This is a genomic window from Streptomyces novaecaesareae, from assembly GCF_000716875.1.
Classification (GTDB): Bacteria; Actinomycetota; Actinomycetes; order Streptomycetales; family Streptomycetaceae; genus Kitasatospora; species Kitasatospora novaecaesareae.
Genome location: NZ_JNWQ01000032.1, coordinates 1 through 56,784, shown reverse-complemented (window position 1 = coordinate 56,784; position 56,784 = coordinate 1). Strand labels below are relative to the sequence as shown.

At 74.5% G+C, this 56,784-nt stretch carries 52 protein-coding genes (1 of these 52 only partly in view); 25 read left to right on the top strand and 27 right to left on the bottom strand.

Annotated features, from left to right (window positions below):
- Positions 1-796 carry the 3' portion of an endonuclease/exonuclease/phosphatase family protein gene (locus OP86_RS14620; protein ID WP_063832377.1) on the top strand. It extends 176 nt beyond the left edge of the window, so 796 of the gene's 972 nt are visible here — the last part of the coding sequence; its start codon lies off the left edge, out of view; it ends in the stop codon at positions 794-796.
- Between the two features lie 4 nt (positions 797-800).
- Here the strand turns inward: OP86_RS14620 and OP86_RS14615 are convergent, their stop codons facing one another.
- The 4 genes from OP86_RS14615 to OP86_RS14600 all read right to left on the bottom strand — a co-directional run bounded on the left by OP86_RS14615 (position 801) and on the right by OP86_RS14600 (position 9,384).
- Positions 801-1,985: a PP2C family protein-serine/threonine phosphatase gene (locus OP86_RS14615; RefSeq protein ID WP_051830092.1), complete on the bottom strand. Its 1,185-nt coding sequence runs from the start codon at positions 1,983-1,985 to the stop codon at positions 801-803.
- Between the two features lie 194 nt (positions 1,986-2,179).
- A complete protein-coding gene (locus tag OP86_RS14610; protein ID WP_030258750.1) occupies positions 2,180-5,464 on the bottom strand; it encodes an ATP-dependent helicase in 3,285 nt (1,094 codons plus the stop codon).
- A 71-nt stretch (positions 5,465-5,535) separates the two neighbouring features.
- Positions 5,536-8,916: an ATP-dependent helicase gene (locus OP86_RS14605; protein WP_234435012.1), complete on the bottom strand. Its 3,381-nt coding sequence runs from the start codon at positions 8,914-8,916 to the stop codon at positions 5,536-5,538.
- A gap of 90 nt (positions 8,917-9,006) precedes the next feature.
- Complete coding sequence (locus OP86_RS14600) at positions 9,007-9,384, bottom strand: MGMT family protein (RefSeq protein WP_033331922.1); 378 nt, start codon at positions 9,382-9,384, stop codon at positions 9,007-9,009.
- A 134-nt stretch (positions 9,385-9,518) separates the two neighbouring features.
- Between OP86_RS14600 and OP86_RS14595 the strand changes: the two genes are divergently transcribed.
- Positions 9,519-12,263, top strand: coding sequence for a flippase-like domain-containing protein (locus OP86_RS14595; RefSeq protein WP_078589042.1), 2,745 nt, complete (start codon positions 9,519-9,521; stop codon positions 12,261-12,263).
- 79 nt (positions 12,264-12,342) lie between these two features.
- Here OP86_RS14595 and moeZ read toward each other — a convergent pair whose 3' ends face one another.
- From moeZ to OP86_RS14565, 5 genes are all read right to left on the bottom strand, one after another.
- Positions 12,343-13,521 carry an adenylyltransferase/sulfurtransferase MoeZ gene (moeZ, locus tag OP86_RS14590; protein WP_030061512.1) on the bottom strand — a complete coding sequence of 393 codons (1,179 nt, stop codon included), beginning with the start codon at positions 13,519-13,521 and terminating at the stop codon, positions 12,343-12,345.
- Between the two features lie 232 nt (positions 13,522-13,753).
- Entirely contained in the window at positions 13,754-14,761 is a 1,008-nt protein-coding gene (locus OP86_RS14585; RefSeq protein ID WP_030258745.1) for an NAD-dependent epimerase/dehydratase family protein, read from the bottom strand.
- 96 nt (positions 14,762-14,857) lie between these two features.
- Entirely contained in the window at positions 14,858-15,889 is a 1,032-nt protein-coding gene (locus OP86_RS14580) for a hypothetical protein (RefSeq protein ID WP_051830090.1), read from the bottom strand.
- Positions 15,889-17,625, bottom strand: a complete 1,737-nt coding sequence (locus OP86_RS37170; protein WP_051830089.1) for a DUF3492 domain-containing protein — start codon at positions 17,623-17,625, stop codon at positions 15,889-15,891. Before OP86_RS37170 ends, OP86_RS14580 begins: the two co-directional genes overlap by 1 nt.
- A 419-nt stretch (positions 17,626-18,044) precedes the next feature.
- Positions 18,045-18,947, bottom strand: a complete 903-nt coding sequence (locus OP86_RS14565; RefSeq protein WP_030258741.1) for an alpha/beta fold hydrolase — start codon at positions 18,945-18,947, stop codon at positions 18,045-18,047.
- 221 nt (positions 18,948-19,168) lie between these two features.
- Here OP86_RS14565 and OP86_RS14560 point away from each other — a divergent pair, with 221 nt between their 5' ends.
- From OP86_RS14560 to OP86_RS14550, 3 genes are all read left to right on the top strand, one after another.
- Positions 19,169-19,828 carry a TetR/AcrR family transcriptional regulator gene (locus OP86_RS14560; RefSeq protein WP_030258738.1) on the top strand — a complete coding sequence of 220 codons (660 nt, stop codon included), beginning with the start codon at positions 19,169-19,171 and terminating at the stop codon, positions 19,826-19,828.
- A 131-nt stretch (positions 19,829-19,959) separates the two neighbouring features.
- A complete protein-coding gene (locus OP86_RS14555) occupies positions 19,960-20,187 on the top strand; it encodes a DUF3107 domain-containing protein (protein WP_030061525.1) in 228 nt (75 codons plus the stop codon).
- A 135-nt stretch (positions 20,188-20,322) separates the two neighbouring features.
- Complete coding sequence (locus OP86_RS14550) at positions 20,323-20,649, top strand: hypothetical protein (protein ID WP_051830088.1); 327 nt, start codon at positions 20,323-20,325, stop codon at positions 20,647-20,649.
- Between the two features lie 33 nt (positions 20,650-20,682).
- Here OP86_RS14550 and OP86_RS14545 read toward each other — a convergent pair whose 3' ends face one another.
- Positions 20,683-21,414 carry a ferritin-like fold-containing protein gene (locus OP86_RS14545; RefSeq protein WP_030061529.1) on the bottom strand — a complete coding sequence of 244 codons (732 nt, stop codon included), beginning with the start codon at positions 21,412-21,414 and terminating at the stop codon, positions 20,683-20,685.
- Between the two features lie 694 nt (positions 21,415-22,108).
- On the opposite strand from OP86_RS14545, the gene OP86_RS14540 reads away from it, so the two are divergent.
- The 5 genes from OP86_RS14540 to OP86_RS14525 all read left to right on the top strand — a co-directional run bounded on the left by OP86_RS14540 (position 22,109) and on the right by OP86_RS14525 (position 27,528).
- On the top strand, positions 22,109-24,094 hold the full coding sequence (locus OP86_RS14540; RefSeq protein ID WP_030258734.1) for a DEAD/DEAH box helicase: 1,986 nt from the start codon (positions 22,109-22,111) through the stop codon (positions 24,092-24,094).
- 131 nt (positions 24,095-24,225) lie between these two features.
- Positions 24,226-25,101, top strand: a complete 876-nt coding sequence (locus tag OP86_RS14535; RefSeq protein ID WP_030258731.1) for an alpha/beta fold hydrolase — start codon at positions 24,226-24,228, stop codon at positions 25,099-25,101.
- A gap of 379 nt (positions 25,102-25,480) precedes the next feature.
- Complete coding sequence (locus OP86_RS36595; protein WP_157849739.1) at positions 25,481-25,639, top strand: hypothetical protein; 159 nt, start codon at positions 25,481-25,483, stop codon at positions 25,637-25,639.
- Positions 25,640-25,946: 307 nt separating this feature from the next.
- Complete coding sequence (locus OP86_RS14530; RefSeq protein WP_030061535.1) at positions 25,947-26,585, top strand: DUF6758 family protein; 639 nt, start codon at positions 25,947-25,949, stop codon at positions 26,583-26,585.
- 82 nt (positions 26,586-26,667) lie between these two features.
- Positions 26,668-27,528, top strand: coding sequence for a PHP domain-containing protein (locus OP86_RS14525; protein ID WP_030061536.1), 861 nt, complete (start codon positions 26,668-26,670; stop codon positions 27,526-27,528).
- Between the two features lie 66 nt (positions 27,529-27,594).
- Here OP86_RS14525 and OP86_RS14520 read toward each other — a convergent pair whose 3' ends face one another.
- A complete protein-coding gene (locus OP86_RS14520; RefSeq protein WP_078589038.1) occupies positions 27,595-28,236 on the bottom strand; it encodes a suppressor of fused domain protein in 642 nt (213 codons plus the stop codon).
- 435 nt (positions 28,237-28,671) lie between these two features.
- Between OP86_RS14520 and corA the strand changes: the two genes are divergently transcribed.
- On the top strand, positions 28,672-29,793 hold the full coding sequence (corA, locus tag OP86_RS14515) for a magnesium/cobalt transporter CorA (protein ID WP_030061538.1): 1,122 nt from the start codon (positions 28,672-28,674) through the stop codon (positions 29,791-29,793).
- A 36-nt stretch (positions 29,794-29,829) separates the two neighbouring features.
- Here corA and OP86_RS14510 read toward each other — a convergent pair whose 3' ends face one another.
- Entirely contained in the window at positions 29,830-30,804 is a 975-nt protein-coding gene (locus OP86_RS14510) for a DMT family transporter (protein ID WP_418952627.1), read from the bottom strand.
- A 156-nt stretch (positions 30,805-30,960) separates the two neighbouring features.
- Here OP86_RS14510 and OP86_RS14505 point away from each other — a divergent pair, with 156 nt between their 5' ends.
- The 4 genes from OP86_RS14505 (at position 30,961) to OP86_RS14490 (ending at position 34,834) form a co-directional block, all read left to right on the top strand.
- Positions 30,961-31,500 carry a hypothetical protein gene (locus tag OP86_RS14505; RefSeq protein WP_030061540.1) on the top strand — a complete coding sequence of 180 codons (540 nt, stop codon included), beginning with the start codon at positions 30,961-30,963 and terminating at the stop codon, positions 31,498-31,500.
- A 127-nt stretch (positions 31,501-31,627) separates the two neighbouring features.
- Complete coding sequence (locus OP86_RS14500; protein ID WP_030061541.1) at positions 31,628-32,926, top strand: magnesium transporter MgtE N-terminal domain-containing protein; 1,299 nt, start codon at positions 31,628-31,630, stop codon at positions 32,924-32,926.
- Positions 32,927-33,002: 76 nt separating this feature from the next.
- On the top strand, positions 33,003-33,551 hold the full coding sequence (locus tag OP86_RS14495) for a DUF1003 domain-containing protein (RefSeq protein WP_033331933.1): 549 nt from the start codon (positions 33,003-33,005) through the stop codon (positions 33,549-33,551).
- 122 nt (positions 33,552-33,673) lie between these two features.
- A complete protein-coding gene (locus OP86_RS14490; RefSeq protein WP_030061543.1) occupies positions 33,674-34,834 on the top strand; it encodes an Mrp/NBP35 family ATP-binding protein in 1,161 nt (386 codons plus the stop codon).
- A gap of 63 nt (positions 34,835-34,897) precedes the next feature.
- On the opposite strand, the gene OP86_RS14485 is transcribed toward OP86_RS14490, so the two are convergent.
- The 4 genes from OP86_RS14485 to sigE form a co-directional block, all read right to left on the bottom strand.
- A complete protein-coding gene (locus OP86_RS14485) occupies positions 34,898-35,566 on the bottom strand; it encodes a hypothetical protein (RefSeq protein WP_030258727.1) in 669 nt (222 codons plus the stop codon).
- 256 nt (positions 35,567-35,822) lie between these two features.
- Entirely contained in the window at positions 35,823-36,251 is a 429-nt protein-coding gene (locus OP86_RS14480) for a sec-independent translocase (protein WP_030061545.1), read from the bottom strand.
- A 147-nt stretch (positions 36,252-36,398) separates the two neighbouring features.
- A complete protein-coding gene (locus OP86_RS37440; RefSeq protein WP_051830086.1) occupies positions 36,399-37,421 on the bottom strand; it encodes a zf-HC2 domain-containing protein in 1,023 nt (340 codons plus the stop codon).
- Complete coding sequence (sigE, locus tag OP86_RS14470; RefSeq protein WP_051830095.1) at positions 37,418-38,176, bottom strand: RNA polymerase sigma factor SigE; 759 nt, start codon at positions 38,174-38,176, stop codon at positions 37,418-37,420. Before sigE ends, OP86_RS37440 begins: the two co-directional genes overlap by 4 nt.
- Positions 38,177-38,464: 288 nt before the next feature.
- Between sigE and OP86_RS14465 the strand changes: the two genes are divergently transcribed.
- A complete protein-coding gene (locus tag OP86_RS14465; protein WP_030061549.1) occupies positions 38,465-39,097 on the top strand; it encodes an O-methyltransferase in 633 nt (210 codons plus the stop codon).
- 138 nt (positions 39,098-39,235) lie between these two features.
- On the opposite strand, the gene OP86_RS34780 is transcribed toward OP86_RS14465, so the two are convergent.
- Positions 39,236-39,403 carry a DUF3117 domain-containing protein gene (locus OP86_RS34780; RefSeq protein ID WP_014137929.1) on the bottom strand — a complete coding sequence of 56 codons (168 nt, stop codon included), beginning with the start codon at positions 39,401-39,403 and terminating at the stop codon, positions 39,236-39,238.
- A 300-nt stretch (positions 39,404-39,703) separates the two neighbouring features.
- On the opposite strand from OP86_RS34780, the gene OP86_RS14460 reads away from it, so the two are divergent.
- Positions 39,704-40,504: an enoyl-CoA hydratase-related protein gene (locus OP86_RS14460; RefSeq protein ID WP_030061550.1), complete on the top strand. Its 801-nt coding sequence runs from the start codon at positions 39,704-39,706 to the stop codon at positions 40,502-40,504.
- Positions 40,505-40,528: 24 nt separating this feature from the next.
- Here OP86_RS14460 and OP86_RS14455 read toward each other — a convergent pair whose 3' ends face one another.
- Complete coding sequence (locus tag OP86_RS14455; RefSeq protein ID WP_030061551.1) at positions 40,529-41,122, bottom strand: DNA-3-methyladenine glycosylase I; 594 nt, start codon at positions 41,120-41,122, stop codon at positions 40,529-40,531.
- A complete protein-coding gene (locus OP86_RS14450) occupies positions 41,119-41,559 on the bottom strand; it encodes a DivIVA domain-containing protein (RefSeq protein WP_033331919.1) in 441 nt (146 codons plus the stop codon). Before OP86_RS14450 ends, OP86_RS14455 begins: the two co-directional genes overlap by 4 nt.
- Positions 41,560-41,740: 181 nt before the next feature.
- Here OP86_RS14450 and folP point away from each other — a divergent pair, with 181 nt between their 5' ends.
- Positions 41,741-42,553 carry a dihydropteroate synthase gene (folP, locus tag OP86_RS14445; RefSeq protein ID WP_051830094.1) on the top strand — a complete coding sequence of 271 codons (813 nt, stop codon included), beginning with the start codon at positions 41,741-41,743 and terminating at the stop codon, positions 42,551-42,553.
- Between the two features lie 90 nt (positions 42,554-42,643).
- Here the strand turns inward: folP and OP86_RS14440 are convergent, their stop codons facing one another.
- Together OP86_RS14440 and dapE are read right to left on the bottom strand one after the other, a co-directional pair.
- Positions 42,644-43,453 carry an LOG family protein gene (locus OP86_RS14440; RefSeq protein ID WP_051830085.1) on the bottom strand — a complete coding sequence of 270 codons (810 nt, stop codon included), beginning with the start codon at positions 43,451-43,453 and terminating at the stop codon, positions 42,644-42,646.
- 113 nt (positions 43,454-43,566) lie between these two features.
- Complete coding sequence (gene dapE / locus OP86_RS14435; protein WP_030061555.1) at positions 43,567-44,643, bottom strand: succinyl-diaminopimelate desuccinylase; 1,077 nt, start codon at positions 44,641-44,643, stop codon at positions 43,567-43,569.
- Between the two features lie 143 nt (positions 44,644-44,786).
- Between dapE and OP86_RS14430 the strand changes: the two genes are divergently transcribed.
- Together OP86_RS14430 and OP86_RS38785 are read left to right on the top strand one after the other, a co-directional pair.
- Positions 44,787-45,860 (top strand): VldE C-terminal domain-containing protein, encoded by a 1,074-nt coding sequence (locus OP86_RS14430; protein ID WP_199815206.1) that lies wholly within the window; start codon positions 44,787-44,789, stop codon positions 45,858-45,860.
- A gap of 307 nt (positions 45,861-46,167) precedes the next feature.
- A complete protein-coding gene (locus OP86_RS38785; protein WP_051830084.1) occupies positions 46,168-46,968 on the top strand; it encodes a hypothetical protein in 801 nt (266 codons plus the stop codon).
- A gap of 136 nt (positions 46,969-47,104) precedes the next feature.
- Here the strand turns inward: OP86_RS38785 and dapC are convergent, their stop codons facing one another.
- On the bottom strand, positions 47,105-48,253 hold the full coding sequence (gene dapC, locus OP86_RS14420; RefSeq protein WP_030258711.1) for a succinyldiaminopimelate transaminase: 1,149 nt from the start codon (positions 48,251-48,253) through the stop codon (positions 47,105-47,107).
- Between the two features lie 20 nt (positions 48,254-48,273).
- Positions 48,274-48,600, bottom strand: a complete 327-nt coding sequence (gene fdxA / locus OP86_RS14415) for a ferredoxin (RefSeq protein ID WP_030061559.1) — start codon at positions 48,598-48,600, stop codon at positions 48,274-48,276.
- A 130-nt stretch (positions 48,601-48,730) separates the two neighbouring features.
- On the opposite strand from fdxA, the gene OP86_RS14410 reads away from it, so the two are divergent.
- Together OP86_RS14410 and OP86_RS14405 are read left to right on the top strand one after the other, a co-directional pair.
- Complete coding sequence (locus OP86_RS14410; protein ID WP_030258707.1) at positions 48,731-49,744, top strand: GNAT family N-acetyltransferase; 1,014 nt, start codon at positions 48,731-48,733, stop codon at positions 49,742-49,744.
- Positions 49,745-49,841: 97 nt separating this feature from the next.
- Complete coding sequence (locus tag OP86_RS14405; RefSeq protein ID WP_030061561.1) at positions 49,842-50,714, top strand: transglutaminase family protein; 873 nt, start codon at positions 49,842-49,844, stop codon at positions 50,712-50,714.
- A gap of 16 nt (positions 50,715-50,730) precedes the next feature.
- Here the strand turns inward: OP86_RS14405 and OP86_RS14400 are convergent, their stop codons facing one another.
- A complete protein-coding gene (locus OP86_RS14400) occupies positions 50,731-51,360 on the bottom strand; it encodes a response regulator transcription factor (protein WP_030258705.1) in 630 nt (209 codons plus the stop codon).
- A 75-nt stretch (positions 51,361-51,435) separates the two neighbouring features.
- Here OP86_RS14400 and OP86_RS14395 point away from each other — a divergent pair, with 75 nt between their 5' ends.
- Positions 51,436-51,936 (top strand): GNAT family N-acetyltransferase, encoded by a 501-nt coding sequence (locus tag OP86_RS14395; RefSeq protein ID WP_030258703.1) that lies wholly within the window; start codon positions 51,436-51,438, stop codon positions 51,934-51,936.
- A 184-nt stretch (positions 51,937-52,120) separates the two neighbouring features.
- Here OP86_RS14395 and OP86_RS14390 read toward each other — a convergent pair whose 3' ends face one another.
- The 3 genes from OP86_RS14390 to murJ are packed head-to-tail and all read right to left on the bottom strand — an operon-like array spanning position 52,121 to position 54,416.
- Complete coding sequence (locus OP86_RS14390; RefSeq protein WP_030061566.1) at positions 52,121-52,474, bottom strand: hypothetical protein; 354 nt, start codon at positions 52,472-52,474, stop codon at positions 52,121-52,123.
- 5 nt (positions 52,475-52,479) lie between these two features.
- Positions 52,480-52,806, bottom strand: coding sequence for a hypothetical protein (locus OP86_RS14385; RefSeq protein ID WP_030061567.1), 327 nt, complete (start codon positions 52,804-52,806; stop codon positions 52,480-52,482).
- Positions 52,803-54,416 (bottom strand): murein biosynthesis integral membrane protein MurJ, encoded by a 1,614-nt coding sequence (gene murJ / locus OP86_RS14380; protein ID WP_078589029.1) that lies wholly within the window; start codon positions 54,414-54,416, stop codon positions 52,803-52,805. Before murJ ends, OP86_RS14385 begins: the two co-directional genes overlap by 4 nt.
- A gap of 143 nt (positions 54,417-54,559) precedes the next feature.
- Between murJ and OP86_RS14375 the strand changes: the two genes are divergently transcribed.
- Together OP86_RS14375 and OP86_RS14370 are read left to right on the top strand one after the other, a co-directional pair.
- On the top strand, positions 54,560-55,234 hold the full coding sequence (locus OP86_RS14375; protein WP_030258699.1) for a response regulator transcription factor: 675 nt from the start codon (positions 54,560-54,562) through the stop codon (positions 55,232-55,234).
- A complete protein-coding gene (locus tag OP86_RS14370) occupies positions 55,228-56,637 on the top strand; it encodes a sensor histidine kinase (protein ID WP_063832376.1) in 1,410 nt (469 codons plus the stop codon). Before OP86_RS14375 ends, OP86_RS14370 begins: the two co-directional genes overlap by 7 nt.
- Positions 56,638-56,784 lie beyond the last annotated feature (147 nt).

Here is a 56,784-nt window from a genome sequence, read left to right as displayed (position 1 = left end):
CGGCACCGACCAGGCGGCGGTGGCGGCCGCGGCGATGGGCGCCAAGGACTGGCGCTTCGCCGCCGCCCTGCACGGGCGCCCGGCCCCGGTGGCCGGCTGGCTGCCGGAGCCGGGCGGGCCGAACGGCCTGCGGGTGTACGGGCCCGGCGAGGTGGACGACGACGCCCCGCCCTCGTACGGGACGGCACTGCTGACCAGGCTTCCGGTCCGGCACTGGCGGGCCCGGCGGTTCGCCCCGGCGCCGTTCGGGCTGCCGCTGCGGGTGGCCGGGCGGCGCGGACTGACCCCGGTGCCGGACGAGCCGCGGGCCGCACTGGCGGCGGTGCTGGAGGGCGAGCGCGGGCCGTTCACCGTCGTCGCGGCGCACCTGTCCTTCGTGCCGGGCTGGAACATGGCGCAGCTGGCGGGCATCCGGCGGTGGATCGCCGACCTGCCGCAGCCCTACCTGGTGCTGGGCGACTTCAACCTGGTCGGCGCGGTGCCGCGCACGGTGCTCGGCGGGGCGACGGCGCTGGAGCGCACCGCGCCGCGGGTACGGGTGCGGGAACTGCGGGCGGCCCGGCGGGCGCGGCCGCAGGCGGCCGAGCCGCGCCGGCGGCGGGTGCGCGAGCCCCGGCCCCGGCTGCAGGGCTGGTACGACCTGGCGCGCACGCCGACGTACCCCTCGCACAAGCCGGCGGTGCAGTTCGACCACGTGCTGGCGATCGGCGTGCCGCGGACGGCGGTCGGCCCGGCGGCGGCCCCGCGCACGGCCGTCTCGGACCACCGGCCGCTGCTGGTCGAGGTCTCGCTGTAGGGGGCTACTGGCGGGTCAGGACACCGGCCTGCTGCGGGAGTTGGAGGCCGGGGGCGGGTGGCGGGTCGTACTGCAGGAGCAGCATCGCCGCGTCGTCGCCGAGTTGGCGTCCGACGTGGCGCACCACGTCCTCGTGCAGGCGCTGCAGGACGTCGGCGGGGCGGCCGTCGGCGCAGCGCGGGAGCCGTTCGGCGAGCGGGTAGAAGGCGCCCGAGCGGTCGCGGGCCTCGATCACGCCGTCGGTGAAGAGCAGGACCCGGTCGCCGCCGAGCAGCGGCTCCCGGTGGACCGGCGGGCGGACGTCGGCCGGGTCGAGGACGCCCAGCGGCGGTACGGTCTCGGCGAGTTCGAGCGGGCGGACCTCGCCGCCGCGCAGCAGCAGCGGTGCGGGGTGGCCGCAGTTGACGATCTCGGCGGAGCCGTCGGGCCGGACGCCGATCAGCACCAGGGTGACGAACTCCTCCTCCACGCCGGGGTGGTCGTTCTCGTGCAGGGCGCGGTCCAGGCTGACGGCCAGCCAGCCGGCCACCCGGTCCAGTGCGGGCTCCTGGTGGGCGGCCTCGCGGAAGGCGCCGAGCACGGCGGCGGCCGTCTCGACCGCGCCGAGGCCCTTGCCGCGCACGTCCCCGACCACGGCCCGCACGCCGTGCCGGGTGTTGACCAGCTCGTAGAGGTCGCCGCCGATCCGGGCGTGCGCGGCGGCGGCCTCGTAGTGGACGGCGGCCCGGACGGTGCCGACCCGCTCCGGGACGGGCCGCAGCAGCACCCGGCGGGCGATCGAGGCGACCAGCTGGGCGTCGGCCAGGGCCCGTTCCTGGCGCAGTCTCAGGGTGGCGCTGACCCAGCCGATCGTGGCGACCAGCAGGATCGCGATGACGCTGGCGGCGTGCACGGACTCGCCGAGCGTGTCGCTGCGGAAGGCCATCAGGAAGGCCGCCGCCTCGGTGCACAGGCCGATGACGAACGGGTACCAGGTGCGGCGGCTGACCACGGCGGCCAGCGCGGGTACGGCGGTGAGGGCGGGTTCGACCGTCACCTCGGTGCCGCTGAGGTAGTCGAGGGCGACGATCAGCACCATGCCGATGAAGGGCAGCGCGAGCGCCGTCCTCGGCCAGGTGCCGGTCGCGCCCGGAGCGGGTCCCGGGGTCGGCCCGGTGAACCGCTCTCTGATCCATCCGGTCGCGCTCAACTTCGGTCTCTCCAGCAGAAGACGCCGATGCCCGGGGGCACCTGCGGTGATGACTGAGGGTCAGGAAAGGTGGGCCTCGCTGGCGGCCGGAGCACGGGGGTTGACCGGTTACCGACCCCACAATAGGCGCGAAACGTGCTCGACGCACAGGTTTCGGGCGCCGGCGTGATGACTTGGATGCTCTGCGTGACTCATTAATCACTGTTCCCGATCAGGAGCCGTTCCAACTCTTTTCGGTCGGGAAGTCCTGCCGGACGGTCGATCCGCCCGCTGCGGACGTACAGGAACGAAGCCGTGACCAGCTCGGGGTCGACGCCCATCTGCTCGGCCCAGGCCAGTCGGTAGACCGCGAGCTGCAGCGGGTCCGCGGTCTCCTCGCGGTGGGTCTTCCAGTCCACCACTTCGTAGCGTGACGCACCACCGGATCCCGACAACGGGTCACCGTCCCGGTAGACCGCGTCGATCCGCCCGCGCACCACCCGCCCCGCCAGCACCAGCTGGAACGGCGCCTCGACCCGGTAGGGCTTGCGCTGCGCGTACGGGGTGCGCAGGAACGCCTCCTTGAGCCGCTCCAGGTCCTGCTCGTCCTCGATGCCGTCGTCGTCGGCGCCGGGCAGCGCACCGGGCTCGACCAGCAGCAGCGGCTCGATCCGGGACTGCACCCAGGCGTGGAAGCGGGTGCCGCGCCGGGCGGCGGGCTGCGGGGGCCGCGGCATCGGCCGGGCCAGGTCGTGCGCGAAGCCGTCCGGGTCGGCGGCCAGCCGCAGCAGCTGGGTGGCGGACAGCGCGGCGGGCAGCGGCACCTCCCGCGCGGTGCGCCGGGAGCGCTCCAACTCGCCCAGCAGCGCGGTCAGATCGCGGTCCCAGGAGGCGACCTGCCGCTGGTCCTCGGGGGCCATCGACTCGGGGGGCATCGGCTCGGGGGGCATCGCCTCGGGCCCTGGCCCGCCCTGAGCCGAAGGGCCCGCCGGCCCGGAGGCGAACGGGCGAACATCAGCTCCCGCGATCCTCGCGTTCACCACCTCGGCGACCCGGCGGCGGGCGTGCTGCGCGGCCGGGTCCAGCGGCAGCGGCCAGGGGTGCTCGACGGGGGAGGCCAGCGCCGGGTTCTCGGCGCCCTTCTCGGGCTGCTCGGCCCAGTGCTCGACCTCGCCGGCGCCGGGCTGCTCGCAGTGCTCGCGCAGCCCCTCCAGGAAGGCGGACGGCCCGCGGACGGTCTTCTGGCTCGGCCCCCACCAGTGCCCGGAGGCCAGCAGCAGCGAGCGCGGGCGGGTGAACGCGACGTACCCCAGGCGCAGTTCCTCGGTGCCGGAGTGCTCGGCCAGCTCCTTCTTGAAGGCGGTCATCGACTTGCTGTTCCACCCGCCGCGCACGTCGGGCAGGGTGGCCGCGTCACCGCGCAGGGCGTGCGGGAGCACGCGCTTGGCGCTGGTCCAGCGCTCGCGCGGGGTGGCGGAGGGGAACGCGCCCCGCACCAGGCCGGGGACGGCCACCACGTCCCACTCCAGGCCCTTCGACTTGTGGGCGGTGAGGACCTTCACGGTGTCCTCGCCGCCGGGCAGGCTGCTGTCCAGGCCGCGCTCGTACTCCTGGGCGGCGCGCAGGAAGCCGAGGAAGGCGGCGAGGCCCGGGTCCCCGTCGAGGTCGGCGAAGGAGGCGGCGACGTCCAGGAAGGCGTGCAGGGTCTCCCGCCGGCGGGCGGCCAGCGCCTGCGGGGAGGCGGCGAGTTCGACCTCCAGGCCGGTGACGGCCAGCACCCGGTGCAGCACGTCCATCAGCGGGTCGGCGAGCGAGCGGCGCAGCTCGCGCAGCTCCTGGGCGAGGCGGGCGAAGCGCACCCGGGCCTCGGCGGAGAACGGCAGCTCGTCCGGCTGGGCGCTGTCGAGGAAGCTCTCCACCGCGTCGGCCAGCGACACCACCTCGGTCGGGTCGGCCTCGGCGACGGCCGCGGCCAGTGCTTCGACGCCCTCGGGCCGGTCGGTGCGGACGAGCTCGGCGGCCCGCCGGCCGAGCAGCGCGAGGTCGCGCGGGCCGATCCGCCAGCGCGGGCCGATCAGCAGGCGCACCAGCGCGGCGTTGGCGGTCGGGTCCTGCAGCACCTCGCAGACCGCCACCAGGTCGGCCACCTCGGGCAGTTGCAGCAGCCCGCCGAGGCCCACCACCTCGACCGGCACCTCGCGGGCGACCAGCGCCGCGTGGATGTCGGGGAAGGCGGCGCCGCCGCGGCACAGCACGGCGATCCGGCCGGGCGCGGTGCCGGTGCGCACCAGGTGGGCGATCGAGTCGGCGAGCCAGTCGATCTCCTCGGCGTGGGTGGGCAGCAGGGCCGTCCGCACGAAGCCGTCCTGTTCGGCGCCGGGGGCCGGGCGCAGCGCCTCGACGCCCTCGTGCATCGCGCGCAGCGGCGCGGCGAGGGTGTTGGCGAAGGCGAGCAGGCGCCCGCCGCTGCGGCGGTTCTCGCTGAGCGCGTAGCGGTCGGCGGGGCGGCCGTCGGCCTTGGGGAAGTGCCGGGGGAACTCGTCGAGGTTGGCGACGGAGGCCCCGCGCCAGCCGTAGATCGCCTGGCAGGGGTCGCCGACGGCGGTCACCGGGTGGCCGCCGCCCGCACCGTCCGGGCCGGCGCCGAACAGGCCGGCGAGCATCAGGCGCTGGGCGACCGAGGTGTCCTGGTACTCGTCCAGCAGCACGACCCGGAACTGGCCGCGCAGCAGTTCGCCGACCTCGGGGCGCTGCTGGGCGAGGCGGGCGGCGGCGGCTATCTGGTCGCCGAAGTCCATCAGCCCGGCGGACTGCTTGCGGCGCCGGTAGTCCTCGACCAGGCTCAGCAGCTCCTGCCGGGCGCGGGCGGTGGCCGGGACGGCGCGCAGGTCGTCGTTGGTCAGCTTGACAGTGGCGAGGGTGTCCAGCAGCCGCTCGTCGAAGTCGCGCAGGGCCTGCGGCTCGACGAGGTGCTCGGCGAGTTCGCCGTCCAGGGCGGTGAGGTCGGCGACCAGGTTGGCGAAGGTGCCGGTGAGCGCGGGGAACGGGCCGCGGGCGGTGCGCAGCACCTTGGCGGCGAGCTGGAAGCGGGTGGCGTCGGCGAGCAGCCGTACGTCCGGTTCGATGCCGATCCGCAGGCCGTGTTCCTTGAGGAGGCGGCCGGCGAAGGCGTGGTAGGTGGAGATCTCCGGATCGCCGAGCGGCTCGGCGCCGTCCCGGTCGGCGACGCCGGCACGAAGCAGGGCGGTGCGGACGCGTTCGGCGAGCTCGCCGGCGGCCTTGTTGGTGAAGGTGAGGCCGAGCACCTCCTCGGGCCGTACGGCGCCGGAGCCGACCAGCCAGACCACCCGGGCGGCCATCACCGTGGTCTTGCCGGAGCCGGCGCCGGCCACGATCACGGCCGGCTCCAGGGGGGCGCCGATGGCCGCCATCTGCTCCCGGTTGAACGGGATCCCCAGCAGCTCCTTGAGCTGGTCGGGATGGCTGAGCACGGCGGTCACCCCGCAACCGTAACCGGAGCGACGGACAAGCCCTCATTCAGCCGGCTCCGCCCCGGCGGCGAGCGGGCGGGTCACAGCAGCTGCTCCCCGTCCCGCTGGGCGGAGCAGCTGCGGCGGAAGGTGCAGCGGTCGCAGCCGCCGCCGGTCTGCGGGACGAAGCGCTCGGCGAGGACCTTCCCGGCCGCCTCGGCGAGCAGGTTCTCGATCCACGGCTCGCCCTCCGGCGGCTCCTGCCGCTGGACCTTGGGGGTGTCCTGGGCGGCCTTGGCGGAGGGCTCGCGCAGGTGGACGAGTTCGGCGCCGCCGGTGTCCGGGGGGTGCTCGGCGAAGCCGGGCAGCTGGTTGAGGGCGCCGGCCCGGACGGCGAGCTGGTAGACGGCGAGCTGCTTGTGCTCGGGCAGCGACTTGTCGGTGGGTATCTGCTTGCCGGTCTTGAAGTCGACCACGTAGGCGCGCCCGGCGGCGTCCTTCTCGACCCGGTCCATCGAGCCGCGGATGCGCACCGAGACGCCGCCGACGTCGAGGGTGACGTCGAAGCCGTGCTCGGTGGCGACGACGTCCCGGCCGCGTTCCATGACGTGCCAGTTGAGGAAGCGCTCCAGGGCGGCGCGGGCCTCGGTCTTCTCCTGCCGGGACTTCCAGGGCGCGTCGAAGGCGAGCCCGTCCCAGACGGTGTCCAGGCGCTCCATGAGGACGGCGAGGTCGGCGGGGCTGCGGCCGGAGCCGACCTCGTCGGCGAGGGCGTGCACCACGTTGCCGAAGCCCTGGGCGGCCGAGCCCGCGCCGCGCGCCTTGACCTCCTTGTCCAGGAACCACTGCAGCGAGCAGCTCTCCAGCTGCTCCAGGCCGCTGCCGGACAGCCGCACCGGCAGGTCGGCGTCGCGCAGCGGTTCGGGGGCGGCGGTCGGGTCGTCCAGGCCCCACCAGCGGGCGGGGTGGGCGGCGGGCACCAGCGGCAGCCCTTCGTCGTCGGTGGCGGCGGCGAGGGTGGCGAGCCGTTCGGCGGCGGCGCGGCGCAGTTCGGGCGAGCGGGCGGGGTCGACGGTGACGGCCCGCAGCTCGGCGACCAGCGCGGCGACGGACAGCGGGCGGCGCGGGCGGTGGGTGACGTCCTCGACGGTGACCGGCGGGGTGCGGCGCAGCTTGTTGCCGTTCTGGGGGTACCCCCGGCCGGAGGCTGGGGGAGGGTCGACGTCCTCGCGGTAGAGCTCGCGCAGGAAGCGGGAGGGCTCGTCGCCGTCGTCGGCGGGGGCCTTGACGGCGGTGACGACCAGCCGCTCCTTCGCGCGGGTCGCGGCGACGTAGAAGAGGCGGCGTTCCTCGCCGAGCAGGGCGGCCGGGGTGAGCGGTTCGGCGAGGCCGTCGCGGCCGATCCGGTCGGCCTCCAGCAGGGAGCCGCGGCGGCGCAGGTCGGGCCAGAGGCCGTCCTGGACGCCGGCGACGACGACCAGGCGCCATTCCAGGCCCTTGGAGCGGTGGGCGGTCATCAGCCGGACGGCTTCGGGGCGTACGGCCCGGACGGTGAGGGTGTCGGCGGCGATGTCCTGGGCTTCGAGTTCGGCGAGCAGGTCGAGGGCGCTGCGGTGGCCGGTGACCTGTTCCTCGGCGCGGGCGGCGGTCTCGAACAGGGCGCACAGCGCGTCCAGGTCGCGGTCGGCGTTGCGGCCGGCGGCGCCGCCGCGCAGGGCGGCCCGCTCCAGGCGTTCGCGCCAGCGGCGGCTGCCGTCCCACAGCTCCCACAGCGCCTCCTCGGCGGTGCAGCCGCCGGCCAGCATCTCGCGGACCTTGCGCAGCAGGGTGCCGAGGTCGCGGGCGCGGCGGGCGTGCGCCGGGTCGAGGGCGACGAGGCGTTCGGGTTCGGCGAGGGCCTCGCGGATCAGCTCGCCGGCCGGGCGCGGGGCGGTGGCCGGGCGACCTTCGGCGCGCAGGGCGGCGCGTTCCTCCTCGCGCAGGGCGCGGCCCAGGCGGCGCAGGTCGGAGCCGTCGAGGCCGCCGAGCGGGCCGGTGAGCAGGGCGTGCGCCAGCTCGGTGGTGAGCGGGTCGGGGGTGTCGGGGGTGTCGGCGTCCTCGTCGCCGAGGTCGCCCTGCCGGTCGCGGGCGCTCTGCCGGGCGGCCTGTTCGGCGCAGACCCGCAGGGCGAGCAGCAGCTGGGCGACGGCCGGCTCCTCGCGCAGCGGCAGGTCGTCGCCGTCGATCTCCAGCGGGACGCCGGCCGCGCCGAGCGCCCGCCGGACACCGGGGATGGAGCGGGCGCCGGCCCGGACGAGCACGGCCATCTCGCCCCAGGGCACGCCGTCCTCCAGGTGGGCGCGGCGCAGCAGGTCGGCGATCGAGTCGAGTTCGGCGCCGGGTGTCGGGTAGGTGTACACCTCGACCCGGCCGCCTTCGCGGGAGGGCAGCAGGGCGCGGTGCTGGGCGAGCTTGTCGGCGGGCAGGCGGCCCATGGGCATCCGCCGGGCGATCTCGCGGGAGGCGGCGAGCAGCAGGGCGCCGGAGCGGCGGGAGACGCGCAGCACCTTGACCTCGGCGGGGCTGCCGTCGGCCCGGCGGAAGGTCTGCGGGAAGTCGAGGATGCCGTTGATGTCGGCGCCGCGGAAGGCGTAGATCGACTGGTCGGGGTCACCGACCGCGACGAGGTCGCGTCCGCCGCCGGCGAGCCGGCGCAGCAGCCGGACCTGGGAGGGGTCGGTGTCCTGGTACTCGTCGACGAAGACGACGTCGTAGCGCCGGCGCAGTTCGTCCTCGACGTCGGGGCGTTCGGCGAGCAGGACGGCGCGGTGGACGAGTTCGGCGTAGTCGAGGACGCCGCGCAGGTCGAGCACGTCGAGGTAGTCGGCGAGGAAGTGCGCGGCGGCGGCCCAGTCGGGGCGCTGGACGCCCTGGGCGAAGCGTTCCAGTTCGGCCTCGCCGAGGCCGAGCTCGCGGCTGCGGGCGAGGACGGCGCGGACCTCGTCGGCGAAGCCGCGGGTGGTCAGGCAGGCCCGCAGGTCCAGCGGCCAGGGGATCCGGGAGCTGCCGAGGCGGGCGTCCTCGGCGCCGCCGGCGAGCAGTTCGCGGACCATGACGTCCTGCTCGGGGCCGGAGAGCAGCCGCAGCGGCTCGGCGTAGTCCTGCGGGTCCTGGTGGGCGCGCAGCAGGGCGTAGCAGAAGGAGTGGAAGGTGGTGGCCTGCGGGGCGGCGGCGGTGCTGCCGAGCCGGCCGGACATCCGGTCGCGCAGTTCCGTCGCGGCCTTGCGGCTGAAGGTGAGGACGAGGATCCGCTCGGGGTCGGTGCCGTCCTCGATCCGCCGGGCGACGGCCTCGACGAGCGTCGTGGTCTTGCCGGTGCCGGGCCCCGCGAGCACCAGCAGCGGGCCGCCGGTGTGCTCGACCACGGCGCGCTGATAGGCGTCCAGCACGGGTGGGTCGGGCTGGACGAGCGGGTTGCGCACGAGCCGGTACGGGGAACTCACGGATGGTCCTGGGGTCGAGCGGTGGAACGGGGGGCATGGCGGGGCGGGCCCGTCGGGGCCCGCCCGCATCGAGCCTACGATCCTCCCCCGTCAATCCCGTCCGTGCGGGCCAATCCCAGGAATCGGCTCCCCGTCCCAGCGGGCCCGCTTGAGGTCGACCCGGGGCGGGTCGGCGAGTTCGCGCAGCGGGGTGCCCTCCTCGCCGTAGTGGGCGAGGGCGCGCTGCTCGTGCCCGGGCAGGAAGCGGCCGTCCGCGCGGATGACCCGCCACCAGGGCACCGAGCCGCCGTACAGGGCCATCACCCGGCCGACCTGCCGGGGCCCGCCCTGGCCGAGGTACTCGGCGACGTCGCCGTAGGTCATCACCCGGCCGGGTGGAATCCGCTCGGTCAGGTCGAGCACCAGTTCGGCGAAGGGCGGCAAGGAGTCCGGGAGGCCGTCGCCTGTTACGTCCGTCACCTGCGGCATTCTTCCTTACAGGGGCGCACCCGCGGTCCGGTGCGAACGGAACGCCGCGCCCGATCCGCCCCCTGTCCAGCACGGGGCGTCGGGGCATGCCACCATCTTCGGGGCGGTGAGTGGTGATACGAGGACAAGACCAGATGACCGGGACGGCTGACGTGGGCGTGGACAAGGACTCCGACGAGTCCGCTGCCGCCGTGCCCCCGCCGTCCGGCGGGGCCGAAGGCCGGCCCGAACCGGGGCCGACGCCGGAAGTCTCCCTGATCAAGGACCGGACGATCAAGACCCCCGCGCCCGCACAGCCCGAACAGCCCACCCGGCCGGAGACCCCGGCCGAGACCCCGAAGCCCGCCATCCCGGCGCCGACCGCCCCGAAGCCGCCGCACGACCACCAGGACCCGCTGGACGACGCCCCGCACCTGGACGTCGACGAGCCGCTGCTCGCCGCCCGCGCGCACCGCCCGTCCGACCTGATCCGCTTCCTGGCCGGTGTCTTCGGGATCGTCGCCGTCTTCGTCCTGGCCGGCATCGCCACCTCGACCACCACCGGCATCGAGCAGGACATCGCCACCAACGCGCCGCACTTCTCCGCGGTGCTCTCCACCATCACCGGCCTGGTCTCCAGCGTCGCGGTGCTCGCCGTGCCGCTGGCCTTCGCCGTCGAGCGGCTGATCAAACGCGACGGCCTGCGGGTCGCCGACGGCGTGCTCGCCTCGGTGCTCGCGTACGGCGTCTCGCTCGGCATCGACTGGTGGGTGGCCGAAGGCGCCTCCGACCACATCCGGGACGCGCTGACCAGGCTGCCGCTGGACAGCAACGGCACCCTCACCGACCCGGTGCACGGCTACCTCGCACCGGTGATCGCCTACATGACCGCCGTCGGCATGTCGAGCAGACCGCGCTGGCGGGTCGCCCTGTGGGTGGTGGTGGTCTTCAGCGGGGTGACCGAGCTGCTCGGCGGCTACACCACCCCGCTGTCGCTGATGCTCACCGTGCTGATCGGCTGGTCCGTCGCCTACGGCACGCTGTACGCGATCGGCTCCCCCAACATCCGGCCCACCGGACAGCATCTGATGATCGGCCTGCGCAAGGTCGGCTTCACCCCGGAGAGCGCCCACCGCGCGCCCGACGCCCCCGGCGGCACCCGCCGCTACCACGTGACCCAGCAGGCCGGCCCGCACCTGGACGTCCACATCATCGACCGCGAGCAGCAGGCCTCCGGTTTCTTCTACCGGGCCTGGCGGCGGCTGCGGCTGCGCTCGGTCGCGGTGCGCCGCAGCCCGCAGTCGCTGCGCCAGGCGCTGGAGCAGGAGGCCCTGATCGCGTACGCGGCGGCCGCCTCGGGCGCCCACGCCCCGCAGCTGGTCGCCACCTCCGAGCTCGGCCCGGACGCTGCGATCCTGGTGTACGAGAACGTCGAGGGCCGCACCCTGGACGAGCTGGCCGACGACGAGGTCACCGACCGGGTGATGGCCTCGATCTGGCAGTCGGTGGCCGCCCTGCACGAGCGCCGGATCGCCCACCGTCGGCTGACCGGCGAGTCGCTGCTGGTCGTGGACGCGAAGAGCGGCTGCCTGGTCAACCTCTCCGGCGGCGACATCGCCGCCACCGACCTCACCCTGCGCATCGACGTCGCCCAGCTGCTCACCACCTTCGCGCTGCGGATCGGGCCGGAGCGGGCCGTCGCCGCCGCCAACGCGGTGCTCGGCGCCGAGCGGGTGGCGCAGGCACTGCCGCTGCTCCAGCCGGTCGGGATGAGCCGCTCCACCAGGATCGACCTCGCCAAGCTCGGCAAGGAGCGCAAGGCCGCCGCCCGCGCCAAGGCGCTGGCGCAGGTCGCGGCCGGCGAGCGCACCCAGCAGCAGGCCGAGGAGGACATCGCGGCGGCCGGCGAGGACCTGCTGAGCCGCATCCGCGGCCAGATCCTGCAGATCGCGCCCGAGGCGCCGATGGAGCCGGCCAAGCTGGAACGGCTGAAGCCGAAGACGCTGATCATGGTGATCGCGCTCACCTTCGCCGCCTACCTGGCCCTGACCACCATCAAGCCGGCCCAGCTCAAGCTCTCCCAGATGAACTGGGCCTGGGCGGCGGCCGCCCTGCTGGCGGCCGCGTTCAGCTACGTCGCCGCCGCGATGAGCCTGACCGGCTTCGTGCCCGAGCGGCTGCCGTTCCGGCGCACCGTCGCCGCCCAGCTGGCCGGCTCCTTCGTCAAACTGGTCGCCCCCGCGGCGATCGGCGGCATCGCGCTCAACACCCGCTACCTGCAGAAGGCCGGCATCCGCTCCGGCCAGGCGGTGGCCTCGGTCGGCGCCTCCCAGCTGGCGGGCCTGGCCGGGCACCTGCTGCTGCTGTTCAGCTTCGGCCTGATCACCGGCAGCCAGACCAACGGCGACCTCTCCGCCTCCCGCGCGGTGATCATCGGCGTGCTGACCGCCGCCGTGCTCGCCCTGGTGGTGGCCGCCGTCGCGCCGCTGCGCCGGTTCGTGCTGGGCCGGCTGCGCTCGCTGTTCTTCGGCGTGGTGCCGCGGATGCTCGACCTGATGCAGACGCCCAGCAAGCTGGTCACCGGCTTCGGCGGCATCCTGCTGCTGACCCTGTCCTTCACCGCCTGCCTGGACTTCTCGGTGCAGGCCTTCGGCGGCGACGTCAGCTTCCCGGCGGTCGCGGTGGTCTTCCTGACCGCCAACGCGGCGGGATCGGCGATCCCCACCCCGGGCGGCATCGGCCCGGTCGAGGTCGCCCTGATCGGCGCCCTGACCGTCGCGGACGTGTCCCCCGCGGTGGCTACCCCGGCGGTGTTCCTCTACCGGGCGCTCACCTTCTGGCTGCCCGTCCTGCCGGGCTGGATCGCCTACAACGTGCTGCAGCGCAGGCACGCGCTCTGACCGTACGAGGGCGGACGCGGCTCCGGCCGTACGACGAAGGGCCCGCCGGACGGCGGGCCCTTCCACGTGAGAGCGTCGGTCAGTAGACCGGCTTGTGCGGCTCGATCTGGTTGACCCAGCCGAGCACGCCGCCGCCCAGGTGGACGGCGTTGGCGAAGCCCGCGGCCTTCACCACGGCCAGCACCTCGGCCGAGCGCACGCCCGACTTGCAGTGCAGCACGATCTTCCGGTCCTGCGGCAGCTTCTCCAGCGCGTCGCCCATCAGGAACTCGTTCTTCGGGATCAGCACCGCGCCGGGGATGTTGACGATCTCGTACTCGCCGGGCTCGCGGACGTCGATGAGGTAGATGTCCTCCTCGTCGTCCTGCCACTGCTTGAGCTGCTTCGAGGTGACGGTCGAACCGGCGGCGGCGGCCTGCGCCTCCTCCGACACGACGCCGCAGAAGGCCTCGTAGTCGATCAGCTCGGTGACCGTCGGGTTCTCGCCGCAGAGCGCGCAGTTCGGGTCCTTGCGGACCTTCACCTGGCGGTAGTTCATCTCCAGGGCGTCGTAGATCATCAGCCGGCCGACCAGCGGGTCACCGACGCCGGCCAGCAGCTTGATCGCCTCGGTGACCTGGATCGAGCCGATGGACGCGCACAGCACGCCCAGCACGCCGCCCTCGGCGCAGGAGGGGACCATGCCCGCCGGCGGGGCCTCCGGGTAGAGGCAGCGGTAGCAGGGGCCGTGCTCGGCCCAGAAGACGCTGGCCTGGCCGTCGAAGCGGTAGATCGAGCCCCACACGTACGGCTTGCCGAGCAGCACCGCGGCGTCGTTCACCAGGTAGCGGGTGGCGAAGTTGTCGGTGCCGTCCACGATCAGGTCGTAGCCGGAGAAGATCTCCATGACGTTGGAGTTGTCGAGGCGCTCCTCGTGGAGGATCACGTCGACGTAGGGGTTGATCTCCTTGACCGAGTCCCGCGCCGACTCGCCCTTGGAGCGGCCGATGTCGGACTGGCCGTGGATGATCTGACGCTGCAGGTTGGACTCGTCCACCACGTCGAACTCGACGATGCCGAGGGTGCCGACGCCCGCCGCGGCCAGGTACATCAGCGCGGGCGAGCCGAGGCCGCCGGCGCCGACGCACAGCACCTTGGCGTTCTTCAGCCGCTTCTGCCCGGCCATGCCCACGTCGGGGATGATCAGGTGGCGGGAGTACCGGCGGACCTCGTCGACGGTGAGCTCGTCGGCCGGCTCGACCAGGGGTGGCAACGACACGGGGACTCCGATGGATGTCTTGTTCGGATGGCCAGGGCCAGCCTCGCTGTGGGGTTGTTGCTCCGCCACTCGGGTGGCTCTCTAGGCCAACAGTGTCACGTCACTCCGCTATTCCGAGACAGCCCGTCCGATGGGCGAGACAGGCGGCGCCGGATCGTGGGACCGGCCGCCGGGCCCCCCAAGGTGCCACGAGCCCCTGTCCCACGGGCCCGTGGCACCCCCGGGGGCGCGCTCAGACCCGACAGGCCGTCTCCAGCCAGACGTCCCCGAGCGACTCCTCCAACGGCACCTGTGTCCGCCATCCGAGACGGTCCCTGGCGGTGCGCACGTCCGCCTGCCGCCACGGCACCGGCTCGCCCGGCACCGCCCGGCCCTCCGGCCGCGGGCCCTCCGCCCGGTGGCCCGGCAGGTACGGGCCGGGCTGGTGGTGGTGCCCCGGCAGGTGGTCGCCGCCCGCCCCGCCGGCCTGCGCCGGCAGCAGGACCTGCCGGTTCTCCTCGACGATCGACCCCTCGAAGCCCGAGGCCCGCACCAGCAGCTGGGCCGCGTCCCGGGCCCGGACGGCGTGCCCGCTGCCGATGTTGATCACCCCGGTGGCGGCCGAGACCGCGGCCGCCCGGATGGCCCGCGCGACGTCCCGCACGTCCACGAAATCCCGGTATCCGGACAGGTCCGGCATCCGCACCTGGTTCTCGTCCCGCTCCAGCGCCCGCCGCAGCCCCTCGGCCAGCCGGCCGAACAGCGAGGCGGTCGGCGCCCCCGGCCCCACCACGTCGAACACCCGCAGCACCGCCGCGTCCAGGCCGGAGGCCAGCACCAGCTCCGTCCCGGCCAGCTTGGACACCCCGTACGGGCCGACCGGCCGCGGCTCGGCCTGCTCGGACACCGGCACCCCGCCGGGCACCGGCCCGTACTCGGCGGCCGAGCCGACGTGCACCAGCCGGGCCGGCTCCCGGCTGCGCCGGATCGCCTCGCAGACCGTCGCGACGGCCAGCGTGTTCGACCGGATCAGGGTGCGCGAGCTGCCGTAGGTGGCGCCCGCGCAGTTGATCACCACCTGCGGCGCGACGGCGTCCAGGAACCGGGCCAGCGCGCCCGGGCTCCCGGTGGTCAGGTCGAAGCGGATGTCGGCCGAGTCGCGCCGGCCGAGCACCGTCACCTGCAACTCCTGGTCCATCAGCAGACGGTCGGTGACCCGGCGGCCGATGAAGCCGTCGGCGCCCAGCAGCAGCACCCTCATCGGGGGCGTCCTTCCACGAAGCGAGGTCGGGGACGACCTGGCGGACTGAAAATCAACGAACGGACGGAACGGGGATCACGAGCGGTCACGAAGGGGTCAGCGGTGCGAGCCCGCCCGGCCGAGCACCACCCAGACGTACGCCGCCAGCACCACCGCGACGGCGCCGCCACCGAGCAGCAGCGCCGACGGCAGGGAGCGGCCCAGGGCGAGCAGCCCGAGCGTCGCGGCCGGCCCGGCCACCGCCCCCAGCGCGGCGGCCGTCGTCCGGCCGCAGCGCGCCAGCAGCGCGGGCAGCACCAGCAGCAGGCCCAGCACACCCTGCGCCGCCCACTGCGCGGGGCCGGCCCGCTCGGCCGCCAGGTGCAGCAGCCCGCCGCCGTGGCCCGGGCCGGGCCTCGGAGCGACGACGGCCGTGACGGCCAGCGCTGCGAAGCTCGACACCGCCAGCACCGCCAGGTGCAGGGCGAGCGCGACCGGCAGCACCGGCCGCATCCGGGCCCGGAACGCGGCCAGGGTGCCCGCCGCGTCGAGGTGGCCCTGGCCGACCCGCCGGTACCAGCGGGCCACCCGCTCGGCCGACCCGACCGACAGCGCCGCCGCCAGCACCAGCGCGGCCGCCGGCGGCCGGTCCGTGCCCGGCACCACCGCCGGGATCAGCAGCAGCCCGGCCAGGCCCAGCCCGTACCCGAGCGCGGCGGGCCCGTACCGCGGGCCCGTGCGCCCGCCGGGCGCGGCCGGGGGCGGCGCGACCAGCGCGGGCAGCAGCACCAGCGGTACGGCGGCGGCCACCATCGGGGGCCAGCGGGCGTCGAACGCGACCACTCCGGCGCAGGGCAGCGCGGCCAGCGCGGCGGCGGCCAGCGACGCCCGGGCATCGGCCGCGCGCCGGGGCTGCCGGGCCGGCCCGGGCTCCGGCGGGCGGCGCGGCACCCGGGCGTGCAGCTCCTCGGCGAGCGAGAACAGGTCGGCGTGCCGGCAGCGGGCGGCGTCGTCCGGGCCGAGCCCGGCCTCCTCCAGCCCGGCGACGATCTCCAGCGGGTCGACGGCGCGCTCGCACAGCTCCCGGTGCTCCGCCATGACCTCGCGCACCGGGTCCGCACTGCTGCCGAGCGCCGGTCCGCCGGACATCAGACGGCCTCCGCGAGCGCGGCGGGCTCCCGGGCGCCGGTGCTCCCGGGCGCGTCCTCCCGGGCCCCGGTGCTCCCGTCCGCGTCCTCCCGGGCGCCGTCCCGGCCGCCGCGCGGGCCGTCGGCGAGCCAGTACTCGGCGGGCCGGGCGAACGGGCGCGGCACCGGGCCGCCCCCGCCGCCGGGGAAGGCCGGGTACTGCGAGACCAGCTCCAGGTAGATCTCCCGGAAAGCGCCGACCACCGGCTCGACGGCGAAGCGTTCCTGCGCCCGCAGCCGCCCGGCCAGCCCCAGCCGGGCCCGCCGCTCCCCGTCGCGCAGCAGCGCCAGGCAGGCGCCGGCCAGGGCCCGCGGGTCGCGGGCGGGCACCAGCAGCCCGGTCGGCCCGACCACCTCGCGGGCCACCCCGACATCGGTGGACACCACCGCCCGGCCGCTGAGCATCGCGTCCGCGAGCAGCCTGGGGCCGCGCTGGGAGAGCGCCGAGAAGACGGCCACCGTGCCGGCCTCCCAGACCTCGGCGAGGTCGCCGGGCCGTCCGGCGAAGTCCACCGCCGGGGCCACCCCCAGCCGCTCGGCCACCGCCGCGCAGTGCGCCCGGTAGCCGGGCGCCGTCTCCTCGCCGTACACCACCAGCCGGGCGCCGGGCAGCTCGGCGCGGACCTTGGCGAAGGCGTGCAGCACCAGCCCCGGATCCCGGCCCGGCTCCAGCGCCCCCGCCCACACCAGGGTCGGCGCGGCCGGCTCGGGCCCGGCGGCCGGGCGCTCCACCGCCGGCGTCCCCTCGTACACCACCCGGGTGCGCGCCGGGTCGGCCCCGCAGCGGCGCTGCCACTGCTGGTCGTGGGCGCTGCCCGGGGTCAGGACGGCCGCCTGCCGGTAGGTCTCCTCGGTGAGTGCCCGGAAGAAGGACAGCAGCAGCGCCCGCACCGGCCACCGGTACGGCGCCTCGTGACTCGCCCACTCGCCTCCGGGCGCTCGAACCCGCTGCCGACGCTCCTCGCTCCGGCGCTCGTCCCTCGCTTGTCGCTCCTCGCTTTCGGCACCGGCGCACCCTTCGGCTCGGGGCGGGTAGCCGAGGTACTGCTCGCGCAGGTGCAGGCCGTGCTCGGTGACGACGAACGGCACCCCGTGCAGGTGCCGGGCCACCAGGGCGGGCAGCGCGGCGAGCCCGCCGCCGACCACGTGGCACAGGTCGGCGGCGCCGAGGCCGCCGGGCCCGGTGCCGTACCAGGGCGCGGACAGCGGCCGCAGGCACTGCTCCAGCAGGTCGGCCGCGACCAGCACGTCGCGCACCAGCGGCTGCCCGGCCGAGGTGTCCGCGCCGGGCAGCCGCCAGGTCCGCTCCAGGATCCGGCGTGCGGGCGCGGAGGCCAGGAAGGCGGGCAGCGTGCCGTCCTCCCGGGCGAGCACCGCCAGCCGGTACAGCCCGGGCCCGAAGCCGGCCCGTCCTCCGGGCAGCACCAGCGCCCGCACCAGTTGCTCGTACGCCCCGGCGTACTGGCGTCTGCGCAGCGCGCCCGGCGCCCGCCCGCCGGGCCGGCGCCCCCACAGCGCCAGGGCCTGCCCGGCGGACGTCGCCGGATCGTCCGCGGTCCCCGCGCCCTGCGGTCCGGTCGTCAGCAGGTACCGCTCGAACTCGTGCTCCGGCAGGCCCGCGGCCAGCCGGTCGCACCAGGCTCCGGTGCCACGCTGGGGATGCGGAAGGGCACCCTCGGTGAGCAGGGCAACGCGCACGGGAGACCTCCAGGGCAGAGCGGATTCGCGGGCGGATCACGGGACGGATCGACGGACGGCCGAGCGGCCCGGGCAGTGGCCGGGGGCGCCCCCGCACGACGGCGGGAACGGCCGGGGCCGGGGAGTACGGTCGGCCGGCGCCGCGGCGCCTCCGGGCGTCCGCCCGCTCCGGCGGCCGGGCCCGACCCGCCGGGACCTTCGGCCGCGGCCGCCCTCCGGTTTCTCCGGCGGCCGCGACTCCCCCACACCTGTTCGGTCCGACAGCAGAAAGGTAGGACCGGCCCCGGGCAATCCATCGGTCACATGCCTGGCTGCCACCTGAACGAGTGAAACGCCGTGACCTCGCCCGAACCGGGCCGTTACCGGGCGGTATGCGCGGCCGCCCGCGGTAGAGGCGCGATCAGCCCCCGTGTGCGGGATCAGCCCGCCGTGTGCGCGATCAGCTCCCGCACCGCGCGGGCGACCTCGTCGGGGTGCTCCATCATCGCCACGTGCCCCGACTCCGGCAGCACCAGCAGCCGGGCGTCCGCGAAGGCCGCGCAGGCGCGGCGGGCCGAGCGGTAGCCGACGAGCTTGTCGCGCAGCCCGTACACCAGCAGCACCGGCGCCCGCACCTCCTCGGCCTGCCGCCACAGCGCCTGGTCGCCGCGCTCGGTGTACGCCGAGACGATGCCGCGGGCCGAGCCGACCAGCGCCTGCATCGCGTGCGGCACCTGCAGCCGGCGCCGGTACTCGGCCACCGCCTCGGCCCGGGCGGCCGGGCTCAGGCTGCCCGGGTCGCCGTAGACCAGCCGCAGCAGGTCCTCGGTGGCCGCCTCGGCGTCGCGCCCGCCCGCGGACAGCCGGCGCAGCACCGCGGGCACCCCGGGCAGCGCGAGCAGCCCGGTCGGCCAGGCGGAGCGCTGCGGGGGCAGCTCGGGCAGGGCGGGCGAGACCAGGGTGAGGCTGCGCACCAGGTCCGGGCGGAGTGCGGCCAGCCGCACGGCGACCGCGCCGCCGAGGGAGTTGCCGAACAGGTGGACCGGGCCGCGGCCGGCGGCCTCCAGGTAGCCGATCACGGCCCGGACGTGGCCGGAGACGGTGAGGTTGCCGTCGGTGGGCGGGTGCGAGCGGCCGAAGCCGGGCAGGTCCACGGCCTCGCCGTCGACGAGCCCGGAGAGCCGGTCCATCAGGGCCGTCCAGTTGGCCGCCGAGCCGCCGAGGCCGTGCACGAAGAGACCGGGCTCCCGCCCGTCCGCGACGCCCTCCGGGGCCGGCCGGTGCACCGCGAGGACCGCCCCGGGGACCTCGACCGTACGTACCTGCTGCTCAGCGCTGCTCATGGTGGACGATGGTAGTGAGCGCGGTCTGGGGGAGCACCGGGGAGGTCCGGGCGTCCCGTCCCTCGTCACACCACTGCCGAGGCCGAGGTCAGCGCCGTATTGTGGGCTCCTGACAACCAGGCCGACCAGCTTTACTCGCCTTCGCCGAACGCGGGCGCGGTTACCGAAAAGTAGAATCGGCCATCTTGCCAGCCCCGAACAGACCCGAAGTGAGGAGCGCCGTGACGGCCATCCAGGAGGCGCAGGAGCGCCCGCGCGGTGCCCGCCTGCCGCGAAGCGCCCGCCGTGAACAACTGCTCGGTGCCGCCCAGGAGGTGTTCGTCGCGCACGGCTACCACGCGGCCGCCATGGACGACATCGCCGACCGCGCCGGGGTGAGCAAGCCGGTGCTCTACCAGCACTTCCCCGGGAAGCTGGAGCTCTACCTGGCGCTGCTGGACAAGCACTGCGACGCCCTGGTCGAGTCGACCCGCGAGGCGCTGTCGACGACCAGCGACAACAAGCAGCGCGTGGCCAACACCATGGAGGCGTACTTCAACTACGTCTCCAGCGAGTCGGGCGCCTTCCGGCTGGTCTTCGAGTCGGACCTGACCAACGAGCCGGCCGTGCGCGAGCGGGTCGAGCGGGCCTCCGAGGCGAGCGCGACGCTGGTCAGCAAGGTGATCCAGGAGGACACCGACCTGCCCGAGGCGGAGTCCAAGCTGCTCGCCGCCGGGGTCTGCGGCCTGGCCCAGATCACCGCCCGGTACTGGCTCTCGCAGGGCCTGGAGATCCCGCGCGACGAGGCGGTGCGGCTGGTCGCCAGCCTGTCCTGGCGCGGCCTGAAGGGCTTCCCGATGCACCCGGGCGAGCTGCCCGGCGAGGCCGCCCACCAGGGGTGACCCCCCGATCCTCGTCTGGCCGGTGATCCGGTGCTCTATGGTGAAGCCGTACGGCGCGGTCGCCGCGAACGCTTGTCCCAGGCGGTTCGGTGCCCGTGCGTGGAGGCTGCAACCCCGGAGGGACGGAAGCCGTGGAGGTCAAGATCGGCGTGCAGAACGCGCCGCGCGAGATCGTGATCGAGAGCTCGCAGACTGCCGATGAGGTCCAGAGCGCGGTCGCGAAGGCGCTGGAGGGCTCGGAGAAGCTCTTCACGCTGACCGACGAGCACGGCCGCCGCGTCATCGTCCCGGCCGAGCGCCTGGCGTACGTGGAGATCGGCGAGCAGGCCATTCGCAAGGTCGGTTTCGGCACTCTCTGAGGCGCCGTCCGGCCCGGTCGTTCCGGTGCCCCGTTCCCGTGAGGGAGCGGGGCACCGCTGCGTGTACGGCCGGGTCGGGCGGGGTACGGCGACAGGTGCGGCGACGGTGCCGCACGCCCGTCCCGGGAGGCACTCTTGCTGGTCGAGTCGATCGCCTTCGCCCTCGTCGGCCTGGTCACGGCCGCAGCCGCGCTGCTGGCGCTGCCCTCGTACTTCCGGGCGGCCCGCGCACTGACGCTGGGCACCGCGCCGGCGGCGGCGCTGCTGGGCGGGGTGGTCGCGCACTTCTGTCTGCAGGGGCACTACCCGGCGGTGTCGGTCGCGGCCTCGGCGGTGGCCTCGGGCGTGCTCACCTCGCTGCTGGCCCGGCCGGACCTGGCCGCCGGCCGCGCCCCGGCGCACCGGCACCACCCGCACCGGGCCGGCGCCCACCGCGCACCGCGGCGGCACCGGCCGGCGTAGCCGTGCCGACGTGGACGGGCCGGGGCGGGTCGGTCAGCTGGCCAGGCCCAGGGCGGCCATCCGCTTGGTGTGGGCCTCGGTGATCCGGTTGAACATCTTGCCGACCTCGACCAGGTCGAAGCCCTGCACCTGCACGCCGCCGACCAGCATGTTCGACAGCGCGTCCCGCTCGGCGACCACCCGCTGGGCCTGGCTGAGCGCCTCGCCCATCAGCCGTCGGCCCCACAGCGCGAGCCGGCCGCCGGCCCGCGGATCGGCCGCGATCGCCTCGCGCACCTTGTCGACGGCGAACTGGGCGTGGCCGGTGTCGGACATGACGCCGAGGACCAGGTCGCGGGTGTCGTCGTCCAGCCGGACGGCCACCTCGCGGTAGAAGTCGGTCGCGATGGCGTCGCCGACGTAGGCCTTGACCAGGCCCTCCAGCCAGTCCGAGGGCGCCGTCATCCGGTGGAACAGCTCCAGCGGCTCGACGAAGGGGCGCATCGCCTCCTGCGGGTCGGCGCCGATCTCGGCGAGCCGGTCGTGCAGGCGCTGGTAGTGCTGGAACTCGGCGGAGGCCATCCGGGCGAGGGCCGCCTTGTCGGCGAGGTCGGGCGCCAGCTTGGCGTCCTCGGCGAGCCGCTCGAAGGCGCTCAGTTCGCCGTACGCGAGCGCGCCGAGCAGATCCAGCACCGCCGCCCGGTAGCCGGGGTCGGCCGAGCACGCGGCCCAGTCGCCGATCGAGCCGGCCGCGGCGTCGTCCTGCGTCTCACCATGGGTCTCCATGACCCGCCACCTTAGTCCCGCCCACCCCGCTCCCCCACCACTGGCCGCACCCGGGTGACCTGCCGAATCGCCCGGCAAGGCACCCGTCACCGGGGGCAGTGTCAGACGCGTCACGTGTTCGAGTCGTCGCCTGACTGTATGGTGGTACGGAGCCCCGTCGTGCTTGCACGGTGTCACCGCCGTCTCGGTAACCCGCGCAAGCCCGCTCCGAAGCGGCACCGTCCAGCCGGACGTGTCCGCACCGGAGGCACGGGTACTCACGTACGCGGATGCCCGGTCGGAGAGCCGATCGGCTCCGACCATGGCTTGGACTTCAAGCCTTGGCACCGCATCAGTGGCCGAGCGAGGGCCGCCGAGACCCCGCCCCCTGGCGGAGGTCCCGCGCAGGTCCCTCACGGGAATCCTCCCCGACGCCGCCGGCGACGCGCCCCGCACCGGGCAGCGCGCACCGGCCGGCCGCAGGGACCGGCGCGGTTGTGCGTCCGCGCAGCTGTATCGGGGCCGCACAGGCCCGTACGCAGCCGCGCGGCTGCCCGCCCGCCGCTCGCTCTCGGCCCCTCCACACGGAAGAGGCAGCACCCTGTCCACCACCGCTGAACCCATCAAGACGACCTTCCGGGACCTGGGGATCCTCCCGGAGACCGCCGAGGCCCTCGAAGCCGTCGGCATCGTCCACCCCTTCCCCATCCAGGAGATGACCCTCCCGGTCGCGCTGACCGGCCACGACGTCATCGGCCAGGCCAAGACCGGCACCGGCAAGACCCTCGGCTTCGGCCTCCCGCTGATCGAGCGGGTCACCGTGCGCGCCGACGTGGACGCCGGCCGGGCCACCGAGGAGCAGCTCTCCGAGTTCCCGCAGGCGCTGATCGTCGTCCCGACCCGCGAGCTCTGCACCCAGGTCACCAACGACCTGCAGACCGCCGGCAAGGTCCGCAACGTGCGCGTCCTCGCCGTCTACGGCGGCCGGGCGTACGAGCCGCAGGTCGAGGCGCTCACCAAGGGCGTCGACATCGTGGTCGGCACCCCGGGCCGTCTGCTCGACCTGGCCGGGCAGAAGAAGCTGAACCTGTCCAAGGTGCGCTCGCTGGTCCTGGACGAGGCCGACGAGATGCTCGACCTGGGCTTCCTGCCCGACGTCGAGAAGATCATCACCATGCTGCCGGCCAAGCGGCAGACCCTGCTGTTCTCGGCCACCATGCCGGGCCAGGTGATCAGCCTCGCCCGCCGGTACATGAGCCAGCCGACCCACATCCGGGCCACCGCCCCGGACGACACCGGCACGACCGTCGCCAACATCGAGCAGCACATCTTCCGTGCGCACTCGCTCGACAAGGTCGAGATGGTCTCGCGCATCCTGCAGGCCGACGGCCGCGGGCTGGCGATGATCTTCTGCCGCACCAAGCGCACCGCCGCCGACGTCTCCGACCAGCTGACCCAGCGCGGCTTCGCGGCCGGCGCCGTCCACGGCGACCTCGGCCAGGGCGCCCGCGAGCAGGCCCTGCGGGCCTTCCGCAACGGCAAGGTCGACGTGCTGGTCTGCACCGACGTCGCAGCCCGCGGCATCGACGTCGAGGGCGTCACCCACGTCATCAACTACCAGTGCCCCGAGGACGAGAAGACCTACCTGCACCGGATCGGCCGCACCGGCCGGGCCGGCGCCTCCGGCACCGCCGTCACCCTGGTCGACTGGGACGACATCCCGCGCTGGCAGCTGATCAACAAGGCGCTGGAACTGTCGTTCAACGACCCGGAGGAGACCTACTCCACCTCGCCGCACCTGTACGAGCTGCTGAAGATCGCGCCGGGCACCAAGGGTGTCCTGCCGCGTTCGGAGCGGACCCGGGCCGGGCTCGGTGCGGAGGAGGTCGAGGACCTCGGCGAGACGGGCGGCCGTGGTGGCCGGGGCCGTGGCCCGAAGGCCGGCTCGGGCCGCCAGGGCGCTGCCGCCCCGGTCGAGACCGAGGAGCAGAAGCCGCGCCGCACCCGTGAGCGCCGCCGCACCCGTCGGGGCACGACGGTCGCCGAGGGCGAGGCCGGTGCCGTGACCGAGGCCGCCGTGGCGGCTCCGGCCGTCGAGGGCACCGAGGGCGAGGCCGCGCCGCGCCGTCGCCGTCGCCGCTCCCGCGGTGGCGCCGCGGCCGGCGAGACCGCGGCTGCGGTCGAGGCGGCTCCGGCGGTCGAGGCCGCCGAGGCCGTCGAAGCCGCCGCCGTCGCGGCCCCGGTCGAGAAGAAGCCGGCCACCCGGACCCGCACCCGCAAGCCGAAGGCCGAGGCGGTCGAGGCCGTGGAGGCCGTGGAGGCCGTCGAGGTCGTCGCCACCGAGGCGCCGGCCGAGAAGAAGCCCGCCACCCGGACCCGCACCCGCAAGCCGAAGGCGGAGGCCGTGGAGACGGTCGAGGCCGTCGAGGTCGTCGCCGTCGAGGCGCCGGCCAAGAAGAAGCCCGCCACCCGGACGCGCAAGCCGAAGGCCGAGGCCGTCGAGACGGTCGAGGCCGCGGCCACCGAGGCCCCTGCCGAGAAGAAGCCGGCCACCCGGACCCGCACCCGCAAGGCCGCCGCCACTGCGGAGACCGCCCCGGCGGCCCCGGCCGCCGAGGCCGCCGCCGAGGTGCCGGCCCCGCGCAAGCGCACCCGGACCCGCAAGGCCGCCGCCACCACGGAGGCCACTCCGGAGAGCTGATCCTTCCGGTCTCCCCCGAGGGGGTGAGCCAGGCCACCCGGCCCGGCCCGCCCCCTCGGGCGTTTCCCGCCAGGCCCTAGGCTCGGGGCGTCAGGCAGTCGCGGGTAGCAGGAGAGCAGGGAGAGCAGCCCATGAGCACGCCGCCGTTTCTGAGGTTGCCCGGGTGTGCGCGGGCCGAGCGGCTGGCGACCGGGCGCGGGGAGTTCGCGGCGTTGCGGGCGGAGCCGGCGGGGCCGGTGCGCGGGTCGGCGCTGCTGGTGCCGGGGTTCACGGGCAGCAAGGAGGACTTCATCGGGCTGCTGGAGCCGCTGGCGGCGGCCGGGTACCGGGTGACCGCCGTGGACCAGCGCGGTCAGTACGAGACCGGCGGGCCGGACGATCCGGAGGCCTACACCGTCGGGGCGCTGGGCGCGGACGTACGGGCGCTCACCGAGGTGCTGGCGGCGGACGGCGGGCCGCTGCACCTGCTGGGGCACTCCTTCGGCGGCCAGGTGGTGCGCGAGGCGGTGCTCGCCGCCGCCGCGCGAGGCCCGCTGCCGTGGCGTTCGCTGACCCTGGTGTCCACCGGGCCGGGGGCCATCGACCCGGCCGAGGCGGCTCGCACCAAGCTGCTGCTGGACGCGTTGCAGATGATGAGCCTGGAGGAGATCTGGCAGGTCATGCGGCAGCTGGAGGCGGACAGCGGGCAGCCGAAGCCGCACCTGGATCCGGCCGTCGCGGAGTTCCTGCACCGCCGCTGGCTGGCCAACGTGCCGCGGGCGCTGTCCGTCACCGGCGGCCACCTGATCGCCGCGCCGGACCGGGTGGACGAGTTGGCCGCCGCCACCGCAGGGCTGCCGGTGCTGGTGCTGTCCGGGGTGCGGGACTACGCCTGGCCCGTCCCGGAGCAGACCGCGATGGGTGAGCGGCTGGGCGCCCGCCGGGTGGTGATCGCGGACGCCGGCCACTCGCCCAACGCCGAGAAGCCGGCCGAGACCGCCGGGGCGCTGGCCGCGTTCTGGGCCTGACCGGCCCTGGTCATACCACTCCCCGAAGAGTGGTCTCTACCACTTCTCGAACGTCGACCGGCTTCAACACAGGACAAAAGTCGTTAGTTACGGTAATCTTTGATTCTGTCCGGGAATCATCGCCGGCCTCCGCAGCGACGCGCACCACCGGAAACCTGGACTTCACGGACGGGCAACGGCCCGGTAGCACCGCCACGACACCGTGGTTCCTGAGGCACTGGACGCACCAGGCAAGCAGGGGGAGCCCTTGCCGCAGCAGAGCGCCGCACGAACGGCCCGCCCGGCCCGGCCGCTACGCCGGACCCGCAAGACCCCGAAAGGGCTGATACCGACTCAGCCACAACCGCCCCGCCTCGCGGGGCCAGGAAAGGAGACGCCCATGACGAAGACCATGCGCTTCGAGATCGTCCGACTGGACGACGCCAACGGCTCCGCCACCGACCGCCTGATCGCGGACGCCGCCACCGTGCGCGAGCACGTCCAGGCCGCCGCCCGCACCGGCGAGCGCCTGCTCATCCGCCCGTGCCCGACCGTCTGACCCGGCGCGGCCGCTCCGACCGGGAGCCCTCACCCGCCGCCGACGAACCGGCAGCGTCCGATCCGGACGTTCCGATACCAGACTGACGCCCCGTCACCGCTATCGCCGATGACGGGGCGTCAGTGCGTCGGGGCCGGGCCCGGGACGTTTGCCGCCGCCCGCCACGGGACATCCCCCCAACGGGAACCGCCCGCGCCGCGCCCACCCAACGCCCGGCCGGGCGTCCGCCACCGACAGGTGCCGCCGAGCCCTCCGTACGGGTGACCGTCCTTGACGCGGCGGTCCGGAGGGAGGAGCGTTGTCGGCTATGAGGGGCGAGCCAAGCTGCCCGAGGTGCGCCGGTCGGGTCCGCGCCCCCGGTCTGTTCTCAGACACCTGGCAGTGCGACCGGCACGGAGCAGTTCACCCGATGCAGCCCGTCCTGCCCCCGAGTGTGGAGGCCCTGGGCGTCGCCGTCGCCCGATCCCAGGTCCCCGTCTGGCTGCCCTGGCCGCTCCCGGTCGGCTGGCTCTACACCGGCATCGCCCACGTCGGCGACGACGTCTCGGGCGCCCGGGCCACCGCCGTCGCCTGCTCCGGCCCGGCGCCGCTCGGCGGCTTCGGCGAGCTGGTGCTCGTCGCCGAGGAGCTGGGGGTCGGGCTCGGCGCCCGCTACGCCGGGCTCCCGGGGCCCGACCCGGGCGACTCCGTCGGCCTCTACAAGCCCGCCGACACCAAGCTGATGGCCGCCGGGCGCCCCACCCCGCTGTTCCACGTGCCGGACGCCCCCGACGACCGCGCGGTGTTCGCCGGCGAGGCCCGCGGGCTGTGGCTCTGGGCGATCGCCTGGCCCGAGCAGTCCGCACTGGTGATGTACGACGAGCTGGTGCTCACCGACCTGCGCGAGGCCGGCGCCGAACTGGACCTGCTGCCCTGCGGGGCCCTCTCCCCCCGGCTACTCGGCTGACCCCGGCCGCTCGGCCGACCCTCGCGGGCTCGCCCGGACGGCCTATCCTGGCGGCACCCACGAGCCTCCAGGAGCCCGATCCGTGCGCATCGACCTGCACGCCCACAGCAACGCGTCCGACGGCACCGACAGCCCCGCCGAGCTGGTCGCGGCGGCCGTCGCCGCGGGCCTCGACGTCGTGGCGCTCACCGACCACGACACCGTGGCCGGGCACGCCGAGGCCGCCGAGGCGGTGCACGCGCTGCCCGCCGGCGCCCGGCTGACCGTCGTCCCGGGCGCGGAGCTGTCCTGCGTCGTGGACGGCGTCAGCATGCACCTGCTGGCATACCTGTTCGATCCCGAGGAGCCGGAGTTCGCGCGCGAGCGGGAGCTGGTGCGCACCGACCGGTTCCGGCGCGGGCAGGCCGTCGTCGAGCGCTGCCGGGAGCTCGGCGCGGACATCAGCTGGGAGCAGGTGCGGCGGATCGCCGGCGCCGGTTCGGTCGGGCGGCCGCACATCGCCAGCGCGCTGGTCGAGGCGGGCGTGGTGGCCACCGTCTCGGACGCCTTCACCTCCGAGTGGCTGGCCAACGGCGGGCGGGCGGACGTCCGCAAGCACGAGACCGACCCGGTCGAGGCGGTCCGGCTGGTCCGGGCGGCCGGCGGGGTGCCGGTCTTCGCCCACCCGGGCGCGGTCAAGCGCGGCCGGACCGTACCGGACCGGGTGATCGCCGAGCTCGCGGCGGCCGGGCTGGGCGGGCTGGAGGTCGACCACACCGACCACGACGAGGAGACCAGGGAGCGGCTGCGCGGCCTGGCCGGCGAACTGGGCCTGCTGGTCACCGGCTCCAGCGACTACCACGGCTCCCGCAAGACCGTCCGGCTCGGCGAGCACACCACCGACCCGGCGGTGTACCAGGCGCTGCTGGCACAGGCCACCGGCGCGAAGCCGATCACCCGCTGAGCAGCCGCCGTACCCGGGGCGCGGCGCCGGCGGACGGACCGGACCGCGGGCCAGCCTGAGCGGCCGTCAGTCCAGCCGGACGCCGCGCCGGTCCGGGTCGCGCAGGTCGGTGCCCTGGTTCAGCCAGCGCTCCTGGAGGGCGGCGGCGCCGTGCACCCGCTTCCAGCCGGCCTCGTTGGGCGTCATCGGCAGCAGCGGCAGGAAGCGGACCGGCTCGGCCGGCTCGGCCAGTTCCAGGTCCTCGACCAGGCCGCCCGGCTCGGCGGCCAGCACCGAGGTGAAGGGCGCGCCGTCCCAGAGCGGGGCGCCGAGGTCCAGCGAGCCGCCCGGGGCCACCACCAGGCCCTCGACCTGCGGCGTCGCGGCGAAGGTGGCCAGGCTGCGCAGCACGCCGTCGCGCCCGCCGCGGACGGTCAGCACCAGTTCGACGCGCGGCCCGCGCAGCTGGTCGGCGACCGTCGCGGTGGGGTCGGCCATCGGCGCGGCGGCCATCCCGAGCGTGGCGTACCGCACCAGGCCCTCGGCGTCCGGGCCGAAGCGCAGCACCTCGATCCGGTCGGTGCCGAGGAAGGTGACCGCGGCCCGGCCGCTCGGCTCGCCGAAGGTGGAGATCAGCCGGGCCTCGACGGCGGCCAGCACCGCCTCCCGGGAGAGCTCCGGGGAGCTGCCGCCGTGGGGGTCGCCGAAGAGCGGGAAGTCGTGGGCCATGCCGGTGAGCGTAACCCGCGGGAACGGCCCGGTTGCGGGCGGGCCGAGCGGCTCCGGGGGCGCCGTCCGTAAAGCCTTCGGAAACCCCTGGGAGTCCCCGGGCGCCGATGGCTGGTCAGATGTTAGGGTGAGCGACTGGCCACCGGGATTCTTCCGTCCCGGGGCGGCGGCGCGAAGGAGGTGGTTGCGGTGGATACCGGCCGACCATGCAGTACCGGCAGCTCTGCCCGGCCCCGACTCCCCCGTACCCCGCGCCCCGCAGGCCCAACCGGCTGAATCAGCCGCGATAGCCGCGAGCGCAGGCCCCACGGCGGACGGACCGGCCGGGAGAGCACCTTCATCCCCCCTTCACCGGTGTTCTTCGCCGTCGTACCGCGGCCGAACGTTTCTTCTTCCACGCCGCCGTGTGACGGCTCCTGCCTCTGGGAGCCCGCCATGTCGATGATCAACAGCCTGCGCGCCGCCGTCCGCACCAACCGCCGACGCGGCGCGGCCGGGGTGTACGACGTCACCACCGACGACGCCGGCTCGGCCATCGTGGACTGCGCGGTCTACCAGCACGGCAAGCGCCGGGGCGAGACCTGCAGCCCGCGCGAGGCCGCCCGCCGGGTCAAGGCCGAGCAGCAACTGCCGGACGGCGCCGGTTCGTTCAGCTGGATCGGGCTGCACGAGCCGACCGAGGCCGAGTTCGAGGGGATCGCCCAGCGCTTCGGCCTGCACCCGCTCGCGGTCGAGGACGCGGTGCACGCGCACCAGCGGCCCAAGGTCGAGCGCTACGACGACGTGCTGTTCGCCGTCTTCAAGACCATCCGCTACGTGGAGCACGACCAGCTCACGCCCACCAGCGAGGTGGTGGAGACCGGCGAGCTGATGGTGTTCGCCGGGCGGGACTTCGTGATCACCGTGCGGCACGGCGGGCACGGCTCGCTGCAGGAGCTGCGCCACCGGCTGGAGGCCGACGCGGACGAGGCCGGGCTGCTCGCCAAGGGCCCGTCGGCGGTGCTGCACGCGATCGCCGACCACGTCGTGGACAACTACCTGCTGGTCGCCGAGCGGCTGCAGAACGACGTGGACGAGATCGAGTACGGCGTCTTCTCGGCCAAGGGCGGCCGCAGCGCCGACGTCGGCCGGGTCTACCAACTCAAGCGCGAGGTCCTGGAGTTCAAGCGCGCCGTGGTGCCGCTGCTGCGTCCGATGCAGCAGCTGTCCGAGCCGCTGCAGCGCCTGGTGGACCCGGACATCCAGAAGTACTTCCGGGACGTCGCCGACCACCTGGCCCGGGTCGCCGAGCAGGTGCACGGCTTCGACGAACTGCTGAACTCGCTGCTGCAGGCCAACCTGGCGCAGGTGTCGGTGGCGCAGAACGAGGACATGCGCAAGATCACCGCCTGGGCGGCGATCTTCGCGGTGCCCACCATGATCACCGGCGTCTACGGGATGAACTTCGAGTACATGCCCGAGCTGCACCACAAGTACGGCTACCCGACGGTGCTCGGCGCGATCGTGCTGATCTGCGTCGGGATGTACCGGGGCTTCCGCCGCAACGGCTGGCTCTGAGGCGCACCCCCGGCGCCGCGCGGGCCGGGGTGCGCCTCAGCGCCGCCCGCCGCGCGCCACCAGGACCAGCCCGAGCAGGATCAGCACCACCGCCGGATAGGCGGCCACCGGCGGCCACTGGCCCAGCCAGAGGGCGGCGATCAGTGCCGCCCCCGGAGTCTCCAGGAGGATCGCGGTGGAGGTGATGGACGGGCCGAGGTTGCGCACCACGCGGCTGCTCAGCGAGTGGCCGAGCAGTTGGGCGGTGACCATCAGCAGCGCGATCTGCCACCACGCCCCGGCCGGCCACCCGGCCAGCGGAGTCCCGGCGACCAGGCAGATGCCGAGCAGGCCCACCGCCGTGGTGGCGTAGCAGACCAGGGTGTACGCGGTGGTGCTCACCGTCCTGCGGACCTCGGCGCCCAGCAGCATGTACCCGGCCGCGGCCAGGCCGGCGGCGAGGGCGAGCGCGTCGCCGAGCAGCGCCCGCGGGGAGAGCGAGAGGTCGACCCCGGTCAGCACCAGCACGCCGGCGAAGGCCACCACCGTACCCAGCCAGACCATGCGCGGCGCCCGGACGCCCATCAGCCGCATCAGCAGGATGGTCCACAGCGGGGTGGTGGTGACCAGGGCGGTGGCGGAGGCCACCGAGGTCATCCGCAGGCTGGGCATCCAGAGCGCGAAGTGGACGGCGAGCAGCGCCCCGGCCGCGATCGCGAGCAGCAGCGCCCGGCGGCCGATCCCGCGCAGCTCGGCACGGTGGCGCAGCAGCGCGTACGGGCCGAGGGCGCCGACCGACATGACGTTGCGCCAGAAGGCGATCGCCAGCGCGGGCGCGGCGGTGGCGCTGATCAGCGGGCCGGAGAGCGAGATGCCGCCGATCGAGACGGCGAGCAGCAGCAGGTCGAGGGTGGGGAGCGGGTGCGTCGGCCCCGGGCCGGCGCCGACGGCGGTGTCGGCGCCGATGGCGGTGTCGGCGGGGACAGCGGTGTCGGCGGGGACGGCTGCGGTCGTGGGCCGGGCGGCGGGCACGGCGCTCCTTCTGCTGGTCGCGGTGGCGGGTTCTCGTACGGCAAGGCCCGTGGTGCGCTCATACGGTAAGGCCCGTGGCGCGCCAATGGAACTGTCGCCCGGAGGCTGAGACATCCGGCGGACGGGAAGGGGCGGGAAAGCCGTACGCTGTCCGCCATGGACCGTACGCCCGCCGCCGCGACTGCCGACGCCTTCCTCGACCAGGCCCTGCTGGAGGAGGCCGCGAAGAAGTCCGGTCTGCTCTGGGTGCGCGCCGACGGGCAGGAGCAGGCCCGGCCGCTGTGGCACGCCTGGCACGACGGCGCGGTCGTGGTGGTCGGCGGGGGCGGCGAGCAGCCGCTGCACGGCCTGGCCCCCGGCACCGGGGCCGCGGTGACCGTCCGCAGCAAGGACAAGGGCGGCCGGCTCACCGGCTGGAACGCCCGGGTGGTCGAACTGGCACCGGACAGCGAGGCCTGGCTGGGCGCCGTCGAGGAGCTCAAGGGCAAGCGGCTGAACGCGCCCGACACCGACACCATCGCCGAGCGCTGGGCCCGCGAGTGCCGGGTGCTGCGGCTGGAGCCCGCCGGCCCGCTCACCGAGCACCCGGGCGCGATGCCGGACGGCTCGCACAGCGCCGAGCCGATGCCCACCCCGGCCACCACCCGCCGCCCGATCCCGGCCGGCCTGCCCAAACTGCTGTTCAAGCGCCGTTGAAGGTTCACGCCGAGGACTCCTTCGACCGTTACCGTGCCTCCGCGGGCCGGGCCCCGCGCACGCGGGTAGCCTTGGCCGCGGGTGCCCCGGCGCACCACGCACGGCGTCGAGCGAGTCGAGGGAGTCCATGGCAGGGCCAGGCACCCGGGTCTTCATCTCCCACCTTTCCGCCCTCGCGGTCTTCGACCCGAACGGCGACCAGGTCGGGCGGGTCCGGGACGTCGTCGTCTCACTGCGGCTCGGCGGCCGCCCGCCGCGCGTCCTCGGCCTGGTGGTCGAGGTGGTCGGCCGGCGCCGGATCTTCCTGCCGATGACCCGGGTCACCAGCCTGGAGTCCGGCCAGGTGCTCACCACCGGCGTGATCAACCTGCGCCGCTTCGAGCAGCGCCCGTCCGAGACCCTGGTGCTCGCCGAACTACTGGACCGCACCGTCACCTGGTCCAAGACCGGTGAGGACGTCACCGTGCTGGACGTCGGCATGGTGCAGACCCGGCTGCGCGAGTGGGAGATCAGCAAGGTCTTCGTCCAGCTCGGCCGCGCCGGGCGGCTGCGCAAGGGCAAGGGCGAACGGCTCACCCTGGACTGGCAGGACGTCACCGGCTTCTCACTGCCCGAACAGGACCAGGGCGCCGCCAACCTGCTCGCCACCTTCGAGCAGCTGCGCCCCGCCGACCTCGCCAGCGTGATGCACCACCTGTCCTCCAAGCGCCGCGCCGAGGTGGCCGCCGCACTGGACGACGAGCGGCTGGCCGACGTCCTGGAGGAGCTCCCCGAGGACGACCAGGTCGAGATCATCGGCAAGCTCCAGGAGGAGCGCGCCGCCGACGTCCTGGAGGCGATGGACCCGGACGACGCCGCCGACCTGCTCTCCGAACTGCCCGGCGACGAGGCGGAGCGGCTGCTCCAGCTGATGGAGCCGGACGAGGCCGCGCCGGTGCGCCGCCTGCTGACGTACGAGGAGGACACCGCCGGCGGTCTGATGACCACCGAGCCCGTCGTCCTGGAGCCGGACGCGACGGTCGCCGAGGCGCTGGCCCGGGTCCGGGTCCGCGACCACAAGCCCGCCCTCGCCGCGCAGGTCTTCGTCTGCCGCCCGCCGAACGAGACCCCGACCGGCCGCTACCTGGGCACCGTGCACTTCCAGCGGCTGCTGCGCGAGCCCCCGTACGTGCTGGTCGGCTCGCTGGTGGACGACGACCTCGACCCGCTGCCGCCGGACACCCCGCTGTCGCTGATCACCAGCTACCTGGCGACCTACAACCTGGTCGCCGCGCCGGTCGTGGACGAGATGGACCACCTGCTCGGCGCGGTGACCGTCGACGACGTGCTCGACCACCTGCTGCCGGAGGACTGGCGCGACGCCGCACTGCACGCCCACGACGACATCCGGCACGACGAGACGGAAGGGGTGACCGGTGGACGGTGACCGCAACGGCAGGCCGGACGACTCCGCGCGCCGCCGCCTCCAGGGCGAACTGCGGCAGCTGCGCCAGCTCCGCGAGCTGCGCACCCGCGAGGGCAGCCGCGAGCGCCGCACGGACACCGCCCCGATCACCGGCACCGGCCGCACCCGGCTCGACCAGCCGCGCACCGCACGGCCCGGCCTGCTCTCGCTGCCCTCCTACGACCCGGAGGCCTTCGGCGTCCTGTCCGAGCGGATCGCCCGCTTCCTCGGCACCGGTCGGTTCATCGTCTGGATGACGGTGGTGGTCGTCATCTGGATAGCGTGGAACACGCTGCTGCCGGCGACCGTGCGCTTCGACGAGTACCCGTTCATCTTCCTGACCCTGGCGCTGTCCCTGCAGGCCTCGTACGCGGCCCCGCTGATCCTGCTGGCGCAGAACCGCCAGGACAACCGGGACCGGGTCAACATGGAGCAGGACCGGGCCCGCAGCGACCGCAACATCGCGGACACCGAGTACCTGACCCGTGAGGTCGCGGCCCTGCGGCACGGGCTCGGCGAGGTCGCCACCCGTGACTTCATCCGCAGCGAACTGCAGTCCCTGCTCAGGGAGATCGAGGAGCGCCGGGAGGCCCCCGAGCCGCTCTGACGGCGCTCCGGCCGCGCTCCGTCGGCGCTCCGCCGCCGTGATGCCGCCGCTGTGCCGTCGCTGTGACCGGCGGCACGCTACCGGCGGGTTAAGCGGTTCGCCCGGCGCCGTACCATCAAGGCATGGCCAACGAGACAGAGGTCGCGGCCGGCGTCACGGAGGAGTCCGTACGCCAGGCGCTGGCGACCGTCAACGACCCGGAGATCAACCGCCCGATCACCGAGATCGGCATGGTGAAATCGGTCGAGATCGCCGAGGGCGGCGCGGTGCGCGTCGCGGTCTACCTGACGGTCTCCGGCTGCCCGATGCGCGACACCATCGTCACCCGGGTCCGCGAGGCGGTCGGCAAGGTCCCCGGCGTGACCGGTGTCGAGGTCGAGCTCGACGTGATGAGCGACGAGCAGCGCAAGGAGCTCTCCCAGCTGCTGCGCGGCGGCGCCCCCGAGCGGGAGATCCCGTTCGCCAAGCCGGGCACGCTGACCCGGGTCTACGCCGTCGCCTCCGGCAAGGGTGGCGTCGGCAAGTCCTCGGTGACGGTCAACCTGGCGGCCGCGATGGCCGCGGACGGCCTGAAGGTCGCCGTCGTGGACGCCGACATCTACGGCCACAGCGTGCCGCGCATGCTGGGCGTCGAGGGCCGGCCGACCCAGGTCCAGGACATGATCATGCCGCCGCAGGCGAACGGCGTGAAGGTCATCTCGATCGGCATGTTCACCCCGGGCAACGCCCCGGTGGTCTGGCGCGGCCCGATGCTGCACCGCGCGCTCCAGCAGTTCCTCGCCGACGTGTACTGGGGCGACCTGGACGTGCTGCTGCTGGACCTGCCGCCCGGCACCGGCGACATCGCGATCTCGGTGGCCCAGCTGGTCCCCAACGCGGAGATCCTGATCGTCACCACCCCGCAGATGGCCGCCGCCGAGGTGGCCGAGCGGGCCGGCACCATCGCGGTGCAGACCCACCAGAAGATCGTCGGCGTGATCGAGAACATGTCCGGCATGCCGTGCCCGCACTGCGACGAGATGATCGACGTCTTCGGCACCGGCGGCGGCCAGACCGTCGCGGACGCGCTCACCCGCACGGTCGGCGCGACCGTCCCGGTGCTCGGCTCGATCCCGATCGACGTACGGCTGCGCGAGGGCGGCGACGACGGCCGCCCGGTCGTGCTCGCCGCCCCCGACTCCCCGGCCGGCGCCGCCCTGCGCGCGGTGGCCGGCAAGCTCGGCGGCCGCCAGCGCGGGCTGTCCGGGATGTCGCTCGGCCTGACGCCCAAGAACAAGTTCTGACATGACCGACGAAGGGCTGGGGTGGTGTTCCACCACCCCAGCCCTTCGTCGTGCCGGTGGACCCTACGGCCGGGTGTAGGCGGCCAGGTCGGGGACGCTGGAGAAGCCGATGCCGTAGGCGCTGACACCGCGGCCGTAGGCGCCGAGCAGGACGCCGGGGGCCTCGCCGGCCAGCACCCAGCCGTACTCGGACTCGCGGTAGCGGAAGGACTGCGGCAGGCCGTTGACCGGCAGGCTCAGGCTGGACCAGCCGGGGCCGGCCAGGTCGTCGGCGAGGTCCCAGGCGAGGCTGCTCTGCTGGTCCAGCCAGTCCTGGCGCAGCGCGCGGTCCAGTTGCCCGGGCCAGGTCGCGGCGAGCAGGCCGGAGCCGGCCAGCCAGGCGGCGGAGGACGCGGACGTCGCCTCCAGGGTGCCGGTGTTGTCGGCGCTGCGGCGGCTGTCCCGGCGGGCCATGGTGACCACGGCCGCGAACTTGCGCATGTCGCGCGGCTCGTACTGCTTGGCCGGCTCGTCGCCGTGGCCGAGCGAGCCGTAGTCGACGCTGCCCGTGGCCCGGCCGCCGGCGCCGGCCTGCATCAGGTAGCGGCGGCCGCTCCAGCCCTCGTCCAGCCCGTACCAGGGGAAGTCCGCGGACAGGTAGGGCACCAGCGGGTCCGCCGGGCCGGCCTGTCCGCCGACCACCGGGCCGCCGGCCGTGACCGTCGCCCCTCCCGCCTGACTCGTCGCGTCCATCCCCGGGCCTCCTCAAACGCACGTGTGCCTGCCGTGGCGCGCTCCCATGGTGGCGTACCGCGGCGTTCCCGGTGGCCGTTCCCGGGCCATGACGGCGCGGAATGTGACGGACGGCTCAGCGGGAACAATCAGCACAATAGCGGCGCACACGCCACCGCCCCGCTCAGCCGGGCGGCCGGGCGGGGCGGTGGCGTACTGCCGGGCGTCGTGACCGGAGTACCGGTCAGGTACCGGTCAGGGGCAGGCCAGGAGCCGGTCAGGTGGCGTCGGGGTCGAACGGGGGCCGCTCGCCGGGGGCCAGCGGGGCACCGGCGGAGGCGGGCGCCGGGGCGGACTTCTCGAAGCTGACGCTGCGGCCGTTCACCGGTGCCGCCGGCTTGTCGTCCAGGACGGAGCGGATGTCCAGCGAGTCCTTCATGTCCTTGAGGCCCAGCGGGTCCTCGTCGCCGCCCATGAGCTGCTTGCGGACGAAGGTCTTGGGGTTGAGGTCCTCGAACTCGAAGTCCTTGAACTCCGGGCCGAGCTCGCTGCGGATGTCCTCCTTCGCGTTGTCGGCGAAGGAGCGGACCTTCCGGATGAAGCCCATGGTGTCCTGGATCAGCTTCGGCAGCTTGTCCGGACCGAAGATGATGATCGCCATCACGATCAGGGTCAGGATCTCCAGCCCACCTACGTCGCTGAACACCTTTGCTCCCTAGCTCGTCGGACGACGGTTCCTACAGGGTAATGGCCACCGGCGAGTCCCTGGTCCACGCTGCGATGAAGCCGTGGTAAAGACCTGCCGGTGGCCGAGGGGCCGCCGGGAGCCGGATGCCGCTGCCCTGGGGTGTGTCTAGCGGGTCTGCTGGCGCTGGGCGGCGAGGCCGCCGGGGTAGCGCTCCGGGGACGACGGCGGCGACGCCTCGCGGGTCGCGGCGACCGGGCGGCCGGGGAAGTCCACCGGGACCTGCGCGGTCATCGGGACGAGGCCGCCCCGGCCGGTGCCGGCGTTGCCGCCGGCCGGGCTGACGGTCGTACCGTGACGCTCCTCGCCCTGCGGGCTGAGCCCGCCGACGCCGCCGAGCGTGACCGCGGCGACGGAGAAGGCGCCCGCGGCGGCGAAGACCAGGCGGCGCCCCCGCGCGGGGGCACGGACGGCGGCCGCGGCCGGCTGCGTCCGGGCGGAACGGTCCTCACCGGCGGTGGGCTCGGGGCGGGCGGAACGCCGCCCCATCAGCGGCCGCAGCACGGCACCGCGCCCGAAGGCGCGCGGGTCGACCCCGGGCACCGGGGTGTCGGCGCCGAGCGCGCCCGCGCCGAAGGAGGCCCCGGCGCCGCGGCCGAAGGAGCCGCCGGTGAGCCGGCTGCCGCCGAGCGTGCCGGTGGCGGCGACCCCGCCGCCGGGCAGGTCGTCGTCGTCATCGCGGCGCCCGCGCCCGGGCGGCCAGTCGCCGTCCGCCGGGCCGTCCTCGGGGAGGTTGCCGACGGCCATCAGCCGGGCCATCAGCGAGGGGGACGGGCCGGGCGTGCCGGTGCCGGTCAGCAGGTGCTTGACGGCGCGGCCCTCGTCGGCCTCGGCGAGGCACTGCGGGCAGGTCGCCAGGTGGGCCTGGACCCGCTCGCGCGAGTCGTGGCCGAGTTCGCCGTCCAGGAAGGCGGACAGCCGCTCGCCGAGGTGGTGCTCCTCGGCGGCGGGTTCGGCGGGCCGTACGGGCAGCGCGTGCAGTGCCGTGTCGGCGGGCAGTGCCAGCGCGGGCAGCACGGGCTCACCGGGTTCGTCGGTACCGCGACGACCCGGCAGGGCCCAGCTCCGCCGGGTCAGGGACCGGCCGGACGAGTCCGACCGGTCCGAGCCGGACCGGCTGGTTCCGCTCACGATCGCCTCCGTCCGCGCCCACCGGGCGCGACCGCGGCCTCCACCGCGCCGACGCCGACCGGCACCGGCTCCTCCGAGCCGCCGCGGCGCTCACGGCCGGGGGCCGAGCCGGGGGCACGGTGCTTGAGCGCGGCGCGCAGGTGCGAACGGCCGCGGTGGATGCGGCTGCGGACGGTGCCGAGCTTGACGCCCAGCGTGGCGGCGATCTCCTCGTACGACAGGCCCTCGATGTCGCAGAGCACCACGGCGGCCCGGAACTCCGGGGCGAGGGTGTCCAGGGCCTGCTGGACGTCGGCGTCGAAGTGGGTGTCGCTGAAGTGCTGCGCCGGGCTGGGCTCGCGGGAGGCGAGCCGCTCGGCCGCGTCCTCGCCGAGCGCGTCGAAGCGGATGCGCTGGCGGCGGCGGACCATGTCCAGGAACAGGTTGGTGGTGATCCGGTGCAGCCAGCCCTCGAACGTGCCGGGGGTGTAGGTGGACAGCGATCGGAAGACCCGGACGAAGACCTCCTGGGTGAGATCCTCGGCGTCGTGCTGGTTGCCCGTCAGACGGTAGGCGAGCCGGTAGACGCGGGCGCTGTGCGCCTCGACGATCTCCTCCCAGGTGGGCGGAGTCCAGGTCTGCGCGTCGGGGCCCTCGGCGAAGGTCGCGAGGGCGGGGGCCTCGGCGAAGGTCGCGAGGGCAGGGGCCTCGGTGGTACCGGCGGCCGTCGTCTCGGCGGCGGGCTGGTCCAGGTCGGAGTGCGCAGACTGGTTCATCACGGGCTTCGGCGTACGGGCCGACGCGGTGCCGCGGGAGTGCCGCCGCACGGGGACGTCGCCCTCGGCCACACCTCCTCGGTCGGCTCTTCTGCCCAGCAGGGCCACCACCATATCCACCTCACCCGTCAAGCCCGGATAAAAGTGCCCGGGAGCTCTCCCGTACCCGGTCCGTGATGACAACGGCCCGCCGCCGTACGCGGTTCCCGGTCGGCCAGTAACCTGTGGCAGGAAATATCGACATCCCCCGGCACCGGGCCGCCACCCGGGGCTCCGAAAGAGGCAGCCATCAGCGAGTTCGGGCCCGCGCGCGCGGCCCTCGCCGACACCTACGTGGGCGAGGACGCCGTGCTCACCTACGCCCGGGCGCAGTCCGCGCGGACCGGCATACGGGCGATCGGGCCGAGCGGCGGGGCCTGCCTGCGGCTGATGGCCGCCGCCCTGGACGCCAAGGCGGTGGCCGAGATCGGCACCGGCACCGGGGTTTCCGGGGTCTACCTGCTGCGCGGGATGCGGCCGGACGGCGTCCTCACCACGGTCGACTCCGAGCCGGTGCGCCAGCAGCTGGCCCGCGAGGCGTACCAGGCGGCCGGGTTCGCGGCCAACCGCTCCCGGTTCATACCGGGCCGGGCACTGGAGGTGCTGCCCCGGCTCGCCGACGGGCAGTACGACCTGGTGTTCTGCGACGGCGACCCGGCCGAGTCCCGCGAGTACCTGCTGGAGGCGCTGCGGCTGCTGCGGCCGGGCGGGATGGTCTGCTTCGAGGGGGTCTTCCAGGAGGGCCGGCTGGCCGAGCCCGAGCTGCAGGACCCGCAGACCGGCGCGGTACGGGACCTCGTCCGGGACGTCCGGGAGAGCGAGGCCCTGCTGCCGGCACTGCTGCCGGTCTCGGACGGGCTGCTCTGCGCGATCAAGCGCTAGCGGTCAATCGTCGGGGGCCCGTCGGGCGGCCGCGCCGGGCCCGCCCGGGGCCGCGGAAAACGCGCGGACCCGGGCCGACATGACGTCGTACCCGGGCCCGGCAGCGCATCTCCAGGAGATGGCGAGCACCCGCTGCGGTCAGCCGCAGGCCTTCTTCAGGGCCTCGCCGAGGGCGTCGGCCTCGTCAGGCGTGAGCTCCACCACGAGGCGTCCGCCGCCTTCGAGCGGAACGCGCATGATGATGCCCCGCCCCTCTTTGGTGACTTCGAGCGGGCCGTCACCCGTCCGCGGCTTCATGGCCGCCATGCTCGTTCCCCTTCCTGCAACCGCTCAGCTACGCACCGGCAGTCCGTCCACCGCCGGTATCGAACGCATTGATCGGAAGCCATTATCCCGCATGCCACGGGCTGATGACCAACATCACTCTCGGTGCAACCTCGGCCGGACCGCCCCCAACCGTCGCAATTCGCGTCATAAGCCCCGGCGTGGCGGCGGTGCGGACACCACGGGAAGGTGCGATACCTCACACTCCCCAGTCCACCGCGTGCTCCGGCATCCTGGCACACGACACCGACAACGCGACGATCACCCGGGGAGCCCTCGCCCATGTCCGATTCCGTGCTGTACGAGCTGGACGGCGGCCTGGCCGTCATCACCATCAACCGGCCCGAGGCGATGAACGCCCTCGACGTGGCCACCAAGGTCGCGCTGCGCGACACCGTGACCGCCGCGGCCGAGGACCCGCAGGTGCGGGCCGTCCTGCTGACCGGGGCGGGCGAGCGCGCGTTCTGCGTCGGGCAGGACCTGAACGAGCACCTGGCGATGCTGAAGCGGTTCGAGGAGACCGGCGAGGGCGCGCTGCGCACCGTCGCCGAGCACTACAACCCGCTGACCAGTGCGCTGGCCGGGATGCGCAAGCCGACCGTCGCCGCGGTCGGCGGGGTGGCGGCCGGCGCGGGCGCCTCGCTCGCCTTCGCCTGCGACTTCCGGATCCTGTCCGACCGGGCCGGCTTCAACACCGCCTTCGCCGGGATCGGCCTGACCGCCGACTCCGGCGCCTCCTGGACGCTCCCCCGGCTGGTCGGGCACGCCAAGGCCACCGAGCTGCTGATGCTGCCGCGGACGGTCAAGGCCGCCGAGGCGATGGAGCTGGGCCTGGCCACCAAGGTGGTTCCGGCCGAGGAACTCGCCGCCACCGCACGGGTCTTCGCCCGCGAGCTGGCCGAGGGCCCGACGGTCGCGTACGGCGCCATCAAGGCCTCGCTGGCGTACGGCGCCTCGCACTCGCTGGACGAACTCCTCGACAAGGAGGACGAGTTGCAGACCCTGGCCGGGGAGAGCGAGGACCACCGGATCGCGGTGCGCGCCTTCATCGCCAAGGAGAAGCCGAAGTACGTGGGCCGCTAAGGCCCCTGGGACGCCGGAGAGGCCCTAGCCCTTCGCGCCGGCGCGGACGTGGCAGTCCGCGAGGTGGTCGTCCACCAGGCCGCAGGCCTGCATCAGGGCGTAGGCGGTGGTCGGGCCGACGAAGCGGAAGCCCGCCTTCTTCAGCGCCTTCGCCAGCGCCGTCGACTCGGGCGTGACGGCCGGCACCTCGCTCAGCGTGCGGGGGGCCGGCCGGTCCGGCTCCGGGGCGAACCCCCAGATCAGCGCGTCCAGTCCGCCCTCCAGATCGCGGGCGACCCTCGCGTTGGCGATCGCCGCCTCGATCTTGGCCCGGTTGCGGATGATGCCGGCGTCGGCGAGCAGCCGCTCCTTGTCGGCCTCGCCGAACTCGGCGACCTCGGCGATCGCGAAGCCGGCGAACGCGGCCCGGAAGCCCTGGCGGCGGCGCAGGATGGTCAGCCAGGACAGCCCGGACTGGAAGGCCTCCAGGCAGACCCGCTCGAACAGCGCGTCGTCGCCGTGCACCGGGCGGCCCCACTCGGTGTCGTGGTAGACCCGGTAGTCGTCGGTGGAGTCGCCCCAGGCGCAGCGGAGCAGGCCGTCCGCGCCGAGCACCGCACCGTCGACCGGCGTTGTCACTGCTCCGTCACCGGCTTCGCGTCCTCGGGCGCCGGGGCCTCGGCCGACGGCTTGCCGAGCGCGACGGCCGGTTCGACCACCTTGGCGAACTGCTCCAGGCCGGGCAGCGGTTCGGCGTCCGGATCGGGGCCGCTGGTCGCCTCGACCGCGCCGCGCAGGTGGGCGGCGGCCTCCAGTTCGGCGATCCGGGCGTCGCGGTAGGCGAGTTCGGCGCCGAGGCGATCGAGGACGTCGTCCACCTCGTCCATCCGGTAGCCGCGCAGGGCCATCGGCAGGCGCAGCTCGTCCACGTCCGCCTTGCCCAGCGGGCGGTCCTGCGGCAGCCGCGCGGCGATGCGGTCGGGTAGCGCCTCCGGCATCGAGCCGCCCCCGCCGAGCGCCACCAGGGCGGCGCCGCCGACCACCACGGCCATGGCGACCACGATCACCCAGAACACGAGCTGTCCTCCCGAACTCCCGGCCGGTCCTCGTCGAAGTGCCGGGGAACCAGACTGATCATGACAGCATGGTCCCCTAGTGAGGCCGGGGGCCATCATCGCACCCGCAGGAGCTCTGGAGGAGACATCGGTGGCACTGCGCCTGGGACCGCGGGAATTCGGTGACGACGAGCTGGTGATCATGGCGATCGTCAACCGGACCCCGGACTCGTTCTTCGACAAGGGCGCGACCTTCGCCGACGAGGCCGCCTTCGCCGCCGCCGACCGCGCGATGGCCGAGGGCGCGGCGATCCTGGACATCGGCGGGGTGAAGGCCGGGCCGGGCGACGAGGTCACGGTCGAGGAGGAGCTGCGGCGCACCGTCCCCTTCGTGGCCGAGCTGCGCAAGCGCCACCCCGACGCGGTGATCAGCGTGGACACCTGGCGGCACGTGGTCGGCGAGGCGGTCTGCGAGGCGGGCGCGGACCTGCTGAACGACGCCTGGGGCGGGGTGGACCCGAAGCTCGCCGAGGTGGCCGCCCGGCACGACGTCGGGCTGGTCTGCACCCACGCGGGCGGCGCCGAGCCGCGGACCCGCCCGCACCGGGTCGGGTACGAGGACGTGATGGCGGACATCCTGCGGGTGACCGTGGGCCTGGCCGAGCGCGCGGTGCAGCTGGGCGTGCGGCGGGACGCGGTGATCATCGACCCGGGGCACGACTTCGGCAAGAACACCCGGCACTCGCTGGAGGCCACCCGGCGGCTGCCGGAGATGACCGCGACCGGCTTCCCGGTGCTGGTCTCGCTCTCCAACAAGGACTTCGTCGGCGAGACGCTGGACAAGCCGGTGGACGAGCGGCTGCTCGGCACCCTGGCGACCACGGCGGTCTCGGCCTGGCTGGGCGCCCGGGTCTACCGGGTGCACCAGGTCGCGGAGACCCGCCAGGTGCTGGACATGGTCGCCTCGATCCGGGGCACCCGCCCCCCGGCGGTCGCCCGCCGGGGGCTGGCGTGAGCTGCCTGGTCGGCGCTCGGCTCGCCTCCGGGGCGCTCTGACCCGGTGCCGACGGTCGGCGCTCCCTCGCTCCTGCGGCGCTCGCTCGCGCTAGATCTCGTTGGCCGGCCGGCGGGCGTCGGCGAGGATCTTCATGACCTCGTCGACCTCGTCGGTGATGTGGAACAGCTCCAGGTCGTGCGGGGCCGCCTTGCCCTGCGCGACCAGGGTGTTCTTCAGCCACTCGAAGAGGCCGCCCCAGTACGCGGTGCCGTAGAGGATCACCGGGAAGCGGGTGACCTTCTTCGTCTGCACCAGGGTGAGCGCCTCGAACAGCTCGTCCAGGGTGCCGAGGCCGCCGGGCAGAACCACGAAGCCCTGCGCGTACTTCACGAACATCGTCTTGCGGACGAAGAAGTAACGGAAGTTCAGCCCGAGGTCGACGAACTCGTTGAGGCCCTGCTCGAAGGGCAGCTCGATGCCGAGCCCGACGCTGAGGCCGCCGGCCTCGGAGGCGCCGCGGTTGGCAGCCTCCATGGCACCCGGGCCGCCGCCGGTGATCACCGCGTAGCCGGCCTCGGCGAGGGCCCGGCCGATGGCCATGCCGGCCTCGTACTCGGGTGAGCCGGCCGAGGTCCGGGCGGAGCCGAAGACGCTGATCGCGGGCGGGAGTTCGGCGAGGGCGCCGAAGCCCTCGACGAACTCGGAGGTGATCCGCAGCACCCGCCACGGATCGGTGTGCAGCCAGTCGGTGGGGCCGGTGGTGTCCAGCAGGCGCTGGTCCGTGGTGCTCGTGCCGACCTGGTCCCGGCGCACCAGCACCGGGCCCTTCTGCTTCTCGGGCCAGGCCTTCTTCTTCCGCGGCACGCCGACCTGCTCGGGGCCGTGTCCGTACTGCTTTTCGTCTCCTGTGCCTGTCATGACGAAACCCTACGCCCGGCTTCCCCCGTTTTCAGGCAACGGGGGAAGGTCGGTTGGGCAACCGGAAGGTGGCGTTCGGCCGTTGATCGGATCAGCCGCCCGGGGCCGGGGACTCAGCTGGTCAGCCAGGCGCGCAGCCGCTCCTCGGCGTCCGCGATGGCGCTCAGCGAGCAGTGCTCCTCCCGCTTGTGCGCCAGGTTCGGGTCACCGGGGCCGTAGTTGACCGCCGGGACGCCCAGCGCGCTGAACCGGGCGACGTCCGTCCAGCCGAACTTGGCCCGGGCCTGGCCGCCGGTGGCCGCCAGGAAGGCCTGCGCGGCCGGCTGGGAGAGGCCGGGCAGGGCGCCCGCGGCGAAGTCCGTCACGGTCAGCTCGAAACCGTCGAAGACCTCGCGCACGTGCTTCTCCGCCTCCGCCTCGCTGCGGTCCGGCGCGTAGCGGAAGTTGACCGTGACGACGCACTCGTCCGGGATCACGTTGCCGGCCACGCCGCCGTCGATCCGGACCGCGTTCAGGCCCTCGCGGTACTCCAGGCCGTCGATCTCCACCCGGCGCGGCTGGTAGTTCGCCAGCCGGGTGAGCACCTCGGCGGCGTGGTGGATGGCGTTGTCGCCGAGCCAGCTGCGGGCCGCGTGGGCGCGCACGCCGGTGAGCCGGACCTGCGCCCGCAGGGTGCCCTGGCAGCCGCCCTCGACCATGCCGCCGCTGGGCTCCATGAGCACCGCGAAGTCGGCGGCCAGCCACTGCGGACGCTCCTTGGCGAGGTGGCCGAGGCCGTTGCGGTGGGCCTCCACCTCCTCGCAGTCGTAGAACACGAAGGTGAGGTCGCGGTTGGGCTCGGGCAGCGTGGCGGCGAGCCGCAACTGGACGGCCACACCGGACTTCATGTCCGAGGTGCCGCAGCCGTAGAGCAGGTCGCCGTCGACGTACGAGGGCAGGTTGTCGGCGATCGGCACGGTGTCCAGGTGGCCGGCGAGCAGGACCCGCTCGCCGCGGCCGAGGTTGGTGCGGGCGACCACGTTGTTGCCGTACCGGTCCACGGTGAGGTGCGGGTAGTCGCGCAGGGCGGCCTCCACGGCGTCGGCGAGCGCCTGCTCGTCGCCGCTCACCGAGGGGAAGTCGACGAGCCGGGCGGTCAGCGTGCCGCCGTCGAGAGTGAGGTCCAGGGGCGTCGGATTCGGGCTGCTCATGGCGCCAGCCTAGTCCGCACGCCGAGTGCCCTCTGTGGTCGCCGTGTGACACGGATCGGCTTCGGTTCGGCAACCGGGAGGCGCCGCACATCCGTCCGAGTGGGTACGGTGTCGGATCAAGAGCAGGCGCGAGAGGGGCGACGGTGGCCAGGAGAAGGAGCAGCGAGGAGCTGGGCGACGAGACGGAGCCCGCCCGTCGCCGCGGGCCGCTGCGCGCCCTGCTGTTGGTGATCGTCGGGCTGCTCGGCCTCGCGCTGGTCGCGGGCCTGGCCGTGGTGGGCATCTGGTGGTTCGGCTTCAAGCCGGGCGAGTCCGAGGGCTGCACGGTGAAGACCGCCGCCGGCAACGGCACCCTGGAGCTCCCGCAGGCCGCCAACGCGGCGACGATCGCCGCGGTGGCGCGCTCGCGCGGCCTGCCGGACCGGGCGACCGCGATCTCGCTGGCGACCGCCATGCAGGAGTCCAAGCTGCGCAACCTCGCCGGCGGCGACCGGGACTCGATCGGCCTGTTCCAGCAGCGGCCCTCGATGGGCTGGGGCACCCCGGCGCAGATCGCGGACCCGGTGTACTCGACCAACAAGTTCCTGGACGGTCTGGTCAAGGTCCCCGGTTACACCCGGCTGCCGCTGACCGACGCCGCCCAGGCGGTGCAGAAGAGCGGCTACCCGCAGGCCTACGCCAAGCACGAGACCAAGGCGACCCTGCTCACGTCGGCGCTGGCCGGCCGGGAGCCCGGCTCGTTCTCCTGCATCGTGCACGACTACGCCAAGCCGGACCCGGCGGACTCCGCCTCTCCCACGGCGGGCTCCCCCACCGCGGGTGCCTCCGCCACCCCGGCCGCGGCGCCGGACCGGGCGCAGGTGCTGGCCGACCGGGTGCGCCGGGAGTTCGGCCGTACCGTCACGCCGGCCACCGGCTACGCCTCGACGATCAAGGGCGCCGAGAACGCCGTCTCACTGACGCCGGACCCGGCCACCGCCGCGCTGACCTCCTCCTCGGACTCCGGCGCGGACGGCGGGGTGGGCGCCGAGCGGGCCAGCGGCTGGGAGGTCGCCCACTGGGCGGTGGCCCAGGCCCAGCAGTTGGGCATCGCGACGGTCGCCTACGACGGGAAGATCTGGCGCAAGACCAAGTCCGAGGACGGCTGGCAGTCGCAGACCTCGGGCACGTCGACCAAGCTCGTCCAGGTCACCCTGGCCCCGTCCGACAAGGGCTGACGCACAGACGTTCGGGTTGCCGCCGGACGGGTGATTCCGGTCAACTCCGGTGGACCCGACCCCCGTTCCGGCGACCCTCGGTGGAGAACCGTCACTTCCCTTGGCCGGGACCGGCTCGGCACTGCCCGGCGGGGCCCGGCGAGCATCACCGTCGCAGTCATACGATCCGATCGTCGGTCAGCCACTTTCCTTGCACCGGCCGAAACCTTCTGGCTTCTCAAGCGGTAACAACGTCGTCCGCCCGGTCGTCCACACCCGGTCGCCCCCGGGCGGACGGGACGGACCCAGACCCCCTTCGAGGAGCCCCATGTCTCACCCCCTCACGCGCCGGATCGCCCAGGCCGCGCTCGTCGTGGCCGCCGGAGCGACCCCGCTGGTCGCGGCCGGCTCCGCGTCCGCCCTGGGCGGGGACGCCCTGCTGCCCAAGAGCGACCTCGCGGCGCCGCTGGGCCAGCTGACCAACACCGACACCGGTTCCACCCTGCAGCACACCACGCACCAGCTCGGCCAGGCCGCGGGCACCACCGGCGCGGCCACCGTCGCCGCGGGCGTACCGGCCTCCGCCGACGCGGCCGGCAACATCGTCGCCCACCAGCTCCCCGAGGCGAACGAGAAGGCGAGCTCGCTGACTGCCCCGGTCGACCAGACCGCCGCCACCACCGGCCAGCTCTCCGCCGTCACCCCGAAGGTCGCCTCGGCCCTGGCCGGCAAGCTCGGCGAGGCCGTCACCGGCAAGGGCGCGGACACCCGCAGCGCCGACGCCGGCGCCGGCCCCGTCGGCGGACTCACCCAGGCGGGCTCCGTCACCCAGGCCCTGCCGGGTGCCGACAAGCTCTCCGGAGCCGTCCCCGGCACCAACGCCGTCACCGACGCGCTGCCGCTGGGCGCGGTGGAGCGCGCGCTGCCGCTCGGCTCGGTCGAGCACACGCTGGCCGGCGCGCCCGGCACCGACGTCCTCGGCCTGGCCGAGCACGGCTCGGCCAACCGCCTCGGCGGCGCCGACCTCGGCCCGAACAACCCGCTGTCCGGCCTCACCGGCGCGCTCGGCCCGGTCGGCGGGCTGCTCGGCGGCGTCAACGGCGGCAGCATCAGCGGCCTGCCGCTCTAGGCACGCCCAAGACATGCCCTAGGGCCGCGCCGGGGCGACCCGCGCGGTGGTCCTCATGCTGAAGGGGCTGGTGTTCCTCCTCGGAACACCAGCCCCTTCGGCGTACGACCGGGGCGCGCCGTTCAGCGCGCCCCGGTCAGCGCGCGCCGTTCAGCCGCTCCACGGCGGCCGCGACCCGCTCGTCGGTCGCGGTGAACGCGACCCGGACGAAGCGCTCGCCGGCCGGCCCGTAGAAGTCGCCGGGCGCCACCAGGATGCCCAGCCCAGCCAGCTCGGCCACGGTCTCCCAGCACGGGCGGTCCTGGGTCGCCCACAGGTAGAGGCTCGCCTCCGAGTGCTCGATCCGGAAGCCGTACGCCTCCAGCGCGGCCCGCAGCGCCGCGCGCCGGGCCGCGTACCGCTGGCGCTGCTCGGCCACGTGCGCGTCGTCCGCGAGCGCGGCGACGGTCGCCGCCTGCACCGGAGCGGGGACGATCATGCCGCCGTGCTTGCGCACCTCCAGCAGCTCCTTGACCACCACCGGGTCGCCCGCGACGAAGGAGGCGCGGTAGCCGGCCAGGTTGGAGCGCTTGGAGAGCGAGTGGACGGCCAGCAGGCCCTCATGGCTGCCCCCGCACACCTCCGGGTGGAGGACGGAGACCGGGTCGGCCTCCCAGCCCAGCTCCAGGTAGCACTCGTCGCTGACCAGCAGCGCGCCGTGCTCCCGGGCCCACTCGACGGCGCGGCGCAACTCCTCCGCGTCCAGTACCCGGCCGGTCGGGTTGGACGGCGAGTTCACCCAGAGCAGGCGCACCCGGGAGCCGTCCAGCTCGTCCACCGAGTCGTACTCGACCGGCTCGGCGCCGCACAGGCGCGCGCCCACCTCGTAGGTCGGGTAGGCCAGCCGCGGGTAGGCGACCTGGTCGCCGGGGCCGAGGCCGAGCTGGGTCGGCAGCCAGGCCACCAGCTCCTTGGAGCCGACGGTCGGCAGGACGGCCTGCGGGCCGATCCCGGCGCCGACGCGCCGGTGCAGCCAGCCGGCGATCGCCTCGCGCAGCTCCAGCGGGCCCCAGACGGTCGGGTAGCCCGGCGTGTCGGTGTGCGCGGCCAGCGCCTTCTGGATCACCTCGGGGACCGGGTCCACCGGGGTGCCGACGGAGAAGTCGCAGATGCCGCCCGGGTGGGCCAGGGCGGTCGTCTTGTACGGCTCCAGCTTGTCCCAGGGGAAGACGGGGAGCCGGTCGGAAACGCGGCGCGCCGCCCCCGGGTGGCCCGGGAACGGCGCGCGCGTGCTGTTGCTGCTCACAGCTTCGTACCCACCGATCGTCAGTGGTCGGCGTTCTGCGGAGGCAGAGCGGCGATGAACGGGTGGTCACGCTCGATCAGGCCCAGCTTCGAGGCGCCACCGGGCGAACCCAGGTCGTCGAAGAACTCGACGTTCGCCTTGTAGTAGTCCTTCCACTCCTCCGGAGTGTCGTCCTCGTAGAAGATCGCCTCGACCGGGCAAACCGGCTCGCATGCGCCACAGTCGACACACTCATCCGGGTGGATGTAGAGCGATCGCTCGCCCTCGTAGATGCAGTCAACCGGGCACTCTTCGATGCACGCCTTGTCCTTCACGTCGACACAAGGCTGCGCGATGACGTAGGTCACGCTGTCGTTCCTCCTCGGAAGGGCCTGGCGGCCCGTTCTGTTCTGCTCGCGTGCGCGGTGAGCGCGGCGTCGTCGATGCCCGCCCCTAGTATCGCGGGTCGGAGACCGCAAATGCACAGGAGGTGGTCAAGTGACGACCGGGAACCCCTCGGACGACCGTCCGGAGGTCCGGATAGATCGCTCTGACGTGGGACGACGCGTGTCCGTCCGGCGCCTGTCGGAGTTCGTGGACGACCGTCCGGTCTTCCGGGATGCGATCGGCGTGCTCACATCGTGGGACGATCACGGATTGACGGTCGTGCCCCGGTCCGGGGAGCCGGTCTGCTTCCCGGAGAAGCTGCTGGTCGCGGGCAAGGTCGTGCCGCCGTTCCCGGCCCGGCGCACCGCGCCGCCGGTCGCCACGCCGGTCGAGCTGCAGCGGATCGCGGGGCGCGGCTGGCCGGCCGTGGAGCAGGAGCCGCTCGGCGAGTGGACGCTGCGCGCCGCGGCCGGGTTCACCCGGCGGGCCAACTCCGTCCAGACCCTCGGGGACCCGGGGATGCCGCTGCCGCAGGCGCTGGCAGCCGTCCGCAGCTGGTACGCGCAGCGCGGGCTGCCCGCGTACGTCGAGGTGGTCACCCCTGGGTCGCCGGACGCGCTGCGGTCGGAACTCGACCGGCTCGGCGCCGGGTACGCGCCCACCCTGGTCCGCACCGCCCCGCTGGCCGGGCTCGCCCGGGCCGGGGCCGGGCACGACCGCGTCCGGCTGGCACGGACGGCGGACGCGGCGTGGCTGTCGGTGTACCGGCGGGTCGGCGGCGACCCGGCGGTGGAGGAGGCGGCCCGGCGGGTGCTGCACGGCGGGCCGTCGGTCTGGTTCGCCTCCGTACCGGGCGCACCCGGGCAGCCGCCGCTCGCGATCGGACGCTGCGTCGTCGAGGGACCCTGGGCCTGCTTCGGGGCGATCGAGGTCCAGCCGTACGCCCGACGGGCCGGGCTGGGGACGGCGGTCATGGCGGTGCTCGCCTCGCGCGCGGCCGAGGAGGGGGCGAGCGGCGGATACCTGCAGGTCGAGGCGGAGAACGCGGGGGCGATCGCGCTCTATGACGGGCTCGGCTTCACGACCAGTCACACTTACCACTACGCCCTGCTTCCCCAGGCGTAGCGGTCCGGTCGTTTCGTCCGTCCATCGCCCTGTCCGCTTGTCGCCTTGCCCGTCCGCCGCCTTGTCCGTCCGCCGTACGAAAGCCGTCGCCGTCACCGTGACCGAGCAGAGCAGAGACCGCTTCCGGAACGCCGCCCGCGCCGAGCAGCCCGACCCGGTGCTGCTCTGCCTGCTCGCCGCCGCCGAACACGGCCCGGCACTCGACCCGGGCGATCCCGGCGAACCGCCGGGCGTGGACGCCCTGCTCGCCGCCTGCGAGGCCGCGCTGGACCGGCACGCGGCGGCCGTCCGGCAGGCCGTCGCGGAGCGCGCGCCCGCCGGGCCGGAGGAGACCGCCGCCCTGCTCGCGGCCGTCCTCGGCGGGCGGGAGCGCTTCCACGGCCGGCAGTCGGACTACCGGCGGCTGGAGTCCTCGCTGCTGCCCGAGGTGCTGCGGCGGCGGCGCGGGCTGCCGATCATGCTCTCGCTGGTGTGGACGGCGGTCGGGCGGCGGGCCGGGCTCACCGTCCACGGCATCGCGCTGCCCGGCCACTTCATCGTCGCCGTCGGCGGCCCGGCCGGCGGCGACGAGTACGTCCTGGCCGACCCGTTCCACGGCGGCCGGCTGCTCGACCCGGAGGACGTCCAAGGCCTGGTCGCCGCCGCCGGGGTCGAGTTCACGCCCGACCTGCTCACCCCGGCCCAGCCGCTGGACATCGTGCTGCGGGTGCTCGGCAACATCCGCGCCTGGGCCGCCGACCGCCCGGAGCACGCCCGCACCCAGCTCTGGGCCACCGAACTCGCCCTGCTGCTCCCCCGGCACCCGGCCCAGCTCCGCCTGGAGCGGGCCGAACTCCTCGTCCGCACCGGGGACTTCCTCGGCGGCTCGGCGGAGATGGACGCGTACGCGCAGATCCTGGACGCCTTCGACCCGGACGGGGCCGCCAAGGTCCGTCAGGAGGCGCGGGCGGCCCGGCACCGGCTCAACTGACCTTCTGCGACGAGCCTCAGAGCCAGCCCTTCTCGCGGGCGATCCGCACCGCCTCGGTACGGTTGCGGGCCTCGGTCTTCTGGATCGCCATCGACAGGTAGTTGCGGACCGTCCCCTCGGACAGGTGCAGCCGCCTGGCGATGTCCGCGTTCACCGCGCCGTCGGCGGCCGCGCCCAGGACGTCCCGCTCGCGCGGGGTCAGCGGGTTGGCGCCCTCGGCCAGCGCGGCCGCCGCCAGCGCCGGGTCGATCACCCGCTCGCCGCGCAGCACCCGGCGGATCGCCTCGGCCAGCTCGGCGGCGGGCGCGTCCTTCACCAGGAAGGCGTCCGCTCCCGACTCCATCGCCCGGCGCAGGTAGCCCGGGCGGCCGAAGGTCGTCGCGATGACGACCTTGGTGCGCGGCGCCTGCCGGCGCAGCTCGGCGGCCGCCTCGATGCCCGTCATCCCCGGCATCTCGATGTCCAGCACGGCGACCTGCACGTCGTTCGCCAGCACCGCCGCCACCACCTCGTCCCCGCGCCCGACCTGCGCGACGACGTCGAGGTCCCCCTCCAGCCCGAGCAGCGCGGCCAGCGCCTCCCGGACCATCCCCTGGTCCTCGGCGAGCAGCACGCGGATGGAGGCGGCGTTCTGAATGTCACTCATGGCCACGACCTTAGACCGCGGTGTTCCAGGGGAATTCCGGTGGTCCGCGGCCGCTCTGCGCGCCAGACTGGCCGGATGCCGACGCTGGAACTCCTCCGCCCCGACCACGCCGAGGCCGTGCTGGCCTTCGAACGTGCCAACCGCGCGTACTTCGCACGCAGCATCCCGGACCGCGGCGACGCCTACTTCGCCGAGTTCCCCGCCCGCCACGCCGCCCTCCTCGCCGAACAGGCCGAGGGCACCTGCCGGTTCCACGTCATCCGCGGCGCGGACGGGGAGCTCGTCGGCCGGGTCAACCTGGTCGACCTCGCGGACGGCAGCGCCGAACTCGGCTACCGCGTCGCCGAATCCGCCACCGGCCGCGGCGTGGCGCGGACCGCCGTCGCCGAGGTCTGCCGGCTCGCCGCCACGGCGTACGGACTGACCGCCCTGACCGCCGTCACCACCGTCGACAACCTCGCCTCCCGGGCCGTCCTCGCCCACAACGGCTTCCGGTTCAGGTACGAGTTCCTCTTCGGCGACCGCCCCGCCCTCTCCTACCGCCGCAGCCTCGCCGACCTCCGCCCCTCGGCGTAGCCGGAACAGCCGACGCACCCGGAGCAGCCGGAACAGGAAGTCGGCCGGGCCGACTTCCTACTCCAGCCACCAGGGTCCGTCGGATTCCTCCCGGGCCGAGGGACAAGGTCGCCTCCCCGCTACCTGGCGATTCACGCGCAGCCGCGGTCTCCCGCGCAAGGCGTGTCACCCGAAGGGGCAAGGCCTATTCCAGCCAGCGCCGGGCGGCCTCGACGCTGTCCGCGCCGCTGGTGTTGAAGGCGATGGCGGCCTCGGGAGCGTGGCGTCGGACGAGGTTGACGACCGACTCGAAGAAGGGCAGCGCCGGTTCGGGCTTGCGGATGCCGCCGCCGATGACGACGACGTCCCAACCGCACTCCGAGAGCGCGGCGGTGATCGCGGGCTCGGCGGTTTCGTCGGGGGCGACCAGGGTCATGGCGGCGTCGATGCCGTACTCGGCGAAGCGGGCGAGTTCGGCGTCGAGCACGGCCCGCAGGCCGTCGCCGTCCATGCCGGGGACGGCGTGCGGGTCGAAGCCGAGGACGAGAACAGTGGACATGCCTGTCACGACGAGCGGTCCGGCCCGAAGGGTTCCCCGCGCAGGAAGCGGTCCGCGTCGGCCAGCGTGAGCTTGGGGTCGGTCCAGGAGCAGACCTCCAGCCAGGAGAGCCGGCCGTCCTCGGCGAAGAGGAGGACCTCGCCGTCGTCGCCGAGGGCCGCTTCGGCCACGATCTCCGAGCGGGCGGGGTTGCCGGGCCCGGTGAAGTGGGCGGTGCAGCCGCAGGCGCAGCGGGACTCGATGCGCAGGAGCGGGACTTGGGCGCGCAGCGGGTGGCCTTCGGGGAGGAGGGCGTCGAGGGTGTGGGCGACGTCGGCGGGGAGGCGGTTCATCGGCGGCGCAATCGCGTGGTGAGGGCGGACAGTTCTTCGATGTGGAGGAGGTGGGCGAGCAGGAGGTAGCCGGCGGCGAGGACGGCGCCGGCGGGTAGCAGGCCGTAGCGGGCCGCGTACCAGGCGGCGACCGCGGCCGGGAGGGCGGCCGCCAGCGGCCTGGCGTGGGCGCCGAGGACGCCCAGCGGCCCGAGGCGCCGGCGCAGCAGCAGGTGGGCGGCCACGCAGGTGAGCAGGAAGGAGCCCCCGTAGCAGCCGGCCATCCCGGTGACGGCCCAGCGCAGCGGCAGCAGCCGGTGGCAGAGCAGGGCGCCGAGCGCGGTGGCGGCGACGGGCAGCAGGTTGAGCAGGAACGGGGTCCGGCTGTCGCCGAGCGCGTAGAAGGTGCGGGTCAGCGCGTACCCGGCGGAGTACAGGACGAGGCCGGGCGCGAAGGCACAGAGCATGCCGGCGATGGCCCGGACGTCGGCGGCGTCGGTACGGCCGTGCCCGAAGGCGAGCTCGCACAGCTGCGGCGCCAGGACGGCGAGCGCGCAGGCGGCCGGGACGGTGACGACGGCGATCGTGCGGACCGTACGGGAGAGGATCCCGCGCACGGCGGCCCGGTCGTCGGCGGCGGCGCTCAACGAGGGCAGGACGGCGGTGACCACGGACACCGTGACCACGCCGTGCGGCACGATCCACAGCAGGTAGGCGCTGCCGTACGCCGTGTATCCGACGCCCGGCAGCCCCGCCGCCGCGGCCTGCTCGCCGGCGAGCGTGGACAGCCGGGTCACCACCCAGTAGCTCACCTGGTCGCTCAGCACGAGCAGCAGCGTCCACCCGGCGGCCCGCAGGGGCTCGCCCAGCCCGGCCCGCCGCCAGTCCCAGCGCGGCCGCAGCCGCACCCCGGCGGCCCGCAGGCAGGGCAGCAGCACCAGGCTCTGGGCGACGACACCGGCCGTCGTCCCGGCCCCGAGCACGGTCAGGTCGGCGGCGGAGAGGGCCGGTCGGCCGAGGTAGGCGCCGAACACCCCGATCACGACCAGGTTGTTGAGCACCGGCGCCCACGCCATCGGCGCGAACCTCCGCCGGGCGTTGAGGAGTTGGCCCAGCACCGTGAACAGCCCGTAGCAGAACACCTGCGGCAGGCACAGGTACGCCAGCAGTACGGTGTGCTCCAACTGCGCACCGCCGTACGAGGTGTACGCCCGTACGACGAGCGGCGCGGCCGGCACCACCAGCGCCGTCAGCACCAGCAGGGCGGCCACCAGCACCGTCACCAGCCGGTCGAGGTGCGCCGCACCGCCGTCCGCCGACTCCTTGGCGGCGCGCACCAGGTGGGGCACCAGCGCGGTGTTCAGCGCGCCGCCGATCAGCAGCACGAACAGGATGTTGGGCACGGTGTTGGCCACGTTGTAGCCGTCCGCGAGCACCCCCGAGCCGAGGACGGCCACCAGGACCGCCGAGCGGACGAAGCCGGTGGCCCGGGAGACCACCGTCCCCACCGCCATCACCAGACCGGGCGGTAGCGCCCGCCGCGGCTTCCGGTGCCGGGCGGCCGCGACGGGCGAGGCCGACGGAACGGGAGGAACGGGCCGTACCGGCCGAACCTCCTGGAGAACGGTCATCCGCCAGCCCCTCTCGCTGCGGGCACCGGCCCGAACAGGCCGGCGAGATCGGCGAGAGCATGCGTCAGGGCCCCTGAAGCGAGGCTGAGAAAGCTGAAGCCCGTTTAAGGAACGGATCCGGCCCCGGTGGCATCCTGATCCGCATGGAGATTCTGGTGGTGGAGGACGACGCCCAAGTCGCCGCGGCCGTACAGCGCGGCCTGGACGCCGAGGGCTACACCGTCGACCTCGCCCCGGACGGCCTGACCGGCCTGCGGCTGGCCCGGCGGCACGCCTACCGGGCGATCGTGCTCGACATCATGCTGCCCGGCCTGAACGGCTACAAGGTGTGCGAGGCGCTGCGCGCCGACGGCGTGACCACCCCGATCCTGATGCTGACCGCCAAGGACGGCGAGTACGACGAGGCCGAGGGCCTGGACACCGGCGCCGACGACTACCTCACCAAGCCGTTCTCCTACCTGGTCTTCCTGGCCCGCCTGCGCGCCCTGATCCGCCGCAGCCAGACCCCCGGCCCGCTGCTGCGGGTGGGCGACCTGTGGCTGGACCCGGCGGGCCGCCGCTGCGGCCGGGGCAGCGCCGAGATCACCCTCACCGAGCGCGAGTTCGCCGTCCTGCGCTGCCTGGCCGAGCACCCCGGCGAGGTGCTGTCCAAGCGCCGGATCGTCGACGAGGTGTGGGACATCGCCTTCGACGGCGAGGAGTCCATCGTCGAGGTGTACGTCAGCATGCTGCGCCGCAAGGTGGACACCCCGTTCGGCGTCCGCTCGATCACCACCGTGCGCGGCGCCGGCTACCGGCTGGAGGCCGGGCCGTGCTGAGCCGCCTCTCCACCCGCCTGCGCACCTCGCTGGCGGCCGGTCTGGCCGCGCTGCTGCTGCTCGGGGTCGGCGCCTGGTGGCTGCGCGGCCACATGTACGACGCGCAGTTGGCGGCCGCCGATGCCGAGGCGAAGGCGCAGGCCCGGGAGATCAGCAGCGGCTACAAGTTCGGCCAGCAGCTGGCGGACCACGGGCAGTTGCCGTACCTGGTGCTGGGCAGCGACGGCCAGGTGGTGATCATGGGCGGCCCGCTGACCACCCAGCACCTGACCGGGCCCCTGCCGACCGCCGTACCCCGTCTGGCGCCGGACGACTGGCAGTCGGTGCAGCGGATCACCATCGGCCCCGCGGGAGACGCCGCTGCCAACCGCTACTCGGGGCGCGCCTTCACCGCGATGGGCAGCTGGAGCCCGCTGCTGCGCAAGGACGGCTTCCAGGTGAAGCCGGAGGTCGGCCCGTTCACGGTGTACGTGCTGGCCACCCCGTTCGCCGCCGAGGCCTCGCTGCGCACCATCGACCCGGTGCTGCAGGCGGGCGTGCCGGCCGCCGCGCTGCTGGTCGCGCTGATGGCCTGGACGGCGACCAGCCGGGCGCTGCGCCCGGTGGAGGCGATCCGCGCCGAGCTGGCCGAGATCGGCGAGCACCGGCTGGACCGCCGCGTCCCGGTGCCGCGCTCCGGCGACGAGATCGCCCGGATGGCGCGGACCACCAACGCCACGCTGGACCGGCTGGAGCGCTCGGCCGCCCAGCAGCAGCGCTTCGTCGCGGACGCCTCGCACGAGCTGCGCAGCCCGATCGCGGCGCTGCGCACCAACCTGGAGGTCTCGCTGGCCCATCCGGAGCGCACCGACTGGCCGGCCGCCACCCGGGAGGCGCTCACCTCGGTCGAGCGGCTGCAACAGCTCACCGAGGACCTGCTGTTCCTGGCCAGGGGCACCCACCCGGCGACGGCCGGCCGCCCCACCACCGTCGACCTGTCCGCCGTGCTGCGCGAACTCGCCGACCAGTACCGCCCGGCCTTCGGCGCCCGGCTCGCCCTGCGGGTGGACGCGCCCGAGCCGGTGCTGGTGCGCGGCAGCCGGATCCGGCTGCACCGGCTGGTGCGCAACCTGCTGGACAACGCCCGGCGGCACGCGGCCACCGAGGTGGCACTGTCCGTACGGCAGACCGGGGCCGGCTGCGTCCTGGAGGTCAGGGACGACGGCCCGGGCGTGCCGCCGGAGGACCGCGAGCGGATCTTCGAGCCGTTCACCCGGCTCGACGAGGCCCGCAGCCGGGACGCCGGCGGCAGCGGCCTGGGCCTGGCCATCGCGGCCGACGTCGCCACCCGGCACGGCGGCACCCTGCGCGTCGCCCACGCCCCGCGCGGCGCCCGCTTCGTGCTGGAACTGCCGTCCGTCTGACACCGCCGCAGCGGTCGCCGCAGCCGTGCCACAGCCCTAGCCCTAGCCCCAACGCCGTGTAGATAGAGCTGTGGGTGGCCGCGTCAAGTCGCCTGAAATGGGACGGAGCTCCTGCTAGAACCGTGTCGACCAAGATCACTGTTCGGT

Excerpts from the sequence above, each read along its gene's own strand:
- OP86_RS14600 (WP_033331922.1), bottom strand. The coding sequence starts at position 9,384 with ATGCCGCAGGTGACGGACGTAACAGGCGACGGCCTCCCGGACTCCTTG.
- OP86_RS14595 (WP_078589042.1), top strand. The coding sequence starts at position 9,519 with ATGACCGGGACGGCTGACGTGGGCGTGGACAAGGACTCCGACGAGTCC.
- OP86_RS14585 (WP_030258745.1), bottom strand. The coding sequence starts at position 14,761 with ATGAGGGTGCTGCTGCTGGGCGCCGACGGCTTCATCGGCCGCCGGGTC.
- OP86_RS14580 (WP_051830090.1), bottom strand. The coding sequence starts at position 15,889 with ATGTCCGGCGGACCGGCGCTCGGCAGCAGTGCGGACCCGGTGCGCGAG.
- OP86_RS14565 (WP_030258741.1), bottom strand. The coding sequence starts at position 18,947 with ATGAGCAGCGCTGAGCAGCAGGTACGTACGGTCGAGGTCCCCGGGGCG.
- OP86_RS14545 (WP_030061529.1), bottom strand. The coding sequence starts at position 21,414 with ATGGAGACCCATGGTGAGACGCAGGACGACGCCGCGGCCGGCTCGATC.
- OP86_RS14540 (WP_030258734.1), top strand. The coding sequence starts at position 22,109 with ATGACCCTCCCGGTCGCGCTGACCGGCCACGACGTCATCGGCCAGGCC.
- OP86_RS14535 (WP_030258731.1), top strand. The coding sequence starts at position 24,226 with ATGAGCACGCCGCCGTTTCTGAGGTTGCCCGGGTGTGCGCGGGCCGAG.
- OP86_RS36595 (WP_157849739.1), top strand. The coding sequence starts at position 25,481 with ATGACGAAGACCATGCGCTTCGAGATCGTCCGACTGGACGACGCCAAC.
- OP86_RS14530 (WP_030061535.1), top strand. The coding sequence starts at position 25,947 with ATGAGGGGCGAGCCAAGCTGCCCGAGGTGCGCCGGTCGGGTCCGCGCC.
- OP86_RS14520 (WP_078589038.1), bottom strand. The coding sequence starts at position 28,236 with ATGGCCCACGACTTCCCGCTCTTCGGCGACCCCCACGGCGGCAGCTCC.
- corA (WP_030061538.1), top strand. The coding sequence starts at position 28,672 with ATGTCGATGATCAACAGCCTGCGCGCCGCCGTCCGCACCAACCGCCGA.
- OP86_RS14505 (WP_030061540.1), top strand. The coding sequence starts at position 30,961 with ATGGACCGTACGCCCGCCGCCGCGACTGCCGACGCCTTCCTCGACCAG.
- OP86_RS14500 (WP_030061541.1), top strand. The coding sequence starts at position 31,628 with ATGGCAGGGCCAGGCACCCGGGTCTTCATCTCCCACCTTTCCGCCCTC.
- OP86_RS14490 (WP_030061543.1), top strand. The coding sequence starts at position 33,674 with ATGGCCAACGAGACAGAGGTCGCGGCCGGCGTCACGGAGGAGTCCGTA.
- OP86_RS14485 (WP_030258727.1), bottom strand. The coding sequence starts at position 35,566 with ATGGACGCGACGAGTCAGGCGGGAGGGGCGACGGTCACGGCCGGCGGC.
- sigE (WP_051830095.1), bottom strand. The coding sequence starts at position 38,176 with ATGAACCAGTCTGCGCACTCCGACCTGGACCAGCCCGCCGCCGAGACG.
- OP86_RS34780 (WP_014137929.1), bottom strand. The coding sequence starts at position 39,403 with ATGGCGGCCATGAAGCCGCGGACGGGTGACGGCCCGCTCGAAGTCACC.
- OP86_RS14460 (WP_030061550.1), top strand. The coding sequence starts at position 39,704 with ATGTCCGATTCCGTGCTGTACGAGCTGGACGGCGGCCTGGCCGTCATC.
- folP (WP_051830094.1), top strand. The coding sequence starts at position 41,741 with ATGGCGATCGTCAACCGGACCCCGGACTCGTTCTTCGACAAGGGCGCG.
- OP86_RS14440 (WP_051830085.1), bottom strand. The coding sequence starts at position 43,453 with ATGACAGGCACAGGAGACGAAAAGCAGTACGGACACGGCCCCGAGCAG.
- dapE (WP_030061555.1), bottom strand. The coding sequence starts at position 44,643 with ATGAGCAGCCCGAATCCGACGCCCCTGGACCTCACTCTCGACGGCGGC.
- OP86_RS38785 (WP_051830084.1), top strand. The coding sequence starts at position 46,168 with ATGTCTCACCCCCTCACGCGCCGGATCGCCCAGGCCGCGCTCGTCGTG.
- OP86_RS14400 (WP_030258705.1), bottom strand. The coding sequence starts at position 51,360 with ATGAGTGACATTCAGAACGCCGCCTCCATCCGCGTGCTGCTCGCCGAG.
- OP86_RS14395 (WP_030258703.1), top strand. The coding sequence starts at position 51,436 with ATGCCGACGCTGGAACTCCTCCGCCCCGACCACGCCGAGGCCGTGCTG.
- OP86_RS14390 (WP_030061566.1), bottom strand. The coding sequence starts at position 52,474 with ATGTCCACTGTTCTCGTCCTCGGCTTCGACCCGCACGCCGTCCCCGGC.
- OP86_RS14385 (WP_030061567.1), bottom strand. The coding sequence starts at position 52,806 with ATGAACCGCCTCCCCGCCGACGTCGCCCACACCCTCGACGCCCTCCTC.
- murJ (WP_078589029.1), bottom strand. The coding sequence starts at position 54,416 with ATGACCGTTCTCCAGGAGGTTCGGCCGGTACGGCCCGTTCCTCCCGTT.
- OP86_RS14375 (WP_030258699.1), top strand. The coding sequence starts at position 54,560 with ATGGAGATTCTGGTGGTGGAGGACGACGCCCAAGTCGCCGCGGCCGTA.